Annotated in this window: 56 protein-coding genes (2 of these 56 running past the window's edge); 24 read left to right on the top strand and 32 right to left on the bottom strand. The window is 72.7% G+C overall.

Features of this window, described 5'->3' with window-relative positions:
• Together CP976_RS39095 and CP976_RS39090 are read left to right on the top strand one after the other, a co-directional pair.
• Positions 1-1,587, top strand: the 3' portion of a protein-coding gene (locus tag CP976_RS39095) for a SpoIIE family protein phosphatase (RefSeq protein ID WP_150484590.1). 801 nt of this gene lie to the left of the window's left edge; 1,587 of the gene's 2,388 nt are visible here — the last part of the coding sequence; its start codon lies beyond the left edge, outside the window; its stop codon occupies positions 1,585-1,587.
• Positions 1,588-1,685: 98 nt separating this feature from the next.
• A complete protein-coding gene (locus CP976_RS39090) occupies positions 1,686-2,912 on the top strand; it encodes an SLC13 family permease (protein ID WP_229876391.1) in 1,227 nt (408 codons plus the stop codon).
• A 12-nt stretch (positions 2,913-2,924) separates the two neighbouring features.
• On the opposite strand, the gene CP976_RS39085 is transcribed toward CP976_RS39090, so the two are convergent.
• A complete protein-coding gene (locus tag CP976_RS39085) occupies positions 2,925-4,997 on the bottom strand; it encodes a ricin-type beta-trefoil lectin domain protein (RefSeq protein ID WP_150484589.1) in 2,073 nt (690 codons plus the stop codon).
• A gap of 378 nt (positions 4,998-5,375) precedes the next feature.
• Positions 5,376-6,308 (bottom strand): helix-turn-helix domain-containing protein, encoded by a 933-nt coding sequence (locus CP976_RS39080; protein ID WP_150484588.1) that lies wholly within the window; start codon positions 6,306-6,308, stop codon positions 5,376-5,378.
• A 63-nt stretch (positions 6,309-6,371) separates the two neighbouring features.
• On the opposite strand from CP976_RS39080, the gene CP976_RS39075 reads away from it, so the two are divergent.
• Entirely contained in the window at positions 6,372-7,211 is an 840-nt protein-coding gene (locus CP976_RS39075; protein WP_150484587.1) for a phytanoyl-CoA dioxygenase family protein, read from the top strand.
• A gap of 104 nt (positions 7,212-7,315) precedes the next feature.
• Here CP976_RS39075 and CP976_RS39070 read toward each other — a convergent pair whose 3' ends face one another.
• The 3 genes from CP976_RS39070 to CP976_RS39060 form a co-directional block, all read right to left on the bottom strand.
• Positions 7,316-8,284: an aldo/keto reductase gene (locus CP976_RS39070; RefSeq protein ID WP_150484586.1), complete on the bottom strand. Its 969-nt coding sequence runs from the start codon at positions 8,282-8,284 to the stop codon at positions 7,316-7,318.
• A gap of 110 nt (positions 8,285-8,394) precedes the next feature.
• The gene (locus CP976_RS39065) at positions 8,395-8,931 is read right to left on the bottom strand and encodes a flavoprotein (RefSeq protein WP_150484585.1); all 537 of its coding nucleotides are present in this window, start codon (positions 8,929-8,931) and stop codon (positions 8,395-8,397) included.
• A 28-nt stretch (positions 8,932-8,959) separates the two neighbouring features.
• Entirely contained in the window at positions 8,960-9,418 is a 459-nt protein-coding gene (locus CP976_RS39060; RefSeq protein ID WP_150484584.1) for a nuclear transport factor 2 family protein, read from the bottom strand.
• 94 nt (positions 9,419-9,512) lie between these two features.
• Here CP976_RS39060 and CP976_RS39055 point away from each other — a divergent pair, with 94 nt between their 5' ends.
• On the top strand, positions 9,513-10,064 hold the full coding sequence (locus CP976_RS39055) for a TetR/AcrR family transcriptional regulator (RefSeq protein ID WP_150484583.1): 552 nt from the start codon (positions 9,513-9,515) through the stop codon (positions 10,062-10,064).
• Positions 10,065-10,071: 7 nt separating this feature from the next.
• On the opposite strand, the gene CP976_RS39050 is transcribed toward CP976_RS39055, so the two are convergent.
• Complete coding sequence (locus CP976_RS39050) at positions 10,072-10,272, bottom strand: ferredoxin (RefSeq protein ID WP_086854839.1); 201 nt, start codon at positions 10,270-10,272, stop codon at positions 10,072-10,074.
• Between the two features lie 12 nt (positions 10,273-10,284).
• Positions 10,285-11,481: a cytochrome P450 gene (locus tag CP976_RS39045; protein WP_150484582.1), complete on the bottom strand. Its 1,197-nt coding sequence runs from the start codon at positions 11,479-11,481 to the stop codon at positions 10,285-10,287.
• Positions 11,482-11,829: 348 nt separating this feature from the next.
• Between CP976_RS39045 and CP976_RS39040 the strand changes: the two genes are divergently transcribed.
• From CP976_RS39040 to CP976_RS44100, 3 genes are all read left to right on the top strand, one after another.
• The gene (locus CP976_RS39040; RefSeq protein ID WP_150484581.1) at positions 11,830-12,462 is read left to right on the top strand and encodes a LysE family transporter; all 633 of its coding nucleotides are present in this window, start codon (positions 11,830-11,832) and stop codon (positions 12,460-12,462) included.
• Between the two features lie 103 nt (positions 12,463-12,565).
• Positions 12,566-13,015, top strand: a complete 450-nt coding sequence (locus tag CP976_RS39035) for a nitroreductase family deazaflavin-dependent oxidoreductase (protein ID WP_150484580.1) — start codon at positions 12,566-12,568, stop codon at positions 13,013-13,015.
• Positions 13,016-13,228: 213 nt separating this feature from the next.
• Complete coding sequence (locus tag CP976_RS44100; RefSeq protein ID WP_229876394.1) at positions 13,229-13,459, top strand: hypothetical protein; 231 nt, start codon at positions 13,229-13,231, stop codon at positions 13,457-13,459.
• Positions 13,460-13,688: 229 nt separating this feature from the next.
• Here the strand turns inward: CP976_RS44100 and CP976_RS39025 are convergent, their stop codons facing one another.
• Positions 13,689-14,609 carry a cation diffusion facilitator family transporter gene (locus CP976_RS39025; RefSeq protein WP_150484579.1) on the bottom strand — a complete coding sequence of 307 codons (921 nt, stop codon included), beginning with the start codon at positions 14,607-14,609 and terminating at the stop codon, positions 13,689-13,691.
• A gap of 160 nt (positions 14,610-14,769) precedes the next feature.
• Between CP976_RS39025 and CP976_RS39020 the strand changes: the two genes are divergently transcribed.
• Together CP976_RS39020 and CP976_RS39015 are read left to right on the top strand one after the other, a co-directional pair.
• Positions 14,770-15,795, top strand: coding sequence for a glutathione S-transferase family protein (locus CP976_RS39020; RefSeq protein ID WP_150484578.1), 1,026 nt, complete (start codon positions 14,770-14,772; stop codon positions 15,793-15,795).
• Positions 15,796-15,833: 38 nt separating this feature from the next.
• Positions 15,834-16,130 carry a DUF4235 domain-containing protein gene (locus CP976_RS39015; protein ID WP_086565167.1) on the top strand — a complete coding sequence of 99 codons (297 nt, stop codon included), beginning with the start codon at positions 15,834-15,836 and terminating at the stop codon, positions 16,128-16,130.
• Positions 16,131-16,265: 135 nt separating this feature from the next.
• Here the strand turns inward: CP976_RS39015 and CP976_RS39010 are convergent, their stop codons facing one another.
• The gene (locus CP976_RS39010; protein ID WP_150484577.1) at positions 16,266-16,658 is read right to left on the bottom strand and encodes a VOC family protein; all 393 of its coding nucleotides are present in this window, start codon (positions 16,656-16,658) and stop codon (positions 16,266-16,268) included.
• A 79-nt stretch (positions 16,659-16,737) separates the two neighbouring features.
• The gene (locus CP976_RS39005; protein ID WP_150484576.1) at positions 16,738-17,202 is read right to left on the bottom strand and encodes a pyridoxamine 5'-phosphate oxidase family protein; all 465 of its coding nucleotides are present in this window, start codon (positions 17,200-17,202) and stop codon (positions 16,738-16,740) included.
• 307 nt (positions 17,203-17,509) lie between these two features.
• On the opposite strand from CP976_RS39005, the gene CP976_RS39000 reads away from it, so the two are divergent.
• On the top strand, positions 17,510-18,541 hold the full coding sequence (locus CP976_RS39000) for a 7-epi-alpha-eudesmol synthase (RefSeq protein WP_150484575.1): 1,032 nt from the start codon (positions 17,510-17,512) through the stop codon (positions 18,539-18,541).
• Positions 18,542-18,584: 43 nt separating this feature from the next.
• On the opposite strand, the gene CP976_RS38995 is transcribed toward CP976_RS39000, so the two are convergent.
• From CP976_RS38995 to CP976_RS38970, 6 genes are all read right to left on the bottom strand, one after another.
• Positions 18,585-19,835, bottom strand: a complete 1,251-nt coding sequence (locus CP976_RS38995) for a cytochrome P450 (protein ID WP_150484574.1) — start codon at positions 19,833-19,835, stop codon at positions 18,585-18,587.
• Positions 19,832-20,437: a GTP-binding protein gene (locus CP976_RS38990; RefSeq protein WP_150484573.1), complete on the bottom strand. Its 606-nt coding sequence runs from the start codon at positions 20,435-20,437 to the stop codon at positions 19,832-19,834. The genes CP976_RS38995 and CP976_RS38990 overlap by 4 nt, the downstream gene beginning before the upstream one ends.
• Positions 20,418-20,789, bottom strand: a complete 372-nt coding sequence (locus CP976_RS38985) for a DUF742 domain-containing protein (protein ID WP_010040608.1) — start codon at positions 20,787-20,789, stop codon at positions 20,418-20,420. Before CP976_RS38985 ends, CP976_RS38990 begins: the two co-directional genes overlap by 20 nt.
• A complete protein-coding gene (locus CP976_RS38980; RefSeq protein ID WP_003994857.1) occupies positions 20,786-21,196 on the bottom strand; it encodes a roadblock/LC7 domain-containing protein in 411 nt (136 codons plus the stop codon). Before CP976_RS38980 ends, CP976_RS38985 begins: the two co-directional genes overlap by 4 nt.
• 5 nt (positions 21,197-21,201) lie before the next feature.
• Complete coding sequence (locus tag CP976_RS38975; RefSeq protein WP_150484572.1) at positions 21,202-22,932, bottom strand: sensor histidine kinase; 1,731 nt, start codon at positions 22,930-22,932, stop codon at positions 21,202-21,204.
• 250 nt (positions 22,933-23,182) lie between these two features.
• Entirely contained in the window at positions 23,183-24,127 is a 945-nt protein-coding gene (locus CP976_RS38970) for a GlxA family transcriptional regulator (protein WP_150484571.1), read from the bottom strand.
• Positions 24,128-24,198: 71 nt separating this feature from the next.
• Here CP976_RS38970 and CP976_RS38965 point away from each other — a divergent pair, with 71 nt between their 5' ends.
• The gene (locus CP976_RS38965) at positions 24,199-25,149 is read left to right on the top strand and encodes an NADP-dependent oxidoreductase (protein ID WP_190147033.1); all 951 of its coding nucleotides are present in this window, start codon (positions 24,199-24,201) and stop codon (positions 25,147-25,149) included.
• A gap of 121 nt (positions 25,150-25,270) precedes the next feature.
• Here CP976_RS38965 and CP976_RS38960 read toward each other — a convergent pair whose 3' ends face one another.
• On the bottom strand, positions 25,271-26,377 hold the full coding sequence (locus tag CP976_RS38960) for an NAD(P)-dependent alcohol dehydrogenase (RefSeq protein WP_150484569.1): 1,107 nt from the start codon (positions 26,375-26,377) through the stop codon (positions 25,271-25,273).
• A 24-nt stretch (positions 26,378-26,401) separates the two neighbouring features.
• Complete coding sequence (locus tag CP976_RS38955) at positions 26,402-27,856, bottom strand: aldehyde dehydrogenase family protein (RefSeq protein WP_150484568.1); 1,455 nt, start codon at positions 27,854-27,856, stop codon at positions 26,402-26,404.
• A 103-nt stretch (positions 27,857-27,959) separates the two neighbouring features.
• Here CP976_RS38955 and CP976_RS38950 point away from each other — a divergent pair, with 103 nt between their 5' ends.
• From CP976_RS38950 to CP976_RS38935, 4 genes are all read left to right on the top strand, one after another.
• Positions 27,960-28,397, top strand: a complete 438-nt coding sequence (locus tag CP976_RS38950) for a MarR family winged helix-turn-helix transcriptional regulator (protein WP_150484567.1) — start codon at positions 27,960-27,962, stop codon at positions 28,395-28,397.
• A gap of 207 nt (positions 28,398-28,604) precedes the next feature.
• Positions 28,605-28,985, top strand: coding sequence for an anti-sigma factor antagonist (locus tag CP976_RS38945; protein WP_150484566.1), 381 nt, complete (start codon positions 28,605-28,607; stop codon positions 28,983-28,985).
• A gap of 134 nt (positions 28,986-29,119) precedes the next feature.
• On the top strand, positions 29,120-29,782 hold the full coding sequence (locus CP976_RS38940) for a DUF4230 domain-containing protein (RefSeq protein ID WP_150484565.1): 663 nt from the start codon (positions 29,120-29,122) through the stop codon (positions 29,780-29,782).
• Between the two features lie 113 nt (positions 29,783-29,895).
• On the top strand, positions 29,896-30,438 hold the full coding sequence (locus tag CP976_RS38935; protein WP_150484564.1) for a VanZ family protein: 543 nt from the start codon (positions 29,896-29,898) through the stop codon (positions 30,436-30,438).
• A gap of 24 nt (positions 30,439-30,462) precedes the next feature.
• Here the strand turns inward: CP976_RS38935 and CP976_RS38930 are convergent, their stop codons facing one another.
• A complete protein-coding gene (locus CP976_RS38930) occupies positions 30,463-30,699 on the bottom strand; it encodes a hypothetical protein (RefSeq protein ID WP_086852042.1) in 237 nt (78 codons plus the stop codon).
• Between the two features lie 66 nt (positions 30,700-30,765).
• Positions 30,766-31,575: an SDR family oxidoreductase gene (locus tag CP976_RS38925; RefSeq protein ID WP_150484563.1), complete on the bottom strand. Its 810-nt coding sequence runs from the start codon at positions 31,573-31,575 to the stop codon at positions 30,766-30,768.
• Positions 31,576-31,697: 122 nt separating this feature from the next.
• Here CP976_RS38925 and CP976_RS38920 point away from each other — a divergent pair, with 122 nt between their 5' ends.
• From CP976_RS38920 to CP976_RS38905, 4 genes are all read left to right on the top strand, one after another.
• Positions 31,698-32,738 (top strand): PHP domain-containing protein, encoded by a 1,041-nt coding sequence (locus CP976_RS38920; protein ID WP_150484562.1) that lies wholly within the window; start codon positions 31,698-31,700, stop codon positions 32,736-32,738.
• Between the two features lie 50 nt (positions 32,739-32,788).
• Positions 32,789-33,454 carry an HAD family hydrolase gene (locus CP976_RS38915; RefSeq protein WP_086852036.1) on the top strand — a complete coding sequence of 222 codons (666 nt, stop codon included), beginning with the start codon at positions 32,789-32,791 and terminating at the stop codon, positions 33,452-33,454.
• An 829-nt stretch (positions 33,455-34,283) separates the two neighbouring features.
• On the top strand, positions 34,284-35,462 hold the full coding sequence (locus CP976_RS38910) for an FUSC family protein (protein WP_150485698.1): 1,179 nt from the start codon (positions 34,284-34,286) through the stop codon (positions 35,460-35,462).
• 302 nt (positions 35,463-35,764) lie between these two features.
• Complete coding sequence (locus CP976_RS38905) at positions 35,765-36,793, top strand: SDR family oxidoreductase (protein WP_150484561.1); 1,029 nt, start codon at positions 35,765-35,767, stop codon at positions 36,791-36,793.
• Positions 36,794-36,896: 103 nt separating this feature from the next.
• Here CP976_RS38905 and CP976_RS38900 read toward each other — a convergent pair whose 3' ends face one another.
• The 3 genes from CP976_RS38900 to CP976_RS38890 form a co-directional block, all read right to left on the bottom strand.
• Positions 36,897-37,169, bottom strand: a complete 273-nt coding sequence (locus CP976_RS38900; RefSeq protein WP_150484560.1) for a hypothetical protein — start codon at positions 37,167-37,169, stop codon at positions 36,897-36,899.
• Between the two features lie 61 nt (positions 37,170-37,230).
• Positions 37,231-38,202, bottom strand: a complete 972-nt coding sequence (locus tag CP976_RS38895; RefSeq protein WP_150484559.1) for a phosphotransferase family protein — start codon at positions 38,200-38,202, stop codon at positions 37,231-37,233.
• Positions 38,203-38,231: 29 nt separating this feature from the next.
• Entirely contained in the window at positions 38,232-41,414 is a 3,183-nt protein-coding gene (locus CP976_RS38890; RefSeq protein ID WP_150484558.1) for a bifunctional cytochrome P450/NADPH--P450 reductase, read from the bottom strand.
• Positions 41,415-41,560: 146 nt separating this feature from the next.
• Between CP976_RS38890 and CP976_RS44405 the strand changes: the two genes are divergently transcribed.
• Positions 41,561-42,211 carry a PAS domain S-box protein gene (locus CP976_RS44405; protein ID WP_190147034.1) on the top strand — a complete coding sequence of 217 codons (651 nt, stop codon included), beginning with the start codon at positions 41,561-41,563 and terminating at the stop codon, positions 42,209-42,211.
• Here the strand turns inward: CP976_RS44405 and CP976_RS38880 are convergent.
• Positions 42,151-43,065 (bottom strand): DUF3626 domain-containing protein, encoded by a 915-nt coding sequence (locus CP976_RS38880; RefSeq protein ID WP_150484556.1) that lies wholly within the window; start codon positions 43,063-43,065, stop codon positions 42,151-42,153. The two genes, CP976_RS44405 and CP976_RS38880, sit on opposite strands and share 61 nt — an antisense overlap.
• 96 nt (positions 43,066-43,161) lie before the next feature.
• Between CP976_RS38880 and CP976_RS38875 the strand changes: the two genes are divergently transcribed.
• The 3 genes from CP976_RS38875 (at position 43,162) to CP976_RS38865 (ending at position 46,311) form a co-directional block, all read left to right on the top strand.
• Positions 43,162-43,656 carry an FBP domain-containing protein gene (locus tag CP976_RS38875; RefSeq protein WP_150484555.1) on the top strand — a complete coding sequence of 165 codons (495 nt, stop codon included), beginning with the start codon at positions 43,162-43,164 and terminating at the stop codon, positions 43,654-43,656.
• Between the two features lie 86 nt (positions 43,657-43,742).
• A complete protein-coding gene (locus CP976_RS38870) occupies positions 43,743-44,996 on the top strand; it encodes an FUSC family protein (RefSeq protein ID WP_150484554.1) in 1,254 nt (417 codons plus the stop codon).
• A 118-nt stretch (positions 44,997-45,114) separates the two neighbouring features.
• Positions 45,115-46,311, top strand: a complete 1,197-nt coding sequence (locus tag CP976_RS38865; protein WP_190147039.1) for a lactonase family protein — start codon at positions 45,115-45,117, stop codon at positions 46,309-46,311.
• Here CP976_RS38865 and CP976_RS38860 read toward each other — a convergent pair.
• Both CP976_RS38860 and CP976_RS38855 read right to left on the bottom strand, forming a co-directional pair.
• Entirely contained in the window at positions 46,279-47,007 is a 729-nt protein-coding gene (locus CP976_RS38860) for a DUF2470 domain-containing protein (RefSeq protein WP_150484553.1), read from the bottom strand. The two genes, CP976_RS38865 and CP976_RS38860, sit on opposite strands and share 33 nt — an antisense overlap.
• An 85-nt stretch (positions 47,008-47,092) precedes the next feature.
• Entirely contained in the window at positions 47,093-47,701 is a 609-nt protein-coding gene (locus CP976_RS38855; protein WP_150484552.1) for a TetR/AcrR family transcriptional regulator, read from the bottom strand.
• Positions 47,702-47,810: 109 nt separating this feature from the next.
• Here CP976_RS38855 and CP976_RS38850 point away from each other — a divergent pair, with 109 nt between their 5' ends.
• Positions 47,811-49,307, top strand: coding sequence for a cytochrome P450 (locus CP976_RS38850; RefSeq protein WP_150484551.1), 1,497 nt, complete (start codon positions 47,811-47,813; stop codon positions 49,305-49,307).
• On the opposite strand, the gene CP976_RS38845 is transcribed toward CP976_RS38850, so the two are convergent.
• From CP976_RS38845 to CP976_RS38820, 6 genes are all read right to left on the bottom strand, one after another.
• Complete coding sequence (locus tag CP976_RS38845) at positions 49,269-50,111, bottom strand: pentapeptide repeat-containing protein (protein ID WP_190147035.1); 843 nt, start codon at positions 50,109-50,111, stop codon at positions 49,269-49,271. The genes CP976_RS38850 and CP976_RS38845 overlap by 39 nt on opposite strands.
• Before the next feature lie 37 nt (positions 50,112-50,148).
• A complete protein-coding gene (gene sigJ, locus CP976_RS38840) occupies positions 50,149-51,042 on the bottom strand; it encodes an RNA polymerase sigma factor SigJ (protein ID WP_150484549.1) in 894 nt (297 codons plus the stop codon).
• Positions 51,043-51,071: 29 nt separating this feature from the next.
• Positions 51,072-51,806: a PIG-L deacetylase family protein gene (locus CP976_RS38835; RefSeq protein WP_150484548.1), complete on the bottom strand. Its 735-nt coding sequence runs from the start codon at positions 51,804-51,806 to the stop codon at positions 51,072-51,074.
• A 50-nt stretch (positions 51,807-51,856) separates the two neighbouring features.
• Positions 51,857-53,158, bottom strand: a complete 1,302-nt coding sequence (locus tag CP976_RS38830) for an alpha/beta fold hydrolase (RefSeq protein ID WP_150484547.1) — start codon at positions 53,156-53,158, stop codon at positions 51,857-51,859.
• Between the two features lie 121 nt (positions 53,159-53,279).
• Complete coding sequence (locus CP976_RS38825) at positions 53,280-54,305, bottom strand: LacI family DNA-binding transcriptional regulator (protein WP_150484546.1); 1,026 nt, start codon at positions 54,303-54,305, stop codon at positions 53,280-53,282.
• A gap of 87 nt (positions 54,306-54,392) precedes the next feature.
• On the bottom strand, positions 54,393-55,168 hold the 3' portion of the coding sequence (locus CP976_RS38820; RefSeq protein WP_150484545.1) for a BNR repeat-containing protein. The gene runs 649 nt beyond the window's last position; 776 of the gene's 1,425 nt are visible here — the last part of the coding sequence; its start codon lies beyond the right edge, outside the window; the stop codon is at positions 54,393-54,395.

Genomic DNA, 55,168 nt, shown 5'->3' with positions numbered 1-55,168 from the left:
GCGCTCGCCGACTTCGTCAGCGTCGACCTGCTCGACGTCCGGGAGCACGGCGGCGAGTCCGCCGGCCCGCCGACCCCGCCGGTGAGCCTGCGCCGCGCCGCCCACCAGTCGGTCAACCCGGGCAGCCCCGAGGCCGTGGCCAAGCCGGGTCAGGTGGACGTCTATCCGGAGGGCTCCCCGCAGGCCGCCTCGCTCATCGCGGGTCACGTCGTCGTGGCCTCCGGAGCGGACGGCGGCGACCTCGAGAAGTGGCTGGCCTGGGACCCGGTCCGGTTCCGGCGGGTCCGCGAGTACGGCATCCACTCCACGATGTCCGTGCCGCTCCAGGCCAGGGGCACGACCCTCGGGGTCGCGGTCTTCACCCGCTTCCGGCGCCCCGAGCCCTTCACCGCCGACGACGTGCTGCTGGCCGAGGAGGTCACGGCCCGGGCCGCCGTCTGCATCGACAACGCCCGCCGCTACTCCCGCGAACGCGAGACGACGCTCACCCTGCAACGCAGCCTGCTGCCCCGCACACTGCCGCGCACCGCGGCGGTGGAGGCGGCCTCCCGCTACCTTCCCGCCACCCGCTCCGGCGTGGGCGGCGACTGGTTCGACGTGATCTCGCTGTCCGGGATGCGCGTCGCGATGGTCGTCGGCGACGTCGTCGGCCACGGCATCCAGGCCTCGGCCACCATGGGCCGGCTGCGCACCGCCGTCCGCACCCTCGCCGACATCGACCTGGCCCCCGACGAGCTGCTCACCCACCTCGACGACCTGGTCGTGCGGCTGTCCCAGGAGTCCGGCGGCGACGCCGGTACCGGGGAGGTGGGCGCGACCTGCCTCTACGCGGTCTACGACCCCGTGTCGCGACGCTGCACCCTGGCCCGGGCCGGGCACCCACTGCCCCTCGTGGTCCCGCCGGACGGCCCGGCCCGGCAGCTCGACCTTCCCTCGGGCCCCCCGCTGGGGGTCGGAGGGCTGCCGTTCGAGTCCGCCGAGGTGGAGCTGCGCGAGGGCAGCGTCCTGGCGTTCCACACGGACGGGCTGCTCGCGAGCCGCGACCGGGACGTCGACGCGAGCCACCGGATGCTCCGCGAGGCACTGTCGGCCCCCTCCGACTCCCTGGACGAGACCTGCGACCGCGTCCTGCACGCCCTGCTCCCGCCGGGCGGCTCCGCCGACGACGTGGCCCTGCTGCTGGCCCGCACCCGCGGTCTGCCGTCCTCCCAGGTGGCGACGTGGGACATCCCCGCCGATCCGGCGCTGGTGGCGCCCATCCGCAAGCAGGTCGTCGACCAGCTCGACCGCTGGGGACTGATCGAGGCCACGTTCACCGCGGAGCTGGTGGTGAGCGAGCTGGTCACCAACGCCATCCGCTACGGCGCCCCGCCCATCCGGCTGCGGCTGATCCACGACGCGTCCACGCTGATCTGCGAGGTGTCGGACACCAACCACACGGCTCCGCACCTGCGCCGTGCCAAGACCTGGGACGAGGGGGGCCGCGGTCTGCTCCTGGTCGCCCAGCTCACCCAGCGCTGGGGCAGCAGGCACACCACCGAGGGCAAGACGATCTGGGCCGAACTGGAACTGCTCGACGGGATGTAAGGAGCTCTCTTACCAACCCTTGGTTTCATGGGCGGGCACGACCTGATCACGTCGCGGAGGACGCCGCCCTGAACACCCTGCTCGCCGAAGTCCTGTCCGTGGCGCTGCTGGCCGCCGTGCTCGTCTGGGCCGTGCTCCGTCCGCGAGGACTGCCCGAGGCCCTCCTGGCGGTTCCGGCCGCCGGGCTCGCGGTCGCCGTCGGAGTGATCCCGCCGGACCACGCGTGGGAGGAGATCCAGCGGCTGGGGCCCGTGGTCGGCTTCCTCGCGGCCGTGCTGGTGCTGGCGCACTTCTGCGACGTCGAGGGGCTGTTCACGGCATGCGGGGCGTGGACGGCCCGGTGGGCGGCGGGGCGCCCCACGCGGCTGCTGACCGCGGTGTTCGCGCTGGCCTCCGTCGTCACGGCCGTGCTCAGTCTGGACGCCACCGTCGTCCTGCTGACACCGGTGGTGCTCGCCACCGCCACCCGGATGGGCGTCGAGGCCCGGCCGCACCTCTACGCGTGCGCCCATCTGTCGAACACCGCCTCGCTGCTGCTGCCGGTCTCCAACCTGACCAACCTGCTGGCCTTCACGGCGAGCGGGCTGAGCTTCACCCGGTTCGCGGCACTGATGGCGCTGCCCTGGCTGGTGGCGATCGGCGCCGAGTACCTGGTGTTCCGGCGCTTCTTCGCCGACGAACTGGCCGCCCCCCTCCCCTCCCCCGACCCCGCGGAGCCTCCCGAGCTGCCCCTGTTCGCCCTGATCACCGTGGGCTGCACGCTCGCCGGGTTCGTCGTGGCCTCCGCCCTCGGTATCGCGTCGGCGTGGGCCGCCCTGGCCGGTGCGCTCGTGCTGGCCGTGCGGGCGCTGCTGCGGCGGCGGGCCACCCCGCTGACGGTGGTGCGGTCCGCGGCCCCGGCCTTCCTGGCGTTCGTGCTCGCCCTCGGCGTCGTCGTGCGGGCGGTCGTCGACCAGGGGCTCGCCCACGCGCTCCACCGGGTGCTGCCCGACGGATCGGACCTGCTCGCGCTGCTGGGCGTGGCCGCGCTGGCCGCCGTCCTGGCGAACCTCGTCAACAACCTGCCCGCGGTACTGGTGCTGCTGCCGCTGACCGCCGGAGCCGGTCCCGGTGCCGTGCTGGCGGTGCTGCTCGGCGTGAACATCGGCCCCAACCTGACCTACGCCGGATCGCTGGCGACCCTGCTGTGGCGGCGGATCGCGCAGCAGCACGGACAGCGGGCCGGGCTCGGGGAGTTCACCCGGCTCGGACTGCTCACGGTGCCCGCCGCGCTGGTGCCGGCCGTGGCGGCGCTGTGGCTGTCGCTGCGCGTCGCCGGGGTCTGAGCGCGCGTCCGGTCAGCGGTGGCCACCACCGCCGCCACCGTAGCCGCCGTACCCGTAGCCGTAACCGGGGTAGCCGTAGCCCGGGTAGCCGTAGCCGGGATAGCCGTCCTGGCCGTCCCCGTCGCAGGGGTGGCCGTAGCGGTCACAGGCCGAGTCGGTGGGGGTCGCGCTGGTCGGCGCCGGCCGCGGTGTCGCCGACGGGGCGGCGGGCGGGGTCGGTGCCGGTGTCGCCGTGGGCGTCTTCGACGGCGTGGGAGTGGGGGTGGAGGTGGGACGCGGCGCCGGGGCGTCGGCGTTCCAGTTGACGACCTCCATCTGGAGGTCCGCCTTGGAGGTGTCGATCGCCCAGCGCTGGACCTCCGCGTCGGCCCGGGCCTTGAGGACGAGGGCTCCCGAGCCGTCGGTCGCGGCCGGGGCCAGGGCGAGGTCCTGGTTCCAGCGGGGCACCAGGGCGCCCTGGAGGGTGAAGTCGTAGCGGATGTCCCTGGTGTCCGGCCGGGACGCTCCCGTGCACGCGGCCAGCCGCACCGAGTAGCCGAGGTGCGAGTCCAGGCACAGATCGGGGTCGGCGCCGTTGCGCAGCAGGCCGTCGGTCTCGTACGTCCACTGCTGGGCGACGGCCGAGGAGCAGGCGGTGAGTTCGGCCTCCGCGTCCTCGACGGCCTTGTCGCCCTCGATGCCGACGCACAGTCCCGAGGCCACGTTGTGCAGCCGGCCGCGCAGGGCGCCCTTCTCGGCGTCGCCCGCCCCGACCCAGGACGAGTCGTTCGTCGACTCGCCCGCGTCCGGGCCGGGCGTCTCGGCGGGCCGTCCCGCGCCGGACTGCGGGGAGCCGTCGCCGGAGTTGCCCAGCGACCACAGGACCAGCGGGAGGACGACCAGGCCGCTGACGGTCAGGACGCTCACGCCGACGGTGCGGCGGCGGGAGGCGCGGCGGGCCGCCTTGTGAGCGGATCTGCGGGCCGCTGTGCGGTGGCCTTCGGCGCGCGGGCCAGGGGTGGTTCCACTGGCCGGCGGGGCCTCGGGCGGGGCGGGGAAGCCGTCGTGGGCGGGCGCCTGCGCCGCTTGCTCCGTCGCGGGAGCGGGTGGCGCGGCCGCCGTGCCGACCGGGTCGGTGAACGACTCCCCGACCATGCCCGCGAGGACGACGGGGTCGGGGAAGGCCTCACCGGCCACATCGCCGGGGAGCAGCCTCTCCGCGGCGGCCGTCTTCGTGCCGGGCCGCGGGGCGTCGGTCACGTCGCTCTCCGCCGCGCCGCTCGGTCTGCCCTCCGCGTACTCTCGTCCGCCCCAGCCCAGCACGCCCTCCGCCAGGGCGAGACCGAGCCCGTGGTTGAACTGGTCGAGCTGGTCCGCGGCCGCTGCGCAGTGCCCGCAGCCCTGGATATGCGCGCGTAGATCGGGGTCGAGGTCGAGGGCGCCACGCCGGTACGTCACGTCGAGCAGCCGCAGATAGCGCCGGCACTCCTCGTCGGGCGCGAGTTCGCGGTGCAGCTGGAGGCTCTCCTCGCGCAGCCGGTCCCGGGCCCGGCCCAGTTCGACGCGGGCGCCCTCCTCGTCCAGGCCGAGCAACCCGGCGGGGACGGCGAGCGGTTCGGCCTCGACCTCGACGTGCCACAGCAGGCAGCGCGCGGACTGGGGCAGCCGCTGGAAGGCACCGGACAGCAGGCGCCGGTGCTGCTGGGGCAGCAGCCGGGCGGCCACCCGCTCCCCCTCGCCGGCCCCGGACAGCAGTTCCGGGTGCAGCATGTCGCGTCTGTGGTCGGTGGCCCACTCGGCCGCGATACGCCGTACGGTGACGAGCAGATGGGGCCGCCACGCGGAGGTGGGACCGGTCTGGCGCAGGGTTTCACCGAAGAGCCGGGTGAATGCGGCGGTGGTGAGTATTCCGGCGGAACGCGGGCCGTCGGTGCACAGCCGGGCGTAGGCGGAGGCCGCCTCCCAGTGCCGGTCCAGCAGTTCGCCGACGGGGTGAAGTGCGGGGGTCGCCCCCGTCCACTTCCTGAGCTCGGCGCTCAGTTCCTCGTCGGTCGCGCCGATCCTGCGGGCCGGACCCGGGGAATTCGACGGGCCTGCGTCGTTCACGGCTGCATTCCTCTCACGGACATGCGGAAGAAAGTCCATACCAAGGGGTATGTCGACCCGGTGGCTCGCGCACACGAAGAAAGGCGTGTGGTCCGGACGCCGACAAGGCACACCTTTGCACAGGTCAGCGACAGGGAACAAGGGATCTCACAGTTTCGTGCATTGCGTGCGCGGCCAGGGCCTTTTGACAAAGTGTCAATGTGTGGCGCGAAAGGGATTTCCGGGCTGTCCCCTCTCTTTTTCAGGTGCGTTTTCACCCGGTCCCGGGCGCCACCCGGAAACCATTGAACTGCCGCCTGCACAGCAGCTCACACCCTCGGGCCTTCCCGGCATGCCCCTTTCCAGGTCTCCTCTCGGAACCAATGACCATACCGCCGTTCAGCCCCGCCGACCGCCGTGCACCGCGTTCCGGTACGCCCCCGGAGGTGTCCCGTAGCGCTCGCGGAAGACGCGGTTGAAGTGGAACGGGCTGGCGAAACCCGAGGCCGCGGCGACGCGTTCCACGGGCAGATCGGTGCCCTCCAGCAGCCGGGCGGCGTGCCGCAGCCGCGCCTCGCGCAGGGCGCGCATGGGCGACCGGCCGAGCTGGCGGCTGAACAGATGGGCGAAGCGGGACGGGGACAGGGAGACCTGCTCGGCCAGCGAGCGGACGGTGTGCGGGGCGCCGGGGTCGGCGTCGATCAGCTCCTGGGCCCGTTGGATCCGTGCGTCGAGCCCGGGACGGGGTGCCGCCGGGCGGGCACCGGCGGTGGTGAGGAGGACGATCTCCTCCAGTGCGCACAGGGCCAGTTCACGGGCGGCGCTGCCGTGCGCGACGGCGATCTGCCCGTCGGGGGCCACCACGTCGGGCGGTGCCCCGGCGCCGGGCCGGCGGGCGTCGGCGTGCATCCGCCGGAACGCCGCCTCGACACGGCCGTGCACTCCGGCCGGGGCGGACGTGACCACGTACACCCCGTCACCGGCGTCGTACGGCCGCAGCCATCCGGGCCACGACGGGCGGGCCTGGCAGTGCGCCCACCAGAACCGCCAGTGCCGGGCGCCGGGCCCGACCGCGTAACCGTGCGGGACGCCCGGGGCGAGCACCACCAGCCGGCCCGCGCCGGCCGAGGTCTCCACGCCGCCCTGCCAGAGCCGTCCGCGGCCTGCCGTGGTCCAGGTGAACAGCCAGCTCGCGGAGCCGCGCGGCCGGTTGACGACGTATCCGGGCGGCTGGTCGAAGTGGCCGAGCACGACCAGGCCGGGCGGTGGTGCGGGGTCCCCCTCGTACCCGTGCTCAGCAGTGCCGGGCAATCCGTCAGCACGCACGGGCATCCTCCTCGGCGCCTCGGTGGCCTAGCGTGTCGTGCCGGGGACACCTGACCGAGGAGTGCGCTGATGACAGTCACGGGCAATGGCGCCGCCGGCGCTCCCATCCTGGACCCCGCGGCGCTCCGGCGGTACCGGGAGCGTTTCGAGGAGGACGGTTTCACGGTCGTGCGCGGGCTCTTCGGGGCCGACGAGACCGGGCGGCTGTGCGACGAGTTCTCGGCGCTGCGTGCGGCCGGACCGGTCCCCGGGCACTTCGAGCCGCGTGCGTCCGGGCCGGGCGCCGATCCGCTGCACGTCTGGCCGCGGGTGATGCACCCGCACGAGATCAGCGACCTGGCTCGCGACGTCCTGCTGGACGCCCGGCTGCGCACGGTTCTGGAGGTGCTTCTCGGGGAGGAGGTCCTCGCCGCGCAGAGCATGTTCTACTTCAAGCCGCCGGGGGCCCGGGGGCAGGCGCTGCACCAGGACAACTTCTATCTGCGGGTGGAGCCGGGCACCTGTGTGGCGGCGTGGCTGGCCTGCGAGGTGATCGACCGGGAGAACGGCGGGCTGGAGGTCGTGCCGGGCACGCACCGGATGGACCTGTTCTGCCCGGAGGAGGCGGACGCGGGGGTGTCCTTCGCGCGGGAGTACGTTCCGCCGCCGCCCGGGCTGGCGCCGGTGCCGGTGGACATGGAGCCGGGGGATGTTCTGTTCTTCAACGGCAGTCTGGTGCACGGGTCGCAGCCGAACCGTGCGGTGGATCGGTTCCGGCGGTCGTTCATCGGGCATTACGTGGGCCGGTCGGCGGAGCGGATCGGGGGGTTCTACCGGACGTTGACGATGAACGGGGCGAGGGTGGAGTTGCCGGAGAGCGAGGGGGCGGGGCCCTGCGGGACGGAGTTCGCGCCGCAGGGGCCCCACTGAGCGCTCCGCGGGAAAGGCGGTGGTTCGTCCGCGGCGCCGTCGTGGCTGGTCGCGCCCACGCGGCGGAGCCGCACATCGATTCAGCCCCGCACCCCTACACGGTTTCAGTGGCCGGCGATCGGATGCGGCGTGTAGGGCCGCTCCAGTTCGTCCAGTTCCTTGTCGCTGAGCTGGAGTTCCACGGCGGCCACCGCGTCCTCCAGGTGCCCGGGCTTCGACGCTCCCACGATCGGTGCCGTCACCGTGTCCTGGTGGAGCAGCCAGGCGAGGGCGATCCGGGCGCGGGGCACGCCGCGCGCCTCGGCGATGCGGGTGACCGCCTCGACGATGGTCCGGTCGCCCTCCTGGTAGAGGTTGCCGCCGAAGGTGTCGGTGGCGCTGCGCTCGGTCGTGGTGCCCCAGTCGCGGGTGAGGCGGCCCCGGGCGAGGGGGCTCCAGGGCAGCACGCCGACGCCCTGGTCCGCGCACAGGGGCAGCATCTCGCGCTCCTCCTCGCGGTAGAGGAGGTTGTAGTGGTTCTGCATGGAGACGAAGCGGGTCCAACCGTTCAGCCGGGCGGTGTACTGGGCCTTGGAGAACTGCCAGGCGTACATCGAACTCGCCCCGATGTAACGGACCTTGCCGGCCTTGACGACGTCGTGCAGGGCCTCCATCGTCTCCTCGACCGGGGTATGCGGGTCGAAGCGGTGGATCTGGTAGAGGTCGACGTAGTCGGTGCCGAGCCGGGTGAGGCTCTGGTCGAGCTCGCTGAGGATGGCCTTGCGGGACAGTCCGCCGCCGTTGGGCCCGGGGCGCATCCGGCCGTGCACCTTCGTCGCGAGCACGATCTCGTCACGGCGGGCGAAGTCGCGCAGGGCCCGGCCGACGATCTCCTCGCTGGTGCCGTCGGAGTAGACGTTCGCCGTGTCGAAGAAGTTGATCCCCGCCTCGACCGCCTGCCGGATCAGCGGGCGCGAGGCCTCCTCGTCGAGGGTCCACTCGTGCCGGCCCCGGTCCGGCAGGCCGTAGGTCATGCACCCCAGACAGATCCGCGACACGTCCAGGCCCGTCGAACCGAGCTTCACGTACTGCATCGTTGCTGCTCCTGCCTTCGGGAGGTGTTCCAGACGGAGCGTACGTGTTCGCGTGCACTCGAAGACGTGCCCGGGCCGCAGTGAGCCTGTGCGGGGTCAGCGGCTGACCGTCAGCCGCGTTCGACCAGGTCCAGCGCCCGCTCCCACCCGAACTCCGGCCGCCCGCCGTCCTCTTTCGGCTCTCCGGAGTACGGGTCCCCGAACCGCACGCCCATCCCCCGCAGCCGTTCCAGACTGTCCCGGTAGGCGGGGTGGGAGGACAGCGCGTCGGCCACGCACGGCAGGACGGCGATCGGCACACCGAGTCCCGCGGCCTCGCACAGGGTGCCCAGGGCGAGGGTGTCGGCGATGCCGGCCGCCCACTTGTTGACGGTGTTGAAGGTGGCGGGCGCGACGACCACGGCGTCGGGCGCCGGGAACGGGCGCGGCTCACCCGGCGTGCGCCAGGCGGACCGGATCGGGCGGCCCGTCTGTGCCTCGACGGCCGCGGTGTCGAAGAAGCCGTTCATGGCGACGGGCGTGGCGATGACACCGACCTCCCAGTCTCGCTCCTGCGCCGCGGTGATCAGTTTGCTGACGTCCGCGGCGATACCGGCGGCGCAGACGACGACGTAGAGGAAGGGCTTCCGGGTGGGCTGTTCGGTCATCCCGGAAACCCTAGTCACTCCGCCTGCCTCACCGGACGGGGAGCGTGGCTCCGCGCTCCGGCTCCGGCCGTGGGCCGAAGATGCGGCGCTCCCGCTCCTCGATCGGTACGTCGTTGATGCTCGCCTCGCGGCGGGTCATCAGGCCGTGCTCGTCGAACTCCCACAGTTCGTTGCCGTAGGAGCGCCACCAGCGGCCGTCGGCGTCCCGGCACTCGTACTGGAAGCGGACGGCGATGCGGTTGCCGTCGAAGGCCCACAGGTCCTTGCGCAGCGCGTACTCCTGCTCGCGCTCCCACTTCCGGGTCAGGAACTCGGCGATCCCGGCGCGGCCGGTGACGAAGGTGTCGCGGTTGCGCCAGACGGAGTCCTCCGAGTAGGCGAGGGCGACCTTGTGCGGATCGCGGGTGTTCCAGGCGTCCTCGGCGGCCTGGACCTTCTGCGCGGCGGTGTCCCGCGTGAAGGGCGGCAGCGGCGGGCGGCCGGTCATGGGTCCTCCCCTGATCGACAGTGGAGAACGGGCGTTCTCCCCAGCGGTGCTACGGTAGGAGAACGCTCGTTCTCGCGTCAAGGAGTGGTCGTACATGGACAGCGCAGTGGCCCGGGAGCGGGCGCTGGACGCCGCCGAGGAGCTGTTCTACGGGCGGGGCGTGCGGTCCGTCGGCATGGACGACGTCCGCGGCAGCTCCGGGGTCTCGCTCAAGCGGCTCTATCAGCTGTTCCCGGCGAAGGAGCAGCTGGTGGAGGCGTATCTGGAGCGGCGTGACGCGCGCTGGCGCGGGCAACTGGCCGAGTACGTCGAGCGGTACGGGGAGCCGCGGGAGCGGATCCTTGCCGTGTTCGACTGGCTGGGCCGGTGGTTCGGCGAGCCGGACTTCCGGGGCTGCGCGTGGATCAACGCGTACGGGGAGCTCGGCGCGACGTCCCCGCGCGTGGCCGGCCAGGTGCGTGCCCACAAGCGGGCTTTCCGGGACTACCTCACCTCACTGGTCGAAGCGGCGGGGCTGCCCGGCCCACTGGCCGGGCAGCTCTTCCTGCTCGCCGAGGGCGCCATGGTCACGGCGGGTGTCACCAGGAGCGCCGAGCCCGCGGCCGAGGCGCGGGAGGCCGCCCGGTTGCTCCTGGAGGTCGCCTGATGCTGTGTCAGCCCACGGTCTCGGAGACGGTGATGGCGCTCACAGGGCAGGCCCGGGCCGCCTCCCGCACCAGCGGGCTGCCGCTGCCGTCCTCCCGGCCCGGCAGCAGGGCGCTGTAGCCGTCGTCGTCCTGGGTGAACACGTCCGGGGCGGTCAGGGCACACTGGCCCGCACCGATGCAGACGTCCTTGTCGATGTCGATATGCATGGCGGAAGCCTCTTACCAGGTCACGGGAAGTTCCAGCATCCCCTGGATCGTGTCGCCGGGTTTGAAGGGGATTTCCTCTGCGGGAGCGGCCAGGCGCAGCGTGGGCAGCCGGTCGAAGAGGGTGTGCAGGGCGATCTCCAGTTCGGCGCGGGCGAGGTTCTGGCCGAGGCACTGGTGGATGCCGAAGCCGAAGGCGACGTGGTGCCGGGCCGGGCGGCTCCAGTCGAGCGTGTCCGGATCGGGGTAGACCGTCTCGTCGCGGTTGATGACGGAGGTCGCGAAGACCACGCCGTCCCCCTTGCGGATGGTCGTCCCGGCCACCTCGATGTCCTCGACGGCCAGGCGCAGCAGACCGTCGGCGATCGACAGCATCCGCATCAGCTCCTCGACCGCGGCCGGAAGCAGCCCCGGGTCGGCGCGCAACTCGGCGAGCCGCTCGGGGTGCTGGAGCAGGGTGTAGGTGCCGAGCGAGATCATGTTGGCGGTCGTCTCGTGGCCCGCGACCAGCAGGATGAGCGCCAGGGCGGTCAGGCCGTCGCGGTCGAGCGCGCCGTCGCGAAGCTGCCGGTGGACGAGGTCGTCCAGCAGGCCGGTGCCGGGGTCCTGCTGCTTGTGGTCGATCAGCTCGCCGAAGTACGCCTCCAGCCGGTCGCGGGCGTCCTCCACGTCGGCGGTCTCCGGGCCGCGCAGCAGCCGTCGCGACTGCGTCTCGAAGAAGTCGTGGTCGGCGTACGGGACGCCGAGCAGGGCGCAGATCACCATGGACGGCACGGGCAGCGCGAAGGTGGTCACCAGGTCCGCGGGCGGGCCCTGGGCGATCATCGCGTCGAGCCGCTCGTCGACGATCTGCTGGATTTGCGGCCGGAGTTCGACGGCCCGTTTGAGGGTGAAGTCGCCGACGACCATCCGCCGCTGGGTGCGGTGCTCGGGGTCGTCGACGCCCAGCAGGGCCGTTCTGCGGTTCGTGATCCCGGCGAACCGCCGGGTCGGGGCGGGGAAGCCGGGGCGGCTGCGGTTGGAGGACAGGCGCGGGTCGGCGAGCAGCGCGCGGGCGGTCGCGTGCCCGCTGACCAGCCACGCCTCACGGCCGTCGAAGAGGGTGATACGGGTCAGGGGGCGCTCGCCGCGCAGCGGATCGTAGGCGGCGGGCGGCTGATAGGGGCAGGTCCGGCTCTGGGGGAAGGCGACGGGTGCGGTCGTTTCCGTCATGAAGACCTCGCAGACGAAGTATGCGTCGTGCCGATCTTCATTAGATGCCTCGGGCATCTATGGGGCGACGCGAAGTTCGGCCAGATCGGCGCACGGTGCAACATGGCCGAGGAATGCCGTCTTCCAGTTCGAACGCCGGGCGTCGGGAGCCGGGTGCGAGGCTTGGCCCTCGCCGGACGCCGGGGCGCGGCGGTGCCGGTTCGAAAACCGGTTGTCGGCGGGACGGGACAGGCCCCAGGATCCAGCCATGCCTACGTTCGCCGTCCATCTGCCGCTGTCCGCCGCCGCTCCTGCCACGCGCCGACAGCAGCCGTCCGGACACCGTGGAGGGCCGACCGCGCCGCGGTCATGACGACCGCGCTCCTCGCGGGGCTGCTCGCCGGATACGGCATCGCCGTCCCCGTCGGCGCGGTCGGGACGTACCTGGTCTCCCTCACCGCCCGCACGTCCCTGCGCACCGGTGTCTGTGCCGCGCTCGGCATCGCGACCGCCGACGGGCTGTACGCCCTCGCGGCCACGCTCGGGGGAACGGCCCTGGCCGGCGTGTTGCGGCCGGTGCTCGGGCCGCTGCGGTGGGTCTGTGTCCTGGTGCTGCTCGTGCTGGCGGTGTGGGGCGCGGTCACCGCCGTGCGGGAGTACCGCGGCCACCGGCTGGCCACGCGGACGGCCCCCGCTCCCCCGGGACCCGGCCGGGCCTACCTGGGGCTGCTCGGCATCACCCTGCTGAACCCCACCACCGTGATCTACTTCGCGGCGCTCGTGCTCGGCTCCCAGGCGACTGGCCCGGCCGGCCCGCTGGAGCAGGGCGTCTTCGTGCTCGCCGCCTTCATCGCCTCCGCGAGCTGGCAGGTGCTGCTCGCCGGGAGCGGGGCCCTGCTGGGGCGGGCGCTGACCGGTCACCGGGGCCGGCTGGGGACGGCGCTGGTGGCGAGCGGGGTCATGACGGCTCTGGCCGTGCGGATGGCGCTGGCGCCGGGGTGAGGTGCCCGGCCGGCTCGATGTGCCGCGGTGCGGATGATTCGGGGGCGTACCGGTGTTGAATCCGGGTGCCAGTCAGCCGTGACGCGACGATGGGACGGATGCCATGCCTCTCGAGGGCGAGTACGAACCCAGCCCGACGCAGTGGGTGCGCAAGCAGGTGGAACTGTACGAGAGCTCCGGCGGTACGGAGGGGACGACGCTCCAGGGCTCGAAGATGCCGGTGGTCCTCCTGACCTCACGGGGCGTCAGGAGCGGCAAGCTGCGCAAGACACCGGTGATGCGGGTGGAGCACGAGGGGCGTTACGCCGCGGTCGCCTCGCTCGGTGGCGCGCCCAAGCACCCGGTCTGGTACTTCAACATCAAGGCCGATCCGCACGTGGAGCTCCAGGACGGTCCGGTCAAGCAGGACATGATCGCCCGCGAGGTCACGGGCCAGGAGAAGGCCGAGTGGTGGGAGCGCGCCGTCGCGGCGTATCCGGCCTACGCCGACTACCAGAAGAAGACGGACCGGGAGATACCGGTGTTCGTGCTGGAGCCGGCTGACGGGGGGTGAGTCCCCGGGGGCTTCGGGCGGGCCCGGGGTGATTCCGGCCGGGCGGAGGCCGCCCTTCGGCCAGGCCGCCGGGCGGAGGGCGCACTTCGGGCCAGCCGCCGGGCGGAGGTCAGCCCTCCGGGCAAGCCGCCGGGCGGATCGGAGCCGGCCGGCGGCCGGGGCAACGCGACCCCGAAGACGGGCGCCCCCGAGCCCGGACGGAAGGAGAGCAGCGTGTCGACACCGTCCGAGCCCCGGCAGCCGCACGACGGACCGGCCCTCGAACCCATCCGCGTCCTGCGGCCTCGCCGCACCGACGCACTCGCGGAACTGATGCGGGAGTACCGCGAGGAGATCGGCTCGGCCCCGGGCGGCAACGAGCCCCGCGGCAACGAGTTTCGGCTACGAGTCCAGCCCTCCGGGCCAGCCGCCGGGCGGAAGCCAGCCCTTCGGGCAGGCCGGTAGCGGTTCGCCGTCCAGGCGCCATGTCTCCGGCCGCAGAGGGCGAAGCGGCCACCGCCCGTCCGGCCGGCGCCCTGGACGTCGGGCGCGCTCCGTGGTCGGTCCCTCGGGACCCGCCCGGAGCGACGACCGGAGCGGGCCGGACAGCCCAAGCCGACCACCCTGTCGGGTGGTCGGCGAAAAAACTTCTCCGGGGCGCTGCATGAACCGTCCGCGACGGGGCACGCGAGGGTCAGGCCCCGCCGCGTTCCCCCGTCGCGGCGGGGCTTTCCGCTGCCTCCTGCGCGCGACGGTCGGTGACGTCGAGGAAGATCTGGTCGGCCTCGGGCACCGTCCGGGCTATGGAGCGCTTGATGCGGACGGCGACGTCCTCGACGTGCTCGCTGTCCAGGCCGGGCACGAGGTCGACGCGGGCGGCCACGAGGGCCGAGTCGAGGCCCGTCTTCATGGTGAACAGCGCCTCCACGCTGTCGATCTCCGGCTGTGCCCGCAGCAGCTCCCGGATCCGCCCGCTCGCCTCCCGGTCGGCCGCCTCGCCGATCAGCTGGTCGCGGGCGTCACGGCCCAGCCGGTAGGCGACGTAGACCAGCAGCGCGCCGATCGCCAGGGAGGCGGACGCCTCCCACACCACCTGGCCCGTGACCATGTGCAGCGCCATGCCGGCGATGGCCAGCGTGACGCCGAGCACCGCGGTGCCGTCCTCGGCGACGACCGTGCGCAGGGCGGGGTCGCGCAGCCCGGCGACCGTGCCGCCCTGCCGGCGCACCTGGTACAGCGCCCGCAGCAGAGAGGCGCCCTCCGCGAGGAGGGCGATGCCGAGCACGATCAGACCGGCGACATAGCCGCCGAGTTTCTCCTCCCCGCCGCTCACCAGGGCCTCGATGCCCTGGAAGAAGGAGAAGCACCCGCCCATGACGAAGATCCCGACGGCCGCGAGGAGCGACCAGAAGAACCGCTCCTTGCCGTAGCCGAAGGGGTGACGCCGGTCGGCGGGGCGGCGGCTGCGGCGCAGTGCCGCCAGTAAGAACACCTCGTTCATGCTGTCGGCCACCGAGTGGGCCGCCTCCGACAGCAGCGCCGGCGATCCCGCGGCCAGGCCGCCGACCGCCTTCGCCGCCGCGATCACCAGATTGGCGGCGAGCGCCACCAGCACGGTGACGCGTGTCCTCCGATCAGTTCCTTCTGCAGTCACCCACGCCGATTGCCCCGGTCGGCGGTGCTCACACCGTGCCGTCGGCGGAAAAAGGGGAACGCGTTCACCAGGGCACACGCACGACAAGCAGGCCACACGTATGCCGAAGGAGGTCATCCCCATGAGCCGCGACGACGGCGACGGCGGCAACAGCGCCTACGGGAGGAGGTCGTTCAAACGGTCCAAGGCGCATTTCGCGGACCGGATCACCGCCGACGGCCGGGACGGCTGGCCGGCGGAGGCCGGCCGCTACCGTCTGGTCGTCAGCCGCGCCTGCCCGTGGGCGAGCCGGTCGCTGGTCTCCCGGCGGCTGCTCGGCCTGGAGGACGCGCTGTCCCTGGCCGTCGCCGACCCGATCCAGGACGACCGCAGCTGGCGCTTCACACTGGACGAGGACGGCCGCGACCCGGTCCTCGGCATCCGCTACCTCAGCCAGGCCTACGACCGGCGGGAGACGGACCACCCGGGCGGTGTCAGCGTGCCGGCGATGGTGGACGTGCCCAGCGGGAAGCTGGTCACCAACGACTACCAGCAGATCACGCTCGACCTCGCGACCGAGTGGACGGCGCTGCACCGGGAGGGCGCGCCCGACCTGTATCCGCTGAAGCTGCGCGACGAGATCGACGAGGTGATGGCGGACGTCTACGAGGACGTCAACAACGGCGTGTACCGGGCGGGTTTCGCCACCGAACAGGAGGAGTACGAGACCGCCTGCGCGGGCGTCTTCCGGCGGCTGGAGCTGCTCGCGGACCGGCTGGAGCGGCAGCGGTACCTCGTCGGCGACACCATCACCGAGGCGGACATCCGGCTGTTCACCACGCTGGTCCGTTTCGACGCGGTCTACCACGGCCACTTCAAGTGCAACCGCTGGAAGCTGACGGAGAACAGGGTGCTGTGGGGCTATGCCCGTGACCTCTATCAGACGCCCGGGTTCGGCGACACCGTCGACTTCGACCACATCAAGCGCCACTACTACCAGGTGCACACGGGCATCAACCCGACCCGCGTCGTGCCGCTGGGCCCGGACCTGTCCGGCTGGCTGACCCCGCACCACCGCGAGGAGCTGGGCGGCCGGCCGTTCGGTGACGGCACGCCGCCCGGGCCGGTCCGCGCCGAGGAGCGGGTCCCGGCCGCGGGCACACCCTGACCACTTTCCACCCACCCTCACCGATCAAGGAGATTCGCGTGGCCAAGAAGAAGAAGCTTCCCTTCGCCTACCAGCCCCTCGGGTTCGTGCTGGGCTGGTCGAGCGGCTGGCTGGCCGGGCTGGCCTTCCGCAAGACGTGGATGGCGATCCGGAACGAGGAGGACGCTCCCGACGCGCTGGACAAGGACCGCGGCTGGGGCGAGATCCTGCTGGCCGCCGCGGTCCAGGGCGCCATCTTCGCCGTGGTGCGCAGCGCGGTGGACCGCGCGGGCGCCAAGGCGATCGAGCGTTCCACCGGCACGTGGCCGGCCGGGGAGAAGGGCGGCCGCGACTGAGAACGACGCGGCCCCGCCCCGCCGGTGCGGCGGGGCGGGGCCGGCCTGTGCGGGGCCGCCGCGCCCCTCAGATGTCGATCGTTGCCCGTACGGAGATCGCGGGAGGGCCGCCGGCAACCGGCCCGCCGCCTCCGGTCAGCCCTGTTTGGGCGCGGTCGGTGGGGTGCGGCGCAGGACGAAGGAGTGGCCTGCCGGGTCGGCGTAGCCCCGCTCCTCCAGGGGGCCCGAGGCGTCCTTGGCCTCCAGGGGGCGGCCGCCGAGGGAGATGACCCGGCGTTCCACCGCGTCGAGGTCGTCCACCACGAATTCCAGGTGCGCCTGGAGGGAGTTCTCCGGGCGGGGCCAGCTGGGCGGTGTCGCGTTGACGTCCCGGCGCAGGGCGACGCGGAAGCCGTCCGCGCCCTTGATCTCCACCCGGTTGGCGGTCGCGTCCGCCTCTTCCCCTTCCAGCAGCTCCTTGTAGAACACGGCGAGTTTCTCGGGCTCGGCACAGTCGAGCACCAGGACACCCGCTTTCACCAGTGCCATGTCTCCTCCGCAGGATTCCGGCCGCGGGGCGGTCGTGCCCCGCGGCCCTGTACCTTGCGGATATCCCGGTCCGGCCGATTCAGTCGGCCGTCAACCACCGTCCGGCGCGCATGAGTTCGCGGCCGTCCAGTTCGTTGGCCTCCCGCCAGGCCTGCACCCGCTGCGGCACGACGCGGAAGTAGAGGTACGGCGTGGCCAGCCCGCGGGGGTCGAACCCGGTCTTGGCGGCGAAGAGTTCGGCGTCCTGCTCGGTCAGCTCGCCGGGCTGGACGGTCTCCACGGTGCCCTCGACGAGCACGACGTCACGGGTCGGCCCGATTCCGACGCGGGCCCGGCCGGTCGCGGCCAGATTCCGTCCGGTGGGGCTCGACGCGGGGGTGGCGAACAGCAGGTACGAGCCGTTCCAGAGGAAGGACAGCGGGACGAGGTACGGCGTCCCGGACGTGCCGTCGGCCGTGGCGACCCAGGCGTCCACGTCGTGCTCCAGGCGGTGCAGGGTGTCCTTCTTGCGCTGCTCAGCGCTGCGTGCGGGTTCGGACGTCATCGTCGGCAATCCTCCTGAAGCGTCGTCAACTGACGTCTACCAGTGTGACGTTCCGAGGCTGCGGAGGCACGGTGGACAAGCCGATGCCGGGTGAGGGACGAGGGAGTATACGCAGCTCATGCGGTTCGGGCAGTAACGGAGATCACGGCAGGGTCACGGAATGGCTGATTCGCGCCTTGGGCAGTCTCGTACCGCTTCTCGGTTCAACTTTCGGACTGTGAAGCCGAGTTCGAGTGTGCGGACGGTCACGGCACCGTCCGCTCGCAGGGGCGGGGGGCTCTGCGGTCCGTCTCCCGAAAGGAAGCCCATGCCTCAGGACGTCCGGTTCGACCTCCCCTTCGACACCCCGGTCAGCGAGCATCTGGAGTACGCCCGGGCACGTCATCTGCGCTGGGTGTGGGAGATGCGCCTGGTCCGCAGCCGGGAGGGGTTCGAGGAGTACAAGTCCTGGGACCTGCCCCAGGCGGCCGCCCGCACCTATCCGCACGCGTCGGCGGACGACATGGTCGTCCTGATGAACTGGTTCTCACTGGCCTTCCTCTTCGACGACCAGTTCGACGCCAGTCAGCCGGACCGCGCCGACCGCATAGCGGAGGTCGCACGGGAACTGATCGTCACTCCCCTGCGGCCGGCCGGCAGCCCTCCCCGTGTGGCCTGTCCGATCACTCTCGCCTGGGCGGAGGTGTGGAACCACCTCTCGCATGGCATGTCCCTGACATGGCAGACGCGTTTCGCCGCCTCGTGGGGGCGGTTCCTGGTCGCGCACTGCGAGGAGGTCGACCTGGCGGCCCGGGGCCTGGAGGGCACGCTGGGGCTCGACGAGTACGCCGAGTTCCGGCGCCGTACGGTCGGCATCCACCACAGCATCGACGCGGGCGAGCGCAGCCGCGGCTTCGAGGTGCCGGCACAAGCGATGGGACATCCGGTGATGGAGCGGATGCGTGATCTGGCCGCGGACACCATCGGGTTCATGAACGACATCCACTCCTTCGAGCGCGAGAAGCGGCGCGGCGACGGCCACAACCTCATCGCCGTGCTGCGCCGGGAGCGGGGCTGCTCCTGGCAGGAGGCCACGGACGAGGCGTACCGGATGACGATCGCCTGTCTCGACGAGTACCTCGAACTCCAGGAGCGCGTCCCGCAGATGTGCGACGAGTTGCGGCTCGACGAGGCGGAGCGGGACCGGGTGCGGATGGGGGTCGAGGCCATCCAGCACTGGATCAACGGCAACTACGAGTGGGCGCTGACCAGCGGCCGCTACGCGGCGGCGAAGGAGGGCCCCGTGGCGACGGCGGAACTGGCCGGGCGGGGCTCGGTGGACGACCTGCTGACCGTGTGAGGAACGGGGTGGTGCCCGGCCGGTGTCCGGCCGGGCATCCTCGTCAGACCGGGAACTCGACCGGCAGGCTGTCCAGCCGTGACTCCCACGTGGAGGCGGTCGAGGTGAGCTCCTCCGGGGGCACGGCCAGGGTCAGGCCCGGCAGGCGGTGCAGCAGCACGTCCACGGCGATCTCGATGATGGACTGGCCGATGCTCTGCCCGGGGCACTCGTGCGGACCGGAACTGAACGCCAGATGGGCCTGGTTGCCCTGGACCGAGACGCCGGTGTCCGGCCGGATCTCGGGGTCGACGTTGCCCGCCGCGAGGCCGAGGACCAGCAGGTCGCCCTCCTGGATCTGGTGGCCGCCGAGTTCCAGGTCGCCGGCGGCGAACCGGCCCGGCAGCACGGCCAGCGGGGGGCTGTTCCACATGACCTCCTCCACCACGGCCGAGATGTTCAGCTGCCCGCTGATCAGTCCGGAGAGCCGGGCGGTGTCGGTGAGGACGAGCTGGAGGACCCGGGCCAGCAGGTTGCTGGTCGTGGTGTGGGCGGCGATCAGCACCAGACGCAGATGGCTGACCACCTCCTCCTCGTCGAGGCCGGCCGCGTGCCCCAGCAGGGCGGTGGTGAAGTCGCCACCGGGTTCGGTCCGCTTGCGCTCGGCCAGTTCCCCGAGGATCAGCATGATGCGCTCGTTGTGCGCGAGGGCGTCCTCACCGCCCTTGAGGACCTGGGCGCAGGACTCGACCAGGTCCCGGCCCTCCACCTCGGGCAGCCCGAGGATGCGGGAGAGGACGAGCATCGGCAGGTACTCGGCGTAGTCCGGGACGAGGTCGGCGCGTCCGGTGTCCGCGAACGCGTTGATCTGCTTGTTCGCGAAGTGGGTCGCGTGGCGCCGGATGCCCCGGGTCGCGGCCGCCTGGAGTCCGTCGGTGACGGCGGACCGCAGCCTGCGGTGCGGCTCGCCGTCCTGGGACACGCAGTCGGGCCGCCAGCCGAGCATCGGGATCAGCGGCGAGGTCTCCTCCACGCGCCCCTGTGCCCAGTCCCGCCAGATGCGCGCGTCCCGGCTGAACTGGCGGGGGTTGTCGAGCACCCGCCGGTTGTCGCGGTAGCCGAGGACGAGCCAGGCCGGCACATCGCCTTCGAGCAGTACCGGTGCGACGGAGCCGTGTTCCTTGCGCAGCCGCTCGTAGATGCTCCCCGGGTCGGTCGCCGCCTCCGGCCCGTACAGCCGGGTCAGGTCGGTCCCGTGGTGGGCGACGGGGCAGCCTCGCACGGCCTGGAGGCCGTTTTCGGTCTGATCGTTCATCGGGGCTCCAGGGCCACGGCCGAGCGTTGTTTCAGGTGGTGGATCAGGGCGACGAGGACGTCACGGCTGGAGGCCCGGTCGCGGGCGTCGAAGGCCACGACCGGGGTGTGCTCGGGGATGTCCAGTGCGTCCCTGATCTCCTCGACCGGGTAGTTCCGGGAGTCGGGGAAGACGTTCAGCGCGACGACGAACGGGACGTCCTGCCGCTCCATCTCCTCGATCGCCCGGAAACTGGATTCCAGGCGGCGCGTGTCCACCAGGACGATCGCGCCGAGCGCGCCCTTGAACAGCCCGTTCCACAGGAACCAGAACCGCTCCTGGCCCGGCGTGCCGAACAGGTAGAGCACCAGGCTCTCGTTGATGCCGATCTTGCCGAAGTCCAGGCTGACGGTGGTCTGCGTCTTGTCGGCGACGCCGATGAGGTGGTCGACGTCGACGCTGGCCTGGGTGAGGGTCTCCTCGGTGGTGAGCGGCTTGATGTCGCTGACCGACCGGACCATGGTGGTCTTCCCGGTGCCGAACCCGCCGGCGATCATCACCTTCACCGAGCGGGTGTCCCCGGCCGCCCGCCCTCCGGGTTGGTCAAAGCCTTTCAAGTCCACTGAGTACCTCCTCAAGGAGCGCGAGGTCGGGCCCGCGGCCGGCGTCGTGTGCCGGGATGGGGTCGCGGGCTTCGACGCGACCTGCGTCCAGCAGGTCCGACAGCAGCACGGCGAGAATGTTGAAGGGCAGCCCGAGGTGGGCGCCGAGTTCGGCGACCGACAGCGGATCGCGGCAGCGGCGGAGGATCTCCTCGTGCTCGTGCTGCATACCCGGTAACGGGGCGGCTCGGGCGACGACGAGGGTCGCCACGTCGAGGCTCGACGCCGAACCGCCCGGTCCGCTGCGTCCTCCGGTGAGGACGTAGTAGCGCTCGAGACCGGACGGGTCGGACGGCCTGCGGGGAGCACTCATCCAGAGTGCTCCTCCAGGCGCGGAGTGGTGCCGAGAAGCTCACCCATCCTGCGGGCCAGGTCTCTCATCTGGTGCCCGAGCAGGCCCTGGTCGAGGCCCTCCCTGGCGAGGACCCCGAGGTACGTCTCCACACCGGCCCGGACGACGAAGAGGTGCCCGCCGTCGACCTCGATCATCGCGAGGCGCAGCTGCCCGGCGTACTTGGGGAACTGCTCGGCGACCGGCTGGGCCAGCGCCTGGAGGCCGGCCACCACGGCGGCGAAGCGGTCGACGTCGTCGGGGTCTTCGGCGCCGTAGGAGGTGATGGCCTTGCCGTCGCTGGAGGCCACCAGGGCGAAACGGATCTCCTGGATGCTCTCGACGAGATCGCGGAGCGCCCAGCTCACATCTGTTCCTTGCTGCGTCATGAGGACTAGTCGCTCTCTTGGGTGCGGTGCTCTGTGAACTCGCGTCCGGCGGGAGTGTCGCGGTCGTCGGCCGCCCGGGACGCCTCCGCGGCGTCGCGGCCGGCGGTGGCGAAGGCCGCGAGGCCGGAGAAGGAGGCGTCCGGCGGGACGGCGGAGACGGCCGTGCTCCGGTCGCTCCGCTCGGCCTGCCCGGGCCCGTCCGTCTCGTTCCGCTTGCTGCGGCGCCGGGGCAGCCCGCCGGGGGTGGTCTCCACGACCTCGGACTCCGCGGCCGGTGCCGGTGCGGTGACCGTCTCGTCGCGGACCGGGGCGGGCGCGGCGGGGCGGGCCTCCGGGGCGGGCGCGGCCTGGGTGGTCGCGGCCGCGGGCAGCGGGCTGAAGTACTTGTGCGGAACCACGACCACCACGGAGGTGCCGAGCCACGGCGAGTCCGCGAAGGTGACACGGATGCCGTAGCGGCGGGCGAGGGCTCCGACGACGCGCAGACCGATGCTCGCGTCCTCGGTGATACCGCCGAGGCCGGCGCCGGGCGCGGTGCCGGCGAGGGCGTGTTCGGCCTCGCGCTTCTTTTCCTCGCTCAGGCCCTTGCCGGAGTCCTGGATCTCGATGCCGACGCCGTTGGGGACCTCCTTGCCGGAGATGAGCACCGGCTCGGTGGGCGGCGAGTAGCGGGCCGCGTTGTCCAGGAGGTGGGCGAAGATCAGCGTGAGGTGGTCCACCAGGCCGCCGTCGACGCCGAGTTCGGGCAGGTGGCGCACCTGGACGCGGTGGAAGTCCTTGATCCGGCCGATGCCGCCGCGCACCACGCTCAGCAGCCGCTGCGGTTCCTGCCACTGGCGTCCCGGACGGTCCGAGCCGCCGAGCACACCGATGCTCGCGGCGAGCGAGTCGGCGGGGCCGAGTTCCTGGTCGAGCTCCATCAGGCCGCGGGCGACGGCCGGGAGCCTGCCGTGCTCGCCCTGCATCTCGTGCAGCCGGCCGCGGAGCTTGCTGGTCAGCACGTGGATGCGGTTGCCGATGCTGATCACGGCCTGCTCGGCGGAGGTGGAGCGGTCGAACTCCGCCTCCAGGCCGACCAGGGCGGTGCGCAGGAGCTTGCGCAGTTCCGCCTGGAGGTCGGCGCTGACCTTCGCGCACTGGTTGACGGTCGGCAGGACGTCGTCGATGGCCTCGCCGGAGCGCAGCTTCTCCATCGCGTCGGGCAGTTGCTCGTCGGCGAGCCGGGCGACCGCGGCGAGCTGGTGGGTGAGCTGCTCCTGCCAGACCTCGGCCTGGTCGGCGAGCTGGGCCTCGTAGGACCTGGCCTGCTCGGTCAGCCGTTCCTCGTACGCCCGGGACTGGTCGGCGAGCTGCGACTCGTACGTGGCGCTCTGGTCGGCGACGTGCCGTTCGTAGGCCGCGTTCTGCTCGGTGAGCTGCGACTCCAGGGTGGCGCGCTCGGCGGAGAACTTCCGTTCCAGGCCCGCGACGTGCTGCTGCCACTGCGCGTTGTGCTCGGCCTGCGTGGTGCGAAAGGAGCCCTCTGCCCGGTGCAGTTGGGCCCGGGTGCGCAGCAGCAGGCGCACGCACACGGCACCGGCCGCCGTCGCCGCGACACCGGCGACGGCCGTGGTTAGTCGCTCCGAGCTCATGAACGTGGCGGCAACCGTCCCGCCTCCCAAGCCCAGCGGCATCAACCACCAGCTGTACCAGGCGACAGGGGCCCGCGCCGCCGGTGGCGGAGTGGCGAGTTCCATCTGCATCCTTCGAAGCAACACGATCGAATGGGGGGTGTGCGGACCGCACTCATGAGTACGCACTGCGAGTCGACTGGACGCGATCGCGCCAACTCGCAGCGCCGATGGGAACCTTATCGGGTTTACACCCGAGAGGATCAACCTCGTCCCCCGGCGGACGTGAGGGTTCCGTCACGCTCCGACAGGAAGCAACAGGTCGACAAATGGCTTTGCTCGCTGCCCAGTTGAGCGGAGACCGGGCCCTGCCTGGTCAGCGCGTGGTCTGGAACGTGCGGCGGTAGGCCTGCGGGGTCACCCCGATCGCCGCGCTCAGATGCTGGCGCAGGGAGGCGCCGGTCGCGAAGCCGACCCGGCCCGCGATCTGGTCCACCGTGAGGTCGCTGGACTCCAGCAGATGCCGGGCGCGGGCCACCCGCTGCTGGATGAGCCAGCGGCCGGGACTGAGGCCCACCTCGTCGTGGAAGCGGCGGGCGAAGGTGCGCAGGCTCATCCGGGCGTGGCCGGCGAGGTCGGCCAGGGTGAGCGGTTCGCCGAGGCGTTCCAGGGCCCAGGAGCGGGTGGCCGCGGTGCTCGCGGCGCCCTGTTCGGGGACGGGCTGTTCGATGTACTGGGCCTGGCCGCCGTCCCGGAACGGCGGGACCACGCAGCGGCGGGCGACGGTGTTGGCCAGCCGGCTGCCGTGGTCCTTGCGGACCAGGTGCAGGCAGATGTCCACGCCGGAGGCGGCTCCCGCGGAGGTGAGGAAGGGGTGGTCGTCGACGAACAGCACGTCCGGGTCGAGGTCGACATGCGGGAACATGCGCCGGAACCGGTCGGCGACCTGCCAGTGGGTGGTCGCCCTGCGCCCGTCGAGGAGCCCGGCGGCGGCGAGGACGAAGGCGCCGGTGCAGATGGAGACGATGCGCGTCCCGGGGCGTATGAGGGCGAGCGCGGCCAGGACATCGCCGGGCACCTCGTCGGTCAGGTGGGCGGGGGCGATGGGCGCGATAACCACGGTGTCGGCGGTGGCCAGGGCCTCGGGGCTGTGCTCCACGGTGATGCCGAAGTCCGCGTTCGTACGCACCGGACCGCCGTCGACCGAGCAGGTCAGCACCTCGTACCGGCCGTCGGCCGCGCCCAGGATCCGGCTGGGGATGCCCAGCTCGAACGGGTACACGCCGTCCAGGGCCAGGACCACCACTCGCTCACGTCGCATGGCACGATCCTATCGAAGGTTGACCATTCTGCCATTGGCGGGCCGGGCGCGGGCGGGCACGCTGGATGACCATGAGCACACAGAACACGATGCGAGCCATCAGCCAGGACGTCCTCGGCGGTCCCGAGGTCCTGAAGGAAGTGGAAGTCGAGCGCCCGGCGCCCAGGCCGAACGAGGTGCTGGTCCGGGTGCGGGCCGCCGGGGTCAACCCGACCGACTGGAAGCACCGCGCCACGGGCGGCTTCCTGGGCGAGCCGCCCTTCGTCCTCGGCTGGGACGTCTCCGGGGTGGTGGAGGCGGTCGGCATCGGCGTCGCGGCGTTCGCACCCGGGGACGAGGTCTTCGGCATGCTGCCCTATCCGTACGGGCACGGCTCGCACGCCGAGTACGTCATCGCCCCGGTGCGGGCCCTGGCACGCAAGCCGGCCGGGATCGACCACGTCCAGGCGGGCGCGCTGCCGTTGGTGTCGCTGACCGCGTGGCAGGCGCTCGTCGAGCACGCGGACCTGAAGTCCGGGCAGCGGGTGCTGATCCACGCCGCGGCGGGCGGGGTCGGGCATGTGGCGGTGCAGATCGCGAAGGCGCGCGGCGCCCATGTGATCGGCACCGCGAGCGCGGGCAAGCACGAGTTCCTGCGGGAGATCGGCGTGGACGAGGCGGTGGACTACCGGGAGACCGACTTCACCGAGGCCGTGAAGGACGTCGACGTCGTCCTGGACACGATCGGCGGCGACAACGCGCTGCGTTCACTGCGCGTGCTGCGCCCGGGCGGGGTCGTGGTGTCGATCCTGCCGGGTGGTTCGGACGACTTCTACAAGGAGGCCGAGCGGCTCGGTGCACGAGCGGTCCGGATGCTGGTCGACGCCGACCGCACCGGCATGGAGACGATCGCGGAACTGGCCGAGACCGGCAGGCTCCGCGCCACGATCGCCGGCACCTTCCCGCTGGCCGCCGCCGCGGAGGCCCACGCCTCGGGCGACACGGGCCGGACGACGGGGAAGCTGGTCCTGGTGAACGACTGACCCGGACGGCAGTGCCCCGAAGGGGCGCGGGGAACTGCGCGACAGGCCACGGCTCAGCCGCACACGCCGATCCACCGCGCCCCCGAGCTCTGATGCGAACCGGCTATGACGGCCCGCCGCGTCAGAACGTCAGCACCGGCTTGATCGTCTTGCCCGACCTCATGTCCTGGACCGCCCGGTCGATGTCCCCGAAGGGATACGTACCGATCAGCCGGTGCAGCGGCAGCCGGCCGTCCTTCACCAGACGGACCAGCGCGGGGATCATGGTCTGGGTCTCGCTGTCGCCGAGGGTGAGACCCACGATCCGCTTGCCGCCGAGCAGCCCGTTGACGTCCAGGGCGACCTCGGTGCCGAACGGCGGGGCGCCGACCACGACCAGCGTGCCGCGGGCGGCGAGCGCGTCGACGCCCTGGCGCAGGACGCCGACGTTGCCCGTGGTCTCCACGACACCGTCCGCGCCCTGGCCGCCGGTGATCTCGGCGAGGGCCGAGGCGAGGTCCGTCCCGCTCGTGTCGACGGTGTGCGTGGCGCCCAGCTCCGTCGCCAGGGAGAGGCGCTCGGCGACCCGGTCGACGGCGACGATCCGCGTGGCCGGGGTGAGGGTAGCCGCCATCACGGCCGACAGACCGACCGCCCCGGCGCCCAGGACGACGACCGTGCTGCCCGTGTCCGGCTTCAGGACGTTCCAGACGGCACCCACACCGGTCTGCACCCCACAGCCCAGCGGGGCGATGGACTCCAGCGGCACGTCCGGGTCGACCTTGACGAGGCTGCGCTCGTCGGCCAGCGCCCGCTCCGCGAAGGAGGACTGGCCGAAGAAGTGCCCGCCCAGGGTCTGACCCCCGCGGCTGATGGTGTTCGTGCCGTCGGCCCGGCTGCCGCCGAGCAGGTTCAGCGGCAGCCAGGTCGCGCAGTACGCGGGGTGCCCGCCGCGGCAGTTGCGGCAGTCGCCGCAGGAGGTGAAGGAGAGCAGGACGTGGTCGCCGGGCGTGACGCCGGTGACGGCGGAGCCGACGGCCTCGACGACGCCCGCGCCCTCGTGGCCGAGGACCCCGGGCAGCGGGAAGGGCAGTCCGCCGCTCGCCACACCGAGGTCGGTGTGGCACAGGCCGGTGGCGACCATGCGGACCAGCGCCTCGTGCGGGCCGGGTTCGTCGAGGACGACGTCGGAGAGGGTGAAGGGCGCGCCGCCGGACTCGACGACCGCGGCACGGGTGGTGGTGGGCATCGCAAGAGCTCCTTGACGACTGTCTCAGTCGAGCGAGACGACGACGGACTTGACCTTGGTGTAACCGGCGAGGGCTTCGGGCCCGTACTCGCGGCCGTAGCCGGAGTCCTTCACGCCGCCGAAGGGCACCGCGGGGTCGAGCATCGCCCAGTCGTTGACCCAGACGATGCCGGCCTGGAGCCGGTCGGCGACCCGGTGCGCGCGGGCGAGGTTGGTGGTCTGGACGCCCGAGGCCAGGCCGTAGGGGGTGGAGTTGGCGAGGGCGACGGCCTCGTCCTCGTCGTCGAAGGGCTGCACGGTGAGGACCGGCCCGAAGATCTCCTCCTGGATCACGCGGGAGTCGTTCGACAGGTCGGCGATGACGGTGGGCCGGTAGTAGTAGCCGCCGTCCAGGTCGAGCCGTTCGCCGCCGCAGACGATCCGGGCGCCCTCCTTGCGGGCCAGGGCGACGTACTCCTCGACCTTCTTCAGGTGCTTCTCGGCCGCCATCGGGCCGATGACCGTGGCCGGGTCGCGCGGGTCGCCGACCGGCACACCGGGTACGGCCTCGGCGAGGATGCCGAGCAGCGTGGGGTACACCGAGCGGGCGACCAGCAGGCGCGGGCCGCCCATGCAGAACTGGCCGGTGTTGAAGACGAAGCCCTTGATGACCGCGCCGACCGCCTTCTCCAGGTCGGCGTCCTCGAAGACGAGGTGGGCCGCGTTCCCGCCGAGCTCCATGGTGACGGGCTTGAGCGCCTCGCCGGCGACGCTCGCCACGTGCCGGCCGATCGCGGTGGAGCCGGTGAAGGCGATCTTGTCGACACCGCGGTGGCGCAGCAGCGCCTCGCCGGCCACCGGCCCGCTGCCGGTCACGACGTTGACCACGCCGTCGGGTACCCCCGCCTCCTGGAAGAGCCGGGCCATGTAGAGGGCGCTCAGCGGGGTCTCGTCGGCGGGCTTGTGGACGACGGTGTTGCCGGCCGCCAGCGCGGGGCCGATCTTGCTGCCGGCGAGGATCAGCGGGAAGTTGAACGGGGTGATCGCGGCGACCACACCGAGGGGCTCGCGCTTGGTGTAGGCGAGGGCGTTCATGGGGGTGTCGCGCAGGGCGCCGTCCTGGCTCTGCGCGAGGTTCGCGAAGTACTCGTAGTCGTTGGCCGCGTTCGTCACGTCGACCGCGCCGCACAGTGTGATCGGCTTGCCGACGTCGAGGCTCTCCAGCGCGGCGATCTCGTCGGCGTTCTCGCGGATCAGCTGGGCGACGCGGTGCAGCACCCGGCCCCGCTCGCGGCCGCTCAGACCGGACCAGGCGCCCTCGTCGTAGGCCTCGCGCGCGGCCCGGACGGCCGCGTCGACGTCGGCCGGGCCCGCCTCCGCGACGGTGGTGACGACCGTGCCCCGGGACGGGTCGACCACCTCGGTGCGCGCCCCGTCGGCGGCCTCGCGCCACTGTCCCCCGACGAACAGCCGGCCGGGTTCCCTCTCGAAGGTGGTCATCGCCACTCCTCAGCGTCGTCGCCAAGTTTTCAATAAACAGGATTCCTGTTGGTTCGCAGTCTCATTACAGACAGGTTTCCTGTCAATGGTCTAGCCTGCATCCATGCTCGACGCACAGGTGACCAAGGCACCCCCTTCCCTGCTCTACATGGTCAAGCAGGTGGAGCTCGTCGTGCGCTCCCATCTGGACGAGCTGGTCAGACCCTCCGGTATAACCGCTCTCCAGTACACCGCGCTGACCGTGCTCGAGCGACACGACGGACTGTCGGCGGCCCAGCTGGCGCGCGACTCCTTCGTCACCGCGCAGTCCATCGCCGACCTCGTCCGCTCCCTGGAGGGCCGCGGGCTGGTGCGCCGGGAGCGCAATCCCCGCAACCGCCGCGAGCGGCTGATCCTGCTCACCGACGCCGGCCGGGAGCTGCTCGCACGGCATGCCGGGCCCGTCCGGGAGCTGGAGGAGCGGATGGTGCGCGACCTCACGGCACACCAGACCGAGCAGTTTCGCCAGGCTCTCGCCAAGGCCTGGCACGCCCTGTCGTAGGCCGGGACGCACGCCGGGGAACACGCCGGCACTCACGCCCGCGTACGCCCCCCGCGCGAACCTCGGCCAACTCGGCCGCAATTCAGAGACATATGTCAATCGAACATGCTCAAATTCACCCGTTGGAGGGTAACTTGCAGGGCGGGGAACGGTTCTGAGGACCGCGGCCCCTCCCCACGCACGGAGCAGGCTGGAGGCGATCTCGTCGTGCGGCAGGAACCTGCACCGCTCACCCGGCATCTGCGCGTGCGACAGGAACGGGGGCACACGGTGCTGGAGCTCCGCGGCGAGATCGACCTCGCCGCGGCCACGGAGATCGCCCCGCACCTGGACCGGGAGACGAGCCGCCGCGCCGCCCGGGTCGTGATCGACCTCAGCCGGATCGAGTTCTTCGACTGCTCCGGCCTGCGGCTGCTGTACCGGGCCAGGAGCCGGGTGCTCGACCGGGACGGGCAACTGCTCCTCGTCTGCGCCCACCCGCTGACGCTGCGCGTCCTGCGGATCACCGGCCTGTCCCGGCTGCTGCCCCCGCAGCCGACGCTCGACGCGGCCCTGGAGCAGCCGGAGGCGGCGTCCGGCTCGGTGTGAGCCGGGCGGCGTCCGGCCCGGTGTGATGCCCGAGTGCGCCCTGCCGTGCTTCCGCTGACATCCTCCCCTCCTCAACCCACCGGTCTGGCAAGGCTCGTGGCGGGCATCCGGACAGTAGGAAGGAGGGCCGTCGCATGACGACTCCCGTCAAGCGTCTCCCCAGGCGCGTGCCCGGCTGGGCGAAGGTGGTGGGCGCGCTGGTGCTGCTGCTCGTCGTGTTCTTCGCCGGGATCCGGCTGAGCGTGATCCCGGGCCTGAAGGACCTGTTCGGCACCGACACCCACGACCGGTCCGGCCCCGCGCTGCTGAAGTCCGTCCAGGACCTCAGCCGTTACGACGCCGCCTCCGGCAACTTCCAGGTCGTCGTGGACCTGGAGAAGGACGCCAAGTTCCTCCCCGACGCGATCCGCGGCACCCGCACCCTGTACGTCGGTGCGGGCACCGTCGACGCCTACGTCGACCTGGGCAAGGTCGGCGACGACGACGTGCAGGTCAACGGCGACCGCACGTCCGCCACGCTCCGGCTGCCCCACGCGCGGCTGGGCCGGCCGGCCCTCGACCCCGACCGTTCCTACGCCGTCTCCAAGCAGCGCGGTCTCTTCGACCGCCTCGGCGACCTCTTCTCGGACAATCCCAACGGCGAACAGGCCGTGCAGAAACTCGCGGTACGGCACATCGGCGACGCGGCGAAGGAGAGCGAGCTGACCGCCCGCGCCGAGACCAACACCAGGAGCATGCTCGAAGGCCTGCTGCGTTCCCTGGGGTTCAAGGAGGTACGCGTTACGTACGGGAACTGAGGGCGCGGTGAAGCATGGGGAAACCGTGGCCGGGAACGGTCCGTGGCGGCATCGTCGGCACGGCTGCGGGTAACCGCCTTATCACTCAGGGAAGTTGAAGACTGGAGGACACAATGGCCGGTGCAGCCTCACGTCTCCGTACGGCCGGCCCCGGCCGTGAGCGACGCCCGCTGCCGCTGCCCGTCCGACTGCTGGCGATGCTGTGCGCCTTCGCGTTCATGGTGGCCTTCGCCGTGGTGCTGGCCCGGCTGACCCTCCAGCCCTCGCCCGCGTCGGAGGCGCTGACCCACACCAATCTGCATCCGGGCCGCTCGCTGAGGGCCTATCTCGACCAGCCGGAACTGCGGGACGCCGTCCGGCAGGTCGGCGGCAACATCCTGCTGGGCGTCCCCTTCGGTGTCCTCGTGCCCGTCGTCGCCCCGCGCACCCGCGGCATCCTGCGCCTGCTGCTGCTGACCGCCGTGGTGATGCTGCTGGTGGAGTTCGCCCAGGGCGCGCTGGTCACCGGCCGTGCCTTCGACATCGACGACGTCATCCTGAACACGACGGGCGCGCTGATCGGTTACCTGCTCCTGGGCCGCCGGATGAGCCGCGCGGTCCACGCGCGCGGGCCCCGCGGCGGCCGGGCGGGGAAGAAGCCGGCCCAGCGCACCTAGCAGGGCCTGGTGCACGGTCAGGGCCTAATGCACGGTCCAGGTGAACTTGTCGCCGCCGACCCAGCGGACCACGTCCGGATCGTCCAGGTCGTGGACCGTGATGCCGAACGCGGCGGCGGCAGCCAGTACGTCGGTGACGGTCTTGGCCTCCCCGACCACCTGGCCGTCGATCTCCACGATCCGGAACGGCGGTGTAGTCGGCTGCACCCCGAGCACCACGATCCGCGGGTGGGATATGTACGGGCTCGCGCTTTCGGTCATGCATCGAGCGTAGAGCGCATCCGGCGGTAGTGCGGAGTCGAGCACCGGCGGGATCAACCGGTCCGCTCAGGGGCGGCGCCAGTCGTCGCTCGTCAGGTGCGAACCGGCCTGCGGGCCCATGCGGAGCATGCCGCCGTCGACGCTCCAGGAGGCGCCGGTGACGTAGGAGGCGTCCGGACCGGCGAGGAAGGCGATGACGGCGGCGACCTCGCGGGCGTCGCCGGGCCGTCCCAGCGGCACACCGGGGCGGCTCTCGGTGTGCGGGTCGGTGTCCTCCTGCCCGGTCATGGGCGTGGAGATCTCGCCGGGTGCGACGGCGTTGACGGTGATGCGGTACTCCGCGAGTTCGAGTGCCATGACCTGGGTGAGCAGGCCCAGACCGCCCTTGGCGGCGCAGTACGGGGCGGCACCCACGCGCGGCTGGTGCTCGTGGACGGACGTCACGTTGACGATCCGCCCGCCGTCGCCCTGCCGGATCATGTGCCGGGCCGCCTTCTGCCCGCACAGGAACGGCCCGACGAGATCGACGTCGAGAACCTCGCGCACGTCGGACAGTTCCAGGTCGAGGAAGGGTGTCATGGTGCCGGTGCCCGCGTTGTTCACCAGCACGTCGATACGGCCGAGGCGCTCGCACAGCTCGTCGAGGGTGTCGGCCGCCTCGGGCAGCCGGGTGAGGTCCATCCGGGCGACCTCGGCCCGTCGCCCGTGCGCCCGGACCTCCTCGGCCGTCTCCTCCGCTCCCTTGTGGTCACTGTGCCAGGTGATGCCGACGTCCATGCCCGCCTCGGCCAGCCGTACGGCGGTGGCCCTGCCGATGCCGGAGTCGGCGCCGGTGATCACGGCGACCTCGCTGCGGGGCGCGGTGGGGGCGGACATGGCAGGCCTCCTCGTCGAGCGTGCGGGACGAGGCATCGCAGTACCCGGGTGCGTACCGGGCAAACCGCGCGCCCGTCGTGCGGCCCGCCGGGTGCTGGGGAACCCTTGTGGTGGAGGTGGCGATGGATCCCGTCGAGGCACTGGACCGGATCGCCTTTCTGCTGGAGCGGTCCCTGGCGCCGACGTACCGCGTACGGGCCTTCCGTACGGCGTCCCGGGTGCTGAAGGAGCTGGGCGAGGACGAGGTGCGCCGGCGGGCGGACGCCGGGTCGCTGGAGTCGCTCAAGGGGGTCGGTCCGAAGACCGCGCAGGTGGTGCGGGAGGCACTGGCCGGTGAGGTGCCCGGCTATCTGCGGAAACTGGAGGGCGAGGCGAAGGAGCCGCCGGCCGTCCGGGGTGGCGAGAAGCTGCGGGCGCTGCTGCGCGGCGACTGCCATCTGCACTCCGACTGGTCGGACGGCGGCAGCCCGATCGAGGAGATGGGCCGGGCCGCGGCGGCGCTGGGGCACGAGTGGGCGGCGCTGACCGACCACTCGCCGCGCCTGACGGTGGCGCGCGGGCTGTCGGCCGAGCGGCTGCGGGAGCAACTGGACGTGGTGGCGGAGCTGAACGAGACCTGGGCGCCGTTCCGGCTGCTGACCGGCATCGAGTGCGACATCCTCGAGGACGGCTCGCTCGACCAGGAGCCGGAGCTGCTGGACCGGCTGGACGTCGTGGTGGTGTCGGTGCACTCCAAGCTGCGCATGGACGCCCGATCGATGACCCGGCGGATGGTGGCCGCGGTGCGTGATCCGCACTCGGACGTGCTCGGGCACTGCACGGGGCGGCTGCTGACCGGACGGGGGCGGCCGGAGTCGGAGTTCGACGCGGACGAGGTGTTCGCGGCGCTCGCGGAGACGGGCACGGCGCTGGAGATCAACAGCCGGCCGGAGCGGCTCGACCCGCCGCGGCGGCTGCTGCGCCGGGCCGTGGACGCGGGTGTGCTGTTCTCCGTCGACACCGACGCGCACGCGCCGGGGCAGCTGGACTGGCAGATCAACGGGTGCGCGCGGGCACAGGAGTGCGGGGTGCCGCCGGAGCGGGTGGTGACGACGTGGTCCCTGGACGAGCTGCTGGCCTGGACCCGTGAGCGGCGGGTGCCGTCCGGCGTGACGGGCGGCTGAGGTGGTACCCGGGTGGCCTGGGAGCAGCCGTGGAGGAAGGGATCGCACGCATGGCGAAGGCGGAACGGGCGGCCGTGTTCGACGTCGACGGCACGCTGGTCGACACCAACCACCTGCACGTCGTGACGTGGTGGGAGGCCTTCCGCCAGGCGGGCCACGACGTGCCGATGCACGCCGTCCACCGGGCCGTGGGCCTGGCCTCCACCGACCTCGTCGCGCACCTGCTCGGCGAGGACCGGGACACCGACCAGGACGCGGCGATCAGCGCCGCGCACAAGGCGCTGTACGGGCAGTACTTCGACCGGCTGCCCGCGCTGCCGGAGGCGGGACCGCTGCTGCGGCGGCTGCACGGGGACGGCTGGGCCGTGGTGCTGGCCACCTCGGCGGGCGGCGCGGAGCTCAGCGCGCTGCGCCGGGCGATCGACGCGGACGACGCCATCACCGCCACGGCCAGCGCCGACGACGTGGACGCGGGCAAGCCCGCGCCCGAGCCCGTCGAGCACGCACTGGACCTGGCCGGGGTGCCGGCGGAGCGGGCGGTCTTCGTCGGGGACACCGTGTGGGACATGCGCGCGGGCAGCCGGGCCGGGGTGCGCTGTGTGGGCGTCCTGTGCGGCGGCATCCCGCGCACCGACCTGGAGAAGTCCGGCGCGGACGCGATCTACGCCGACCCCGCGCACCTGCTGTCGTCCCTGCGGGACAGTCCGCTCGCATGAGCCGACGTGAAACAGCCGGTCACGCGGATACTCGCAGCGCATGACGCGTGTGACGAGTGTGGTTCGACGGGCGGCTCGCACCTTCGGCCGCCGGAAGAACGGAGCCGCGGCGGCGAACGACACCCGCCCGACCGGGCAGCCGGCCCGGGAGACACGACCCGACGAGACGACCGACAGCCGGACGGCCCGGGGGACGGCCCGCGACGAGACGACCGGCAGCCGGACCACCCGGGGAACAGCCCCCGAGGAGACGAGCGACAACCGGACAACCCGGGGTACGGCCCCCGACGAGGCACCGGACGACCCCACGGCCCGAAAGACGCTCCCCGACACGACGACCGACAACCGAACGACACGGGAGACACCCCCCAACGAGGCACCGGACGACCGCGCGGCCCCAGAGACGCTCCCCGACACGACGACCGACAACCGAACGACCCGGGGAACAGCCCCCGACGAGGCACCCGACGACCCCACGGCCCGAGAGACGGGTCATGGCAGGGAGACGGACAGCCGGGCAGCCCGGGAGACGGGACCCCACAGGGCGACCGACGCCCCGTCGGCGCGGGGGACGCAGGCCCGCGAGGCTACCGGCAGCCGGACAGCCCCGCAGACGCAGTCCCACGAGGCGGCCCGCAGCCGAACAGCCCCTGAGACGGCCCGCGACCACGCAACGGACAACGCCCAGCCCCGGAAAACCCAGCCCCGCAAGCCAACCGACCGCCAGACCGCCCAGGAGACGCGGCCCGGCTCGGCGGCCGGTGGCGCGTCGGGCCGGGGCGGCAAGGTCATGGACAGCCGGGCGGCCGCCGATGCGCTGCGGGAGCGTATGGGGGATCTCGGGCAGGGAGTCCGTGCCACGCGGCCGCTGGACGCCGTGCGGCGGGAGGCGCGCAGGGCCGTGGAGGCCGTCCGGGCCGCCTGGCGTGGGCCCGGACGGGAGCGGGACCTGGTCGTCCAGTCGTTGAAGGCCGCCGCGGCGGCGGTGATCGCCTGGCTGGTGGGCGGCGTCTGGATGGGAGATCCGCTGGCGCTGATGGCGCCGTGGGTGGCGCTGGTGCTGGTGCAGGCCACCGTCTACAGCTCGCTGGTGCAGGGGGCGCGGCAGTTCGGGGCGATCTGCGTCGGCAGCGTGCTGGCCTCGGCGACGCTGGCCCTCACCGGCGACACGACGGGCGCGCTCGCCCTGTCCGTCCCGGTGCTGATGCTGCTCTCGAACTGGCCCCGCTTCGGCGACCAGGGCATCTACGCGGCGACCACGGCCCTGTTCACCCTCACGTCGGGCGCGGTCGGCATGTCCGGCGTCGGGCACCGCATCGGGCAGGCGGCGCTCGGTGCCGTCATCGGCGTCGCCGTCAACGCGCTCGTCCTCCCGCCGATCCATCTGCGGGACGTGCGGGAGAACCTGGCGACCCTCGCCCGGGAATCGGGCGACGTCCTGCGCTCCGTCTCCGATGACCTGCGCCACGGTGACTGGGACGCGCAGACCGCCGCCGGCTGGCTCAATGCCTCGGCCCAGCTGGAACGCCGTCTGGACGCGCTGCGCTCGGCGCGTCGCTGGAGCCAGGAGAGCCTGCGCCTGACCTACGGCCCGCTGCGCGCCCTGCACCGCGTTCCGCACATGCCTCTGCCGCCGCCGGACGTGGACGAACGCCTCGGCCGTGTCACCGGGCACGTCACCGCCCTGACCCGGGCGCTGGCGGTGGCCGTGGACGACAGCCGATCGCCCGCGCCGCCCGAGGGCCGGACCCTGCGCTCGTACGCGGAGCTGCTGGAGCTGCTCGGGGACGTTTGCGACGCGGAGGCCGACCGGCTGCTCGACGGCAGCGTGGACCCCCGCCGGGGCGACGAGAGGGAGGAGAGGATGCGGGAGCTGCACCGGTACTTGCAGGAAAGGCTGCGGGAGCACGCCGGCATGGGGGCCGAGCACACGGCGGTGCTCGGCACACTGCTGCTCCAGGCCGAGAACCTGTGGGCGGAGGTCCTTCCGGGCCACGAGAGCCAGTGACACACATCACCGCGAGAGAGGCTCGAGCCCGGAACACCCAGAAGTGGTTCCCCGTTGAACAACACGTGGGTGCGGATGGGACAGTGTCCCCGGGCCTCACCATTCGCCCACAGGGACGATCGTTCGGCTGAAGCCCTGTGGAGCCTTTCGCCGAGAGGCGACCGCCATCCGTGCCCACCTCTTGAGCCGCCCCGGCCGTGATTCCCCCGTCCGGCCGGGGCTTTCCTCTGCCCACGTGCAATCGGCGCGACCCGGGTACTCGGTCATCCTCCGAGCACGGTCGCGGCCGAGAGGAGCAGATGGTGAGCAGCGGAACAGGCATGAGGATCGTCGTCACGGGCGCCACCGGCAACGTGGGCACCAGCGTGGTGCGCCTTCTCTCGGAGGATCTGGAGGTCGCCTCCGTGCTGGGCCTGGCCCGGCGGATCCCCGACTGGTCGCCGCCGAAGACGGACTGGTCGGCGGTCGACCTGGCCTCCGAGCAGTCCGATCTGACCGAGCAGTTCGAGGGCGCCGACGCGGTGGTTCATCTGGCCTGGGCGTTCCAGCCGACGCACGACCCGGCGGCGACCTGGCGCACCAACGTGCTCGGCAGCATGCGGGTGTTCGATGCCGTGGCCGCCGCGGGCGTGCCGGCGCTGGTGCACGCCTCGTCCGTCGGCGCGTACTCGCCGGGCCCGAAGGACCGGGCGGTGGACGAGTCGTGGCCGACGCACGGCTGGCCGGACGCCGCGTACTGCCGGGAGAAGGCCTATCTGGAGCGCGCGCTGGACACGTTCGAGCGCGACCACCCCGAGACGCGGGTGGTGCGGATGCGGCCCGCCTTCCTCTTCAAGTGGGAGTCCGCGAGCGAGCAGCGCCGGATCTTCGGCGGGCGATTCCTGCCCGGCCCGCTGGCCCGCCCGGAGCTGCTGCCCTTCCTGCCCGACATCCCGGGGCTGCGGGTGCAGGCGCTGCACACGGACGACGCGGCGAACGCGTACCGGCTGGCCGTGCGCTCCGACGCCCGGGGCGCCTTCAACCTGGCGGCCGAGCAGCCGGTCGACGCGCAGGTGCTGGGCGAGATGCTCGGTGCGCGCCCGGTACGGCTGCCGCGCACCGCGGCCCGTTCCGCGATCGCCGCCGCCTGGGGCCTGCACCTGCTGCCCGCCTCCCCGCACCTGTTCGACGCGGTGCTGCGGCTGCCCCTGATGGACTGCACGCGTGCGCGTGCGGAACTCGGCTGGCGGCCGGAGCGTACGGCGACGGAAGTGCTGGAGGAGTTCCTCCAGGGCCTTCAGCAGGGCGGGGGCGCACGGACGGAACCGATGCGGGGACGCAAGGTGGGCTGACGGCTGACCACACGGACCCTGCCCGGACGGCCGATGGCCGCAGCCGACCCCCACAGTCGGCTGCGGCCATCGACGCCCATGGCGCCGGAGCGCCCGATGGCGCTCAGGCGGAGGACTCGTCCGGGTCCGGATGCTCGGGGTGGACGGTTCCGGAGCTCGGTACGCCCTGCCGCCCCGTCCCCGCTTCGTCCGTGTCGGGGACGTCTCCGGCGGGCTCGTCGGCCTCGTCCCCGTCGTCCTTCCCGTCCTTGCCGGTGCCCGTGAAGCGCGGGGCGACCTCCCACGGGTCCTCGCCGGCGTCGGCCTGCTGGTCCGGCATGTCCCGCGGCACGGGCTCACCGTTCTCGCCGGGTCCTTCGAGGCGGTGGTCGGTCACGGCGTGCTCCCTTCACTGGTCCGGGCGCCACGCGAGTACCTCCGGTGTGACCTGGGAAACCTCAGCGCGACACCGACAACGCCTCGATCTCGTCCAGGGCCGCGACGAGCTCCGGAGCGACCCTGTCCCGCACCCAGCGCTCCTGTTCCTCTCCGACCTCGCGCGGAATCGTCTCGGTGAGCATGATCAGGTACAGGTAGGCGCGGTACAGGGCCAGCCGGAGGCGGGCCGGGACGTCGAAGCCGGCCTGGCCGCCGGCCTCCCGGTAGCCCGCCAGGAACGCCTCGTCCTGCTCGATGTCGCCCAGCAGCGCCAGGGAGACGAAGTCGGCCAGGGGGTCGCCCCAGAACATGCGCTCCCCGTCGATGAGCCCGCCGATGCGGGCGTCACCGGCCGAACGGTCGACCATGATGTTGCCCCGCCACAGGTCGAAGTGCACGAGGCACGGGACGGTGACCTCGTCGAGGGCGCCGTACGCGGACCGGGCGGTACGGGCCACCGTGTCGACGGGGCGGGGCAGCCACGCCCGGTAGCGCCGGGCGTCGTCGAGGACGGCGTCGAACATCGTCGTGAACGCGGTCCGCCAGTCGGGGGCGAGCGGGCCGAGGGCGCCGGAGGGATAGCCGAAGCCGGGGCCCGTCACGCGGTGCAGCCGGGCCGTCTGGCGGCCCAGCTCCGAGCGCAGTGCGGTCTGTTCCGTGCCGGTGAGAGAGCCGTCCCACGGTGTCCCAGGGCAGGCCGTCATCAGCAGGAAGTCGTCGCCCATGGTCACCAGCCGCGGTGCGGGGACTTCGGCATGGGCGGCCGAGCGGTAGAACTCGGCCTCCGAGACGAGGAGCCGGCGCTCGTGACGGAGGCCGGGGGTGGCCGCCGCGGGCGGGATCTTCAGCACGTAGCGGGTGCCGTCGGTGAGGCGGAGTTCCTCGACGGTGTTGTAGGTGCCGCCGGTCAGCGGGGCGAGGTGGGCGAGGTGGCCGGGATCCAGGCCCGCCGCCTCCAGGACGTGCCGGGCCCGTTCCCAGGAGTCCACCACCGTGCGCCCACCCTCCCCTTCGCCTTCGGTCAGCCGGCCGCGTACACGTCCTCGACGTAACGCCCGTCCGCGACCAGCCCGTCGAGCCACTGCTCGGCGGCCGTCTCGTCGGCGCCCGGCGTGTGCTTCCGGTACAGGGTACGGAACGCCTCCCGCACACCGGGGGCCATCCGGGAACCGTCACCGCAGACGTACACCCGCGCTCCGGCGGCCAGCAGGGCCCAGACCTCCTCGGCCTCGGCGGCGATGCGGTGCTGCACGAACCGCACCTCGCCCTCGGGGGTCTCACTGAAGGCGGGGCGCAGGGAGACGGCCCCGGCGGTCTCGGCGGCCCGCAGTTCACCGGCGTGCAGGAAGTCGGCGTCGGGCGCGTCGCAGCCGAAGTAGCAGACAGCCGGGGGGAGTTCGGCGCCTGCCGCGAGGGCGGCCGTACGGTCGGCGATGGCGCCGCGGAACGGGGCGAGGCCGGTGCCCGCCGCGATCATGACGACCGGCGCCGATCCGCCGGTGGCGTCGATGCGGAAGGCCTCCCGGCACGGCTGCACGCGCGCGTACACCGTGTCGCCGGGCTCGGCGCCGGCCAGGTGGCCGGATCCGGTGCCCCGGTAGACGCCGCGGCCCGAGCGAGCCGGTGCCTCCAGCAGCGACACCATCAGGTCCACGTGAGCGGGGTCCACGGCGGGTGAGGAGGAGATGGAGTAGTGGCGGGGGCGCAGCGGGGTGAGGAGGTCGAGGAGCCGCGGCCAGTCCAGGGCGCCGCGCAGGGCAGGGTGGTCTTCGATGATCTCCACGAGGGTGCGCGGGTCGTCGGTGAGGGCGGCCAGGGCCGTGCGCTCGGGCGGGCACGGGTTGGCGGCGGCGAGCGCGGCCAGTTGCCCGGCGCTCGGGCGCTCCTGCAACTCCACGTGATGCGTGAGGAGCTGTCGTACCGTCACGGGACGGTCGACGGCGATTCCGTCGCGGCGCGGGCGGGTGGCGCGGATGTCCAGGACGGTGTCGAGGTCGACGCCGAGCGCGGTGGCGGCGCGGGTGACGACGTCCGGGTGGTTGGCGGGCAGCACGGTGAGGTGGTCGGCCGTGCGGTAGGTGACGCCGTCCGGGAGCGCGACGCGGAGGAACCGCTTGCGGCGCGCGTAGCCGGGCGCGGTGAGGTCGTACGCCTCGGCGACCCGCATGGGGAGGAGCTCGTGCCGTTCGGCCAGGGCGTCCAGCGGGCCGCCGGTCAGGGTGCGGACCTCGTAGGCCGCGGTGGGCTCGGGGTCCGGGGTCGTGGCGTCCGGGTCGCCGTACCGCTCCAGCAGGGCGACGCGGAGGGCCGTCGTGAACTCCCGGACCGTGCCGGTGAGGTCGCCGGAGGCGTCGGCGGCGGCGCGGTCGAGCAGCCGGGTGGCGCCGGACTCCGCGAGCCGCTCGTCGATCCGGGTGGGGACGTGCTGGTAGGTGGCGGTCCAGTTGCGGTCGCCGACGCCTAGGACGGCGTAGGTCACGCCGGACAGGTCGTGGGTGTCCTCCAGCCAGGCGGCGAAGGCGGTGGCGTCGTCGGTGGGGCGGCCGTTGTAGGAGGCGGCCGTGATGACGACGGGCCGGTCGGTGGGCAGGCCGTCGGCGTAGGCGTCCAGGGGCGCCACCCGCGTCTCGCAGCCGACGGCGGCGGCCTCGTCGGCGAGCCGGCCGGCGAAGTCGCGGCAGGTGCCGTAGTTGCTGCCGTGCAGGAAGAGGGCGGCGGTGCCGGGGCGGACGCGGGCGGGGAGGCCCTGTGGTTCATCGGACCGGGCGTCCCGGACCGGGGCGGCGCCCGGCAGCGGGGTGTGGACACGGTCGGCGGGCGTGCGCGGGGTGAGCGTGAGGATGAAGCCCTCGGGCTTGAGGGTGAGGGTCTCCTTGACGTGGAGCCGGTAGCCGGCGTGGTCGCTCAGCCGGTAGCGGTGGACGAGCATGGCCAGCAGCATGGTCGCCTCGTGCAGGGCGAACTGCCGTCCGATGCAGGCGCGCTCGCCGGTGCCGAACGGCTTGAAGGCGTGCACCGGTCGCTCCGCCTCCGCCTCGGCGGTGAAGCGGGAGGGGTCGAACAGCTCGGGGTTGTCCCCCCACACGGGCTGGCGGTGCAGCATCGGCGTGAGCACCAGGGCGGACTGCCCGGCGCGCAGCCGGATGCGGCCGCCGAGCAGCGTGTCCTCGCGGGCCTCCCGGGCGAAGACGGCGGCCGTGGGCCACAGCCGGAGCGCCTCGTTGAGGACCTGGCGCGTGTAGGTCAGCCGGCCGATCTCGTCGTACGTCGGCTCGACGTCCGCCGCGTCGCCCCACAGCTCGTCGACCTCGCGCTGCACCAGCTGGAGCGCGGTGGGGTGCTTGGCGAGGTAGTACAGGGCGAAGGACATGGCGCCGGAGGTGGTCTCGTGGCCGGCGATCAGGAAGGTGATGACCTGGTTGCGGATGTTGGCGGTGTCGAGCGTGCTGCCGTCGGCGGGGTGCTCGGCGGTGAGCATGAGGCCGAGGAGGTCGTCGGCCTGGCTCTGGTCGGTGCCGGTGCGGGCGGCGATGACGTCGTCGACGACCTGGGCGAGAAAGGCGGAGTCGGCGCGGAAGGCCGCGTCCGCCGCCGAGTAGTCCCGGCCCGGGACGCGTGCGAGGCGGGTCATGCTCCACTCCAGGCAACGGACCATCGCCTCGACGAAGGGGTGCGGCTCGGCCCGTTCGAAGGAGCCGAAGTCGTAGCCGAAGCCGGCCAGTCCGATGGTGTCGAGCGTCATGCGGGTCATGTCGCCGGGCACGTCGACGGGCTGCCCGGCGCGGGCGTCGCGGTCCCAGGAGGCGATGAGCCGGCGGGCCACCTTCAGCATCACGGGGTGGTAGGTCCGCATCGAGCCGAGCGCGAAGGCGGGCATGAGGATGTCGTGCGCCTTGGCCCAGTTGGGCTCGTCGTTGTACGCGGTGAACAGGCCGTCGGCGGCGAACTCGCGGACGTTCTCCAGACCGGGCCCGATGTGCTTGGCGAACCGCTGCTCGTCCGAAAGCTCGGCCACGAGGTCCAGGTCGCCCACGAACAGGGTGTCGCGTCCGTACAGCCGCCGTACGAACACGGGCCCGTGCTCGCGCATCAGGTCCATGGCCTGCTGGACGGGCGCGTCGCCGGGTCCGGTGCCGGAGATGTCGGCGACGGGGACACCGGGGAGGACGTCTGCGGGCCGGGGGGTCTGTGCGGTGGGGCGCATGACGCGACAACTGCCTTTCGCGGTACGGAAGTACTGCGATCCAGCGTGATTGACGGGACCCTGTGGGCCGTGCCGCGGTCCTACATGATTGTGTAGTACATGCAGACGCGTCGCCCTTGCGCGGGGGCGACCCGGCGTGGCAGGAGATGCTCGTGGACCAGGCCCGGCAGGAGGCCGTGACGTGGCGCAACCGCGCCCTGCTCCTCTTCGACCGGGTCGCGATGCCGGTCGCGGTGTGCGACGTGTACGGCGCGGTGCTGCTCGCCAATCCGGCGATGGCCGCGGAGTGCGGTACGACGCCGGGGCGGCTGCGCGGCCGTGCCGTGCTGGACCTGTTCAGCCCGCGGGAGGCCACGCAGGTGGAGCGCATCGCCCAGGCCCTGCGACTGCGGCACCGCTCGCGCTACCAGGTGTCGGTGGGCTGGCGGGCGCCCGGCGGCGCGGAGCGGTACGGGGAGCTGACGGCGGACCCGGTGAGCGACACGGTGGAGGACACACCGGCGCTGCTGGTGATGCTGCGCGTGGACGGCGAACGCACCCCCTCCCCCGCCCCGCCCGCCGGACAGGCCCGGATCACCCCCGTGGAGGCCCGCATCCTGGCCCTGCTGGCCGCCGGCGCCACCACGGCCCGGGCAGCACGCGAGACCGGCCTCACCACCGACGGCGTCACCTACCATCTGCGCCGCCTGTCCTCCCGCTGGCACGCCACCAACCGCACGGAACTGGTCGCCCGCGCCTACGCGCTGGGGGTGCTCACACCGGGGGTCTGGCCGCCGGAGGCCCCGGCCGCGGAGTAGGCGGTGCCCGCTCCCTCCGGGGCTCCGAAGCGGGCGAGGGTGTGCCACACCATCTTCAGGTGCTGGAGTTCGTGTCGGCCCGTCCGGGCGGCGTCGCCGATGGCCCTGGGGTCGATCAGGCCGTCCCGGGCGATCCGCGCGCCCAGTTCCACGTACTCCGGGCCGCGGTAGTCCGCGTGGCGCCGCAGCCCGGCCACGGTGAGCCGGTAGCCGGGGTGCCACTCGACGGGGCAGGGCAGCCGCCGGGCCGCGGTCTCGACCGGTGTGCCGCGGTAACAGGCGTCCAGCACCAGCGCCTCCACGTCCCGGGCGAGATCGACGCCTCCGTGCACGTGCGCCTCGACGTAGTCGTCGAGGGCGTCCTGCTCGTCCGCCTCGGCCAGCGCGATGAGCGACATGCCGGCCGCCACGCCGAAGTCGGCCGGCTCCGCGGCGCTGTCGGGGTAGCAGAACGTGGCGCGGGCCACGGCGCCGGCGCGCAGCCGGAAGTGGGCGGAGCCGAAGCGCGGCGCCGCGCCGACCACTTGCCGGCGGAAGTTCAGGGCACCGTAGACGGGCCGCTCGTGGCCGGCCGCTTCGTCGTACGCCCCGCCGAAGATCCGGCTCTCCCAGAGCCACCGGTCGCCGCCGGGGCGGGCCGTGAGGCCGCCGTTGCTGGTGCCGGTGACGAACTGCGAGTGGTAGGCGCCGTCCCGGGCGAGCGCCACGAGGATGGGCACGCCGCCCGCCGGCCGGTCCGGGTGGAAATTCAGTGTGATCCGCACCTCCGGATCGACGGCGGGCCCCGACGAGCCGCCCGCCACATGGCGCAGCGCCGTACGTGCCCGTGCGGACGCGACCTCGGCAAAATCCACTGGCTCCCCCTTGTTCGATGCTTCTAACCTGATCCCGAAACCTAGGACCCCTAGGTTTCGCCGACGGCGACCGCCGAAGACGACCAGGAGCCCCCCATGAGATCACTCACCGAACAGGACATCCGCAACTCCTTCATCAACTGCTCCAAGGGAGAGGCCAAGCGTCTGTCCGTCCCCCGGGACCTCGCCGAGCGGCCTTGGGACGATCTCGACTTTCTCGGGTGGCGGGATCCGGGAGCACCGGACCGGAGTTATCTGGTCGCCGAGCGCGAGGGACGGCTCGTCGGGGTGGCGATGCGGTTCCAGCCCGCGCAGCGGGGCTTTCTGCACCGCAGCATGTGTTCGCTGTGCCTCACGACGCACCCGCGGGGCGGTGTGGCGCTGATGACCGCACGGAAGACGGGAGCGGCCGGGCGCGAGGGGAACTCCGTCGGGGCGTACATGTGCACCGACCTCGCCTGCTCGCTGTACCTGCGTGGGAAGAAGGTGCCGGACAGCGGGGCCCGCTTCGAGGAGAGCCTCACCCTGGAGGAGCAGATCGAGCGGACGATGGGCCATCTGACCGCCTTCCTCGACAAGGTGTACGCCTGAGGCTCTCGGTCGCCTGCGGTTTCCCCCGGCATTAACGTCCTTCATGGACGCGTTCGATACGCCAGGGGAAGGGGAACAGCCCCAGGATGCAAGAGGTACGTGAGTGGACGGCGCACGCCAGGCGGATCGTGCACAAGCGCCGGGACCCCGTGGTCGTCCAGACGGTGCGGTCCGCGTTCGCGGCGACGATCGCCTACGTCATCGCGCTGCGGCTGAGCCCCGAGGCGGCACCGCTCACCGCTCCCCTGACGGCCCTGCTGGTCGTCCAGGTGACCCTGTACGCCACGCTCACCAACGGCTTCCGGCGGGTGAACGCCGTGGTGACCGGCGTCCTCGTCGCCATCGCGTTCAGCCTCCTGGTGGGCCTGACCTGGTGGAGCCTCGCGCTGCTCCTCGTGGCCTCGCTGGCCGTGGGACGGCTGGTGCGGGTGGAGGAGTACGTACCCGAGGTCGCGATCAGCGCGATGCTGGTGCTCGGGGTCACCACCGTCGGGGACACCGCCTGGGCCCGCGTGGTGGAGACGCTGATCGGCGCGGTCGTCGGACTCGGCTGCAATCTGCTGCTGGCTCCGCCGGTGTGGGTGGAGGAGGCGGGCGCGTCCATCGAGGGTCTGGCGCGCCGGCTGCGGCAGCTGATGCTGCGCATGGGCGAGGAGGCGGCCGGCGGTACGCCCCCGGACCGCGCGGCGGAGCGGCTGCACGAGGCGCGGCGCCTTGACCACGACATCGTGGAGGTGGACGCGGCGCTCCGGCAGGCGGAGGACAGCCTGCGGCTCAACCCGCGCGTGCGGGAGGGCCTGCTGCACCGGGTGGTGCTGCGGACCGGCCTGGACACGCTGGAGATCTGCACGGTCGTCCTGCGCGTGCTCGCGCGGTCCTTCACCGACCTGGCGAAGGAACGCGAGCCCGAGCCGCTGTTCGATGCCGAGACGGGCGCCGCGCTGGAGCAGCTGCTGTCCGAGATCGCCGACGCGGTGGTGAGTTTCGCGGTGCTGGTGACCACCCATCTGAGCGCGAGCGCCGAGTCGGCGGAGGAACGTCTCGCCACGGAGCTGCGCACCGCGGCGGGCACCCGCGACAAGCTGGCCCTGCTGCTGCGCAAGGAGGCCGAGCGCGAAACGCGGCACTGGCAGTTGCTCGGCGCCGTCCTGACGGAGGTCAACCGGATCCTCGACGAGCTCGACACCGAGCACCGCACCCGGCGCCTGTTCGAGGAACTGGACCGTGTGTCCGGGGAGCAGCGCGTGCGGATGCCCCGGCTGACGCGGCTGCGTGAGCGCCTGGGCGTTCAGGAGCAGATGTGGCGGAACCGTACGGGGGTCGGCGGGCGTTCTCGCTGAGCGACCACCCGGAGCGGGTCGCACGCCACGCAACGCCAGGTGCCGTTGTTGCACCCGGTGGGTGATCCACGCCAAGGTGGCTGTCGCGACGGGGACGAGTGACGACCTGAGGGGCGACATGGGCAGTGGTGGCTGGAGCAGGCGCCGGTTCGTCGGCGCACTGGCGGGCGGAGCCGCCGCGGCGGCGCTGCCCGCCTGTGACGACGCGCCCGCTCCCGCGTCCCCGACGACTCCGGCGGGCCCCGAGTCGAGCGCGAGTCCGTCCCGCGGGGTCCGGCGCCCGTCCGGCCCGCGCCCGCTCTACCTCGGCACCTACACCTCCGCCGAGGGCGGCGGCAAGGGCATCGGGCTGGCCACGTACGACGCGGCGACGGGCCGGATCACCGGCACCGGCACGCTCACCGGCGTCGACGACCCGTCGTACCTCGCGATCCACCCGGACCGCCACACCTTGTACGCGGTGAACGAGCGCGAGGACGGCGCCGTGACGGCCGTCCGGCTGTCCGACCGGAAGGTCCTGGGCAGCCGGAGCACCGGCGGCGCGGCCCCCTGCCATCTGTCGGTGCATCCGGGCGGGCGCTGGCTGCTCAGCGCGGACTACGGCTCGGGCAGCGTGGCGGTGCATCCGATCGACGCCTCGGGCGCCCTCGGCGAGCGGACCGATCTCGTCCGGCACACCCGACCGGCACCGGGCCCGGGCCAGGAGGGTCCGCACGCCCACCAGATCTTCACCAGCCCCGACGGCGGCCATGTGCTCGCCGTGGACCTGGGCACGGACACCGTCTACACGTACCGGCTCGACGAGAAGGCCGGCACGCTCACCGAGGCCGCGCAGACGCGTACCCGGCCGGGCGCTGGCCCGCGCCACCTGACGTTCCACCCCGGCGGCCGGTACGCCTACCTCGCGAACGAGGTCGACAACACGGTGGCGGTCTGCTCGTACGACCCCGCCTCCGGCCGCGTCACGGTCGGTGAGCCGCAGTCCACGGGCACCGGTCCCGGCACCAACTACCCGGCGCAGTTCCTGGTGACCCCGAACGGCCGTCACGCTTTTCTCGCCAACCGCGGCGACAACAGCCTCACGCGCTACGCCGTCGAGGCGGACGGCGCCCGGCTCAGGCTGCTGGACACCGTGCCGGTCGGCGGGGACTTCCCGCGCCAGATCGCCTTCTCGCCGGAGGGAACGCTGCTGTTCGCGGCGAACCAGAAGTCCGGCACCGTGACCGTCTTCCGGGTGGACGGGACGAGCGGCGCGCTGCGGCGCGCCGGTGAACCGTTTCCGTCACCGGTCGCCGTCTGTGCGCTGCCACTGTAGGGCGCGCGGGCAGGCCGCGGCGGTCGCCTGGCTGAGCAGGACGTGCATGCGCTCGGTGAGCTGCGCGACGTCGTCGGCGGGTGTGTGGAACGCCAGCCGTACGTCACCGTGGGCGCGGGTGCGTTCGATGCGCAGCGTCAGTCCGTGCCGGTCGACGGCGAGGGGCTGGACGCGGACCGCGCCGTGCAGGCTGTCGGAGCCGATGAGCCGGGTGAGCCGCTCGACGACGTCCGCGTGGCAGTCGGCGAGGTGCGTCAGCAGCCGGGCCTCGGCCGTGCCGAGCGGGTCGGGCGTCGCGGCGGCGAAGTCGTCGAGGTCGACGACCACGGCCCCGGACGGCTGCCGCAGCACCACGCGCGTGGCCCGGAAGGCCAGCCGGTCCTCCTCGACGGTGAACCAGCCCGCGAGCCACAGCCGGGCGCGGATCCGGTCGCGCACGGGGACGGGGGCCACGTCGGCGAACTCCAGCACCGCGGACGGCTCGCCGCGCGGCGCGCAGATCGCGGCCCCGAGCAGGGCGCTGTCCTCGGGCACGTCCACCAGCACCCGGCCGTCCTCGGTCACCGTGTGCGCGCCGACCAGCTCCTCCCGCGTGCCCTCCGCGGTCACCGAGCAGGACCATGCGGCGGCGAGCACCGAGCGCGCCCGCTCCGCCGCGGCAGGGGCCGCCGTCCATCCGTGGCTGTCGTCACCCATCCCAGACCTCCTTAGGTAAGCCTTGCCTAACCTACCGAAGATCGGGGCGTGAGCCAACCACGTCACGTGATCTTTACGAGGCCTTTCAGGGAGTGAGCACGCCCAGCAGGGCACGGGCGCACAGCTCACGCACCTGATCCCGGCTCAACTCCGTGCCGCGCAGCCACTCCAGGCAGACGGACGTGGTGAACGCCAGCCAGCCGCGCACGGCCAGCCGCACCTCCGGCCGCCCTTCGCAGGCCGGGCCGAACTCGGGGTCCTCGGCGAGCGCCGCGAGGATCTGCCGCTCCTGCGCGCCCAGAGCCCGCTGGTAGACCCGCCGCACCGCCTGGTCCCCGGCCGCGTCGGCGCGATGGAAGGCGCGGTAGCCGTGGGCATGGGCCTGGACGTACTCCAGGAACGTGTCGAGGCCGCCCGCGAGCTGCTCGCGCACCGGGACGCCGGGCACCGGCGCCGTCATGCGCAGCATCCGCTCGCTCTCGCGCTCGATGACCGCCGCGAAGAAGTCCCGCTTGGTCGGAAAGTAGTGGTACAGCAGCCCGCGCGACACCCCGGCGATCTCGGCGACCTGCTCGATCCACACGTCGTCGTACGGACTCTCCGAGAACAGCCGCGCACCGACGGCCAGAAGCTGCTCCCGGCGCTCCTCGGTGCTGAGCCGGCGGCGCGTGCGCCCGCCCTGGTTCGCGGCCATGCCCGCACTTTACTTGACGCCGGTTCAACAACGGGACCACACTGAACCGCGCTATTGAACCCACGTACAACACGTGCGAACCCGCCGCTGGATCAAGGGAGATCGCGTCATGACGCAGGCGCCGGTACGGGACGGGCTGCCCAGGGGGTTCCGGAGTGCCGAGCTGGGCTGGCCGGAGCTGGACCGCATACCGCATCCGCCGCACCGGGTCCCGCTTCTCGGTGACGTGGTGGGCGTGAACCGGCGCACTCCCCTCCAGGACACACTGCGGTACGCCCGGCAACTGGGTCCGGTCTTCCGCCGGAAGGCCTTCGGCAAGGAGTTCGTGTTCGTGTGGGGTGCCCGGCACGCGGCCGACCTCGCGGACGAGTCACGCTTCGCCAAGCACGTGGGTCTCGGCATCGCGAACCTGCGGCCGGTCGCGGGAGACGGCCTGTTCACGGCGTACAACCACGAGCCCAACTGGCAGCTCGCGCACGACGTGCTCGCCCCGGGGTTCAGCCGTGAGGCCATGGCGGGTTACCACCCGATGATGCTGGCCGTCGCGCGGCGGCTGACGGAGCACTGGGACCGGGCGGCGGCGACGGGCCGGGCGGTGGACGTGCCCGGCGACATGACCAAGCTGACACTGGAGACGATCGCGCGCACCGGCTTCGGCCACGACTTCGGGTCGTTCGAACGCTCTCGGCCGCATCCCTTCGTGACCGCGATGGTCGGCACGCTGACCTACGCGCAGCGGCTCAACACGGTGCCCTTCCCGCTGGCCCCGCTGCTGCTGCGGAGCGCGAGCCGCCGCAACGCGGCCGACATCGCCCACCTCAACCGCACGGTCGACGAGATGGTCCGGGCACGGCGCGCCTCCGGCCGCGGGGACGGGGACCTGCTCGACCGGATGCTGGAGACGGCGCACCCCGAGACCGGGGAGCGGCTGGAGCCGCGGAACGTCCGCCGTCAGGTCATCACCTTCCTCGTCGCCGGCCACGAGACGACGTCCGGCGCGCTCTCCTTCGCGCTGCACTACCTCTCCCGCCACCCCGAGGTCGCGGCCCGGGCGCGCGCCGAGGTGGACCGCGTCTGGGGCGACGCGGCGGAACCGGCCTACGAACAGGTGGCCAGGCTGCGCTACGTCCGCCGGGTGCTGGACGAGTCGCTGCGGCTGTGGCCCACCGCACCGGCCTTCGCCCGGGAGGCACGCCAGGACACGGTGCTCGCCGGGGAGCATCCCATGCGGCGCGGGGCGTGGGCGCTGGTGCTGACGCCGATGCTGCACCGGGACCCCGAGGTGTGGGGCGCGGACGCCGTGCGGTTCGATCCGGACCGCTTCGACGCGCGGGCCGTACGGTCCCGGGCCCCCCACACCTTCAAGCCCTTCGGAACCGGGGCGCGGGCCTGCATCGGGCGCCAGTTCGCCCTGCACGAGGCGACGTTGGTGCTCGGCCTGCTGCTGCGGCGCTACGAGATGCGGCCCGACCCGGCGTACCGGCTGCGGGTGACGGAACGGCTGACGCTGATGCCGGAGGGGCTGCGGCTGCACCCGGAGCGCCGCACGCCGGTGCGGGAGCCGGCCTCAGTCCCGCGCTGTCCAGTGCCCGGGGCGGGTGACTGACTCGGGCAGCCGGGTCCCGGCACTCCCCCGGGCCGCGTTGAGCTGCGGCTGGGTGAGGAAGAACGCCCCCGTCAGGTCGGCGTCCGTGAGGTCCGCGTCGCGCAGGTCGGCACCGATCAGGTCCGCGCCCCGCAGATCCGCGCCCGTGAGGTCGGCGGCGATGAGGTAGGCGCCGCGCAGGTCGGCGCCGCGCAGGTCGGCGCCCTTGAGGCGGGCGCCCATGAGGTCCGCGCCCCGGCGGTTCTTCTTGCGCCCCTTGGTGCCGGCCCTGGCCAGCTCGCTCGTCCTGAGCAGCAGGACGTTGACCTCCTGGCGGTGCGCCGCCACGTCCAGCCCGGCGAGCTCCTCGGGTGTCAGCCCGGTCAGCTCCTCGGTCTTCTCCAGGGCCTCGCGCAGACCGGCGTGGACGGGACGGGCCGCGGGCAGGGAGAGCGCCTCGGTCAGGTACCACAGCAGCTCGTGCAACTGCCGGACCACCGGGAAGACGTCGAACATGCGGCGGGCGTGCTCCGGCGGTGCGGACCTCCAGTCCTGGCCGCCGAAGGTGATCTGTGAGACCTGCTGCCCGGCGCCGAAGCAGTCGTAGACCGTGCAGCCGGTGAACCCCTTCTGCCGCAGCCGGGCGTGGATGCCGCAGCGGTGGTCGCTCTGAAGATTGCGGCAGGGGGTACCGGCGTCCTTGTCGACCGCGAAGTCGGCCGAGGCCGCGAAGGGCAGGGCGACGCAGCACAGTCCGAAGCACCGCTCGCAGTCGCCGCGCAGTTCCGCCCGCGCGGCCTTGTGATCTCGCATGCCGTTCAGCATACGAAATGACAACTCGCCGAGCTGACCGCCGCCCGGGTCAGCCCGCGAGGCCGGGTGCCTCCAGGCGCTCCAGCCGCTCGGGGTCGGCCAGGATGTACATGCCGGTGATCCGGCCGTCGGCGATCGTGACCCCCATGACCGACTGCACGTGTCCCTCGGGCGCGTTGACGACCCCGACCGAGCCGTTGACCAGCACCAGCTCCGCGGACTGCGCGAACCGGGCGAACATGAGCGCCTGCTCCGCCACCGCCTTCGCCCCCTGGAGGGCCTTGGACACGGCCGCGCCGCGCACCAGGGCACCCGAGTCGGCCCGCAGCACCACGTCCGGGTGCAGGAGCGCGAGCAGCGCCTCGAAGTCCCCGCCGCGCGAGGCGGCCAGGAAGGCGTCGAGGACCTCCTTCTGCCGGCCGAGGTCCGGCTCGGCCGCCGGGGTGGCACCACGCACCCGGCGCCGGGCGCGGCTCGCCAGCTGCCGGGTCGCGGCCGGGCTGCGCTCCACGATCGGCGCGATGTCGTCGAACGGCACGGCGAACATGTCGTGCAGCACGAACGTGAGCCGCTCGTCGGGCTCCAGGTTCTCCAGGACGACGAGCAGGGCCAGGCCCACCGCGTCGGCGTGCAGCACCTCCTGCTCCGGGTCGATCTGCGACAGGGGCCTGAGCACCGGGTCCGGGACGAAGGTGTCGTCCATGGGCTCCTCGCGGCGCGCGGTGCGCGAGCGCAGGAGGTCCAGGCACACCCGGCCGGTCACCGTGGTGAGCCAGCCGCCGAGGTTGTGGATGTCGCCGGCGTCGGTGCGGCCGAGCTTCAGCCAGGCCTCCTGGACGGCGTCCTCCGCCTCGGCGAGCGATCCGAGCATGCGGTAGGCGACGGCCTTCAGCCGCCCCCGGTGCTCCTCGAACCGGTCGGCCAGCTCCTTGCTGTCTGTCATGGTCTCCCCCGTCTCCCCTGTCATCCGCGTCATCTGCCGAACAGTTCGAACGCCACCGCCGGCCTGCCCCCGAACCGCTCCCCGGTGGCCTCGGCGTGCTGGGTGAGGAAGCCCCGGACGTAGGTCTCCGGGTCCTCGTCGGTCAGCACCTCGATGTAGGTGCGGTGCTCCAGCAGGGAGCGCACCGCGCGTTCCATGCCGGGCGTCGCGTCGACCGCGTGCGTGGGGGTGCTGGAACCGGCGACGGCGACCCAGCGCACGCCGTCCCACGGCTGAAGGCCCTGCTCGGTGAGCTCCGGGAAGATCCACCGGTTGCCCGCGTCGCCGGCCGCGTCGAGCGTGGCCCGGCCGACGGCCACGTGGTCCGGGGTGTTCCAGGCGACGCCGCCCCAGGTGTCCCGGTGGTTGAGCGTGATGACCAGCTCGGGCCGGTGCCGGCGGATCGCGGCGGCGATGTCGCGGCGCAGGGCGGTGCCGTACTCGATGACACCGTCCTTGTGGTCGAGGAACTCCACGACCGGCACGCCGACCACCGCCGCGCTCGCCCGCTGCTCCCGCTCCCGCAGCGGCCCGCACCGCTCGGGCTCCAGTGTGTCGATGCCCGCCTCGCCCCGGGTCGCCAGCACATAGGCGACCTCGCGGCCCTCGTCGGTCCAGGCCGCGATCGCCGCCGAGCAGCCGTACTCGAGGTCGTCGGGATGGGCCACGACCGCGAGGGCACGCCGCCAGTCGTCCGGCATGGGCTGGAGTTGAGTGGTCGTCATGTCGGCAGACTAATCCGCGCCACCGACATCACCACGCGTCCGGCACGGCATCACGCCTCGTTCCGCACGAGCGCCAGCAGCCGGTCCAGGACCCGCCCGCCACCGGTGCGCACGCCGTCGTGCTCGAACTCGTCCGTGACCCAGGTGCGCAGGCCGCGGATCGTGCGGGCGGTGCGCAGGGAGTGGGCGGTGTCCACGTACATGTCGTCGTGGTAGACGGCGGCGACGACCGGTACGTCGTTCGCCGCGAGGCGGGCCGGGTCGTACAGGGGCGTCCAGTCGGTGCGGGCGGCGAGCAGGTCGGCGGTCTCGCGCAGGGGGCGCAGCGCCGGGTCGCAGTCGAACATCCAGGGGTGGATCGACTCGCCGGTGAACAGCAGCGGTTCGTCGCCCGCGAGGGCCTTCGCGGCGTCGAACTGCGGGAACTCGGCGCGGACCCGCTCGGCCGACCATGCGGTGGGCCGGGCGTCCTGACCGTAGATCGACTCGTGGATCAGGGCGTACAGCGGGTGGCGGGCGTAGGACAGCATGCCCTGCGCCTGCTCCTGGAACGCGTCGGAGAGCGTGAAGCCCTCCGGCGTGCGGACGAAGGCGTTCTCGAGGAGGTAGTGCAGGCGGTGGGTGCCGTCGCCGGTGCCGAGGACGATGCCGAGGGACTGGAAGGCCTCGACGGTCAGCCGGTAGCCGTTCGGCAGGACCACGTCGTGGGTCAGGAGGTGGTCGGCGATCCGGCGAGCGCGTTCGGCGTCCAGCGGATAACGGGCGTAGTGGGCGGCGACCTTGCGTTCGATGCGCGGGAAGGCCGCCCGGTAGACGTCGTCGGCATGGGCGTCCAGGGAGGGCAGTCCGCCGGTGATCACGGCGGTGGCCAGGCCCTCGGGCGCGAGGGAAAGGTAGGTGGTCAGGCAGAAACCGCCGAAGCTCTGGCCGAGGACGGTCCAGGGGGCGCCGCCGGTGACCTGGGCGCGGATGGCCTCGCAGTCGCGGACGATCGAGTCGGCGCGGAAGTGCGTGAGGTAGGCGGCCTGTGCGGCGGGACCGCCGCGCAGCGGGAGCGTCTGCCGGTTGGCGGGCGTGCTGTGGCCGGTGCCGCGCTGGTCGAGCAGGAGCACGCGGTACTCCTTCAGCGCGCGGCCGAGCCAGCCGGGCCTGCCGACGGAGCGGTCCGCGCCGAAGCCGGGTCCGCCCTGAAGATAGAGCAGCCACGGCAGGTCCTGGTGCGCCTTGTCACTCGCGACGACCTCGCGGGCGTACAACTCGATCGTCTCGCCCCCGGGGTGGTCGTGGTCGAGGGGGACGGTGAAGCGGCGGTCGGTGAGGACGACTCCGGGCTGGCGGTAGCTGAGGGTCAACAGGGCTCCCGGGACGGACGGATTTTCGGACCGCGTCCCAGTTCATCACAGGGAACGTCCGCGGGTGGCCCCTTCGGATCATGAAGTCTTCCTGAACGACGGTTCAGGTTCAGCGGACGGGTCAGCGGGCGGACAGACTGGAGCGGCGGACCACCAGCTCGGGCTGGAGCACGACCCGCCGGTGCTCGTGCGGCCGGGCCGGGCCGTCCTCCTCCGTCTCTTCCAGGAGCAGGTCGGCCGCCATGGCGCCCATGGTGACGGCGGGCTGCCGTACCGAGGTGAGCGGGACGGCGGCGGCCGCCGCGAACTCGATGTCGTCGTAGCCGACGATGGCCAGGTCGTCCGGGACGCCGACACCGGCCGCGTACATGGCCTGGAGGACACCGAGCGCCAGCAGGTCGTTGGCGCAGAACACGGCGGTCGGGCGGTCGGCGAGGCCGAGCAGGCGGGCGCCGGCGTCGCGGCCCGCGGCGACGTCCAGCCGTTCGGTGGGCAGCTCGCGCAGCGCGTCGGGGCCGAGCCCGGCCTCGGCGAGTGCTTCGAGGGCGCCCGTGCGCCGGTCGCGGACCTGGTTGAGGCCGGGCGGGCCGCTGACGTACGCGATGGAGCGATGTCCGGCGTCGACGAGGTGGCGTACGGCCAGGGCGCCGCCCGCGACGTCGTCGACGGAGACCGAGCACTCGGTGGTGCCCTCGGCGACCCGGTCGACCAGGACGAACGGGATGCCGTGCCGGCGGAACGTCTCGATGTTGCGGCCCGTGGCGTCGGCCGGGGTGAGCAGCACGCCGCGTACGCGCTGCTCGGCGAAGAGCGACAGGTACTCGGCCTCCTCGCCCGGGTTCTGGGCGCTGTTGCAGACCATCACGCCGAGTCCGGCCTGCCGTGCGGCACGTTCGGCGCCGCGGGCCACGTCGACGAAGAAGGGGTTGCCCATGTCGAGGACGAGCAGCCCCATGATCCGGCTGCGGCCCGCGCGCAGCTGGCGCGCGGACTCGCTGCGGACGTAGCCGAGCCGGTCTATCGCGGACAGCACGCGGGCCCGGGTCTCGGTGGCGACCGTGTCCGGGCGGTTGATCACGTTCGACACCGTGCCGACGGAGACTCCGGCGACGCGGGCGACGTCCTTGATACCCACCGACTGGGCCATCGGTCAGGGACCTCCTGGTGAGATGAGGGGGGCGGCGGCCGGAGCGGCTTCACATTACCGGCATGCCGCCCCGGCGACCGGCTTCGGTCAGGCGGGCAGACGGAAGTCGATCACGTGCAGCGCCGAGGGCGTCGTACCGCTGGACTTCTCCTGGTACATGAAGGACAGCACAGCGTCCTGCGCGACGCGTGTCTCGTCGATGACGACCTCGCCGAAGGCGTTGAGGCCGCTGCCGTCGAACAGGATCTTCCAGTCGGTGTATCCGGAGGCCGCCGAGGCGCCGGCGACGCGGCCGAAGGGGAAGATCGCGTACGCGTTGTCGTACTTGTCCAGGATCAGTTTGGTGCGCTGGCTGGAGTTCAGCGGGACCGGGATCTCGGTCTTCTGCCAGGCGCCGGAGGCGTTCCTGCGGACGTGGAAGGCGCGGCCGTTGCGCGTCCGGTCGGTGACGTAGTTCGTGGTGCACTGCCCGAAGCGGCCCGGGACGTAGGAGATGATCGCGTGCGGCCGGCCGGCGGAGTCGGTGAACTGGCTCTCCTGGTTCATCAGGGAGTGGTCCGGGTTGAGCGGGTCGACGACCAGGCCGGCGTCGTTCACGGACACCTTGTCGGAGCCGCCGGTGACGCCGACGACGGTGCCCGCGTTGTTGCGCCAGGTGCGGCCGCGGTCGTCGGAGTAGACGTAGCCGGTGTCGTGGTTGGTGATGCCGCCGCCGTTGCACATCACGGCGCCGTTCTGCTCACGCCAGGTGAAGAAGGTATGCAGTCGGCCGTTCCTGTCGTAGTCGATGCCGTGCAGGTACATGTTGCGGGCGGTCGAGGAGCCGTGCTCGCTGGTGTAGGTACCCGTGGAGCCGGACCACT

It is taken from the genome of Streptomyces coeruleorubidus, assembly GCF_008705135.1.
Lineage (GTDB): Bacteria > Actinomycetota > Actinomycetes > Streptomycetales > Streptomycetaceae > Streptomyces > Streptomyces coeruleofuscus.
Note: the sequence above shows the minus strand (reverse complement) of the source record. Positions and strands in the feature narration are given on the sequence as shown.

Coding starts and splice junctions, on each gene's coding strand:
- CP976_RS38860 (WP_150484553.1), bottom strand. CDS start 47,007: ATGGGTGACGACAGCCACGGATGGACGGCGGCCCCTGCCGCGGCGGAG.
- CP976_RS38835 (WP_150484548.1), bottom strand. CDS start 51,806: ATGACGACCACTCAACTCCAGCCCATGCCGGACGACTGGCGGCGTGCC.
- CP976_RS39005 (WP_150484576.1), bottom strand. CDS start 17,202: ATGACGTCCGAACCCGCACGCAGCGCTGAGCAGCGCAAGAAGGACACC.
- CP976_RS39010 (WP_150484577.1), bottom strand. CDS start 16,658: ATGGCACTGGTGAAAGCGGGTGTCCTGGTGCTCGACTGTGCCGAGCCC.
- CP976_RS38845 (WP_190147035.1), bottom strand. CDS start 50,111: ATGCTGAACGGCATGCGAGATCACAAGGCCGCGCGGGCGGAACTGCGC.
- CP976_RS39000 (WP_150484575.1), top strand. CDS start 17,510: ATGCCTCAGGACGTCCGGTTCGACCTCCCCTTCGACACCCCGGTCAGC.
- CP976_RS39035 (WP_150484580.1), top strand. CDS start 12,566: ATGCCTCTCGAGGGCGAGTACGAACCCAGCCCGACGCAGTGGGTGCGC.
- CP976_RS38825 (WP_150484546.1), bottom strand. CDS start 54,305: ATGGCCCAGTCGGTGGGTATCAAGGACGTCGCCCGCGTCGCCGGAGTC.
- CP976_RS39045 (WP_150484582.1), bottom strand. CDS start 11,481: ATGACGGAAACGACCGCACCCGTCGCCTTCCCCCAGAGCCGGACCTGC.
- CP976_RS38950 (WP_150484567.1), top strand. CDS start 27,960: ATGCTCGACGCACAGGTGACCAAGGCACCCCCTTCCCTGCTCTACATG.
- CP976_RS38970 (WP_150484571.1), bottom strand. CDS start 24,127: ATGCGACGTGAGCGAGTGGTGGTCCTGGCCCTGGACGGCGTGTACCCG.
- CP976_RS39070 (WP_150484586.1), bottom strand. CDS start 8,284: ATGCAGTACGTGAAGCTCGGTTCGACGGGCCTGGACGTGTCGCGGATC.
- CP976_RS39020 (WP_150484578.1), top strand. CDS start 14,770: ATGAGCCGCGACGACGGCGACGGCGGCAACAGCGCCTACGGGAGGAGG.
- CP976_RS38850 (WP_150484551.1), top strand. CDS start 47,811: ATGACGCAGGCGCCGGTACGGGACGGGCTGCCCAGGGGGTTCCGGAGT.
- CP976_RS38965 (WP_190147033.1), top strand. CDS start 24,199: ATGAGCACACAGAACACGATGCGAGCCATCAGCCAGGACGTCCTCGGC.
- CP976_RS39080 (WP_150484588.1), bottom strand. CDS start 6,308: ATGCCCGTGCGTGCTGACGGATTGCCCGGCACTGCTGAGCACGGGTAC.
- CP976_RS38865 (WP_190147039.1), top strand. CDS start 45,115: ATGGGCAGTGGTGGCTGGAGCAGGCGCCGGTTCGTCGGCGCACTGGCG.
- CP976_RS38975 (WP_150484572.1), bottom strand. CDS start 22,932: ATGGAACTCGCCACTCCGCCACCGGCGGCGCGGGCCCCTGTCGCCTGG.
- CP976_RS38930 (WP_086852042.1), bottom strand. CDS start 30,699: ATGACCGAAAGCGCGAGCCCGTACATATCCCACCCGCGGATCGTGGTG.
- CP976_RS38955 (WP_150484568.1), bottom strand. CDS start 27,856: ATGACCACCTTCGAGAGGGAACCCGGCCGGCTGTTCGTCGGGGGACAG.
- CP976_RS39050 (WP_086854839.1), bottom strand. CDS start 10,272: ATGCATATCGACATCGACAAGGACGTCTGCATCGGTGCGGGCCAGTGT.
- CP976_RS38920 (WP_150484562.1), top strand. CDS start 31,698: ATGGATCCCGTCGAGGCACTGGACCGGATCGCCTTTCTGCTGGAGCGG.
- CP976_RS39075 (WP_150484587.1), top strand. CDS start 6,372: ATGACAGTCACGGGCAATGGCGCCGCCGGCGCTCCCATCCTGGACCCC.
- CP976_RS38910 (WP_150485698.1), top strand. CDS start 34,284: ATGGGGGATCTCGGGCAGGGAGTCCGTGCCACGCGGCCGCTGGACGCC.
- CP976_RS44405 (WP_190147034.1), top strand. CDS start 41,561: ATGCTCGTGGACCAGGCCCGGCAGGAGGCCGTGACGTGGCGCAACCGC.
- CP976_RS38870 (WP_150484554.1), top strand. CDS start 43,743: ATGCAAGAGGTACGTGAGTGGACGGCGCACGCCAGGCGGATCGTGCAC.
- CP976_RS38935 (WP_150484564.1), top strand. CDS start 29,896: ATGGCCGGTGCAGCCTCACGTCTCCGTACGGCCGGCCCCGGCCGTGAG.
- sigJ (WP_150484549.1), bottom strand. CDS start 51,042: ATGACAGACAGCAAGGAGCTGGCCGACCGGTTCGAGGAGCACCGGGGG.
- CP976_RS39055 (WP_150484583.1), top strand. CDS start 9,513: ATGGACAGCGCAGTGGCCCGGGAGCGGGCGCTGGACGCCGCCGAGGAG.
- CP976_RS38940 (WP_150484565.1), top strand. CDS start 29,120: ATGACGACTCCCGTCAAGCGTCTCCCCAGGCGCGTGCCCGGCTGGGCG.
- CP976_RS38960 (WP_150484569.1), bottom strand. CDS start 26,377: ATGCCCACCACCACCCGTGCCGCGGTCGTCGAGTCCGGCGGCGCGCCC.
- CP976_RS39065 (WP_150484585.1), bottom strand. CDS start 8,931: ATGACCGAACAGCCCACCCGGAAGCCCTTCCTCTACGTCGTCGTCTGC.
- CP976_RS38995 (WP_150484574.1), bottom strand. CDS start 19,835: ATGAACGATCAGACCGAAAACGGCCTCCAGGCCGTGCGAGGCTGCCCC.
- CP976_RS38915 (WP_086852036.1), top strand. CDS start 32,789: ATGGCGAAGGCGGAACGGGCGGCCGTGTTCGACGTCGACGGCACGCTG.
- CP976_RS39040 (WP_150484581.1), top strand. CDS start 11,830: ATGACGACCGCGCTCCTCGCGGGGCTGCTCGCCGGATACGGCATCGCC.
- CP976_RS38985 (WP_010040608.1), bottom strand. CDS start 20,789: ATGAGTGCTCCCCGCAGGCCGTCCGACCCGTCCGGTCTCGAGCGCTAC.
- CP976_RS38980 (WP_003994857.1), bottom strand. CDS start 21,196: ATGACGCAGCAAGGAACAGATGTGAGCTGGGCGCTCCGCGATCTCGTC.
- CP976_RS38890 (WP_150484558.1), bottom strand. CDS start 41,414: ATGCGCCCCACCGCACAGACCCCCCGGCCCGCAGACGTCCTCCCCGGT.
- CP976_RS38925 (WP_150484563.1), bottom strand. CDS start 31,575: ATGTCCGCCCCCACCGCGCCCCGCAGCGAGGTCGCCGTGATCACCGGC.
- CP976_RS38875 (WP_150484555.1), top strand. CDS start 43,162: ATGAGATCACTCACCGAACAGGACATCCGCAACTCCTTCATCAACTGC.
- CP976_RS39060 (WP_150484584.1), bottom strand. CDS start 9,418: ATGACCGGCCGCCCGCCGCTGCCGCCCTTCACGCGGGACACCGCCGCG.
- CP976_RS38855 (WP_150484552.1), bottom strand. CDS start 47,701: ATGGCCGCGAACCAGGGCGGGCGCACGCGCCGCCGGCTCAGCACCGAG.